Source organism: Nocardioides sp. SRI_004 (assembly GCF_057586415.1).
Genome location: NZ_JBYCZV010000014.1, coordinates 1 through 55,905 on the forward strand (window position 1 = coordinate 1; position 55,905 = coordinate 55,905).

The 55,905-nt window shown below is 73.1% G+C and carries 54 protein-coding genes (1 of these 54 only partly in view); 33 read left to right on the plus strand and 21 right to left on the minus strand.

What is annotated here, in order from left to right; all coding sequences use genetic code 11:
- Positions 1-1,054, plus strand: a 1,054-nt coding sequence (locus AC2YHB_RS18260) for an aminotransferase-like domain-containing protein (RefSeq protein WP_487354416.1), incomplete at its 5' end; no start/stop codon positions are given.
- A 4-nt stretch (positions 1,055-1,058) separates the two neighbouring features.
- Here the strand turns inward: AC2YHB_RS18260 and AC2YHB_RS18265 are convergent.
- Positions 1,059-2,657, minus strand: coding sequence for a serine/threonine-protein kinase (locus tag AC2YHB_RS18265; protein ID WP_179650096.1), 1,599 nt, complete (start codon positions 2,655-2,657; stop codon positions 1,059-1,061).
- 200 nt (positions 2,658-2,857) lie between these two features.
- Between AC2YHB_RS18265 and AC2YHB_RS18270 the strand changes: the two genes are divergently transcribed.
- A complete protein-coding gene (locus AC2YHB_RS18270; protein ID WP_487354417.1) occupies positions 2,858-3,865 on the plus strand; it encodes a serine/threonine-protein kinase in 1,008 nt (335 codons plus the stop codon).
- 3 nt (positions 3,866-3,868) lie between these two features.
- Here AC2YHB_RS18270 and AC2YHB_RS18275 read toward each other — a convergent pair whose 3' ends face one another.
- A complete protein-coding gene (locus tag AC2YHB_RS18275; protein ID WP_487354418.1) occupies positions 3,869-4,597 on the minus strand; it encodes a hypothetical protein in 729 nt (242 codons plus the stop codon).
- A 24-nt stretch (positions 4,598-4,621) separates the two neighbouring features.
- Here AC2YHB_RS18275 and AC2YHB_RS18280 point away from each other — a divergent pair, with 24 nt between their 5' ends.
- A complete protein-coding gene (locus AC2YHB_RS18280) occupies positions 4,622-5,794 on the plus strand; it encodes a methyltransferase domain-containing protein (protein ID WP_487354419.1) in 1,173 nt (390 codons plus the stop codon).
- Here the strand turns inward: AC2YHB_RS18280 and trhA are convergent.
- Entirely contained in the window at positions 5,779-6,519 is a 741-nt protein-coding gene (trhA, locus tag AC2YHB_RS18285; protein ID WP_487354420.1) for a PAQR family membrane homeostasis protein TrhA, read from the minus strand. The two genes, AC2YHB_RS18280 and trhA, sit on opposite strands and share 16 nt — an antisense overlap.
- Before the next feature lie 111 nt (positions 6,520-6,630).
- Positions 6,631-7,602, minus strand: coding sequence for an AIM24 family protein (locus AC2YHB_RS18290; protein WP_179650104.1), 972 nt, complete (start codon positions 7,600-7,602; stop codon positions 6,631-6,633).
- Positions 7,603-7,750: 148 nt separating this feature from the next.
- Between AC2YHB_RS18290 and AC2YHB_RS18295 the strand changes: the two genes are divergently transcribed.
- The 10 genes from AC2YHB_RS18295 (at position 7,751) to AC2YHB_RS18340 (ending at position 17,887) form a co-directional block, all read left to right on the plus strand.
- Positions 7,751-8,524: an isoprenyl transferase gene (locus AC2YHB_RS18295; RefSeq protein ID WP_242530543.1), complete on the plus strand. Its 774-nt coding sequence runs from the start codon at positions 7,751-7,753 to the stop codon at positions 8,522-8,524.
- 48 nt (positions 8,525-8,572) lie between these two features.
- Entirely contained in the window at positions 8,573-9,394 is an 822-nt protein-coding gene (locus AC2YHB_RS18300; protein WP_487354421.1) for a siderophore-interacting protein, read from the plus strand.
- Positions 9,391-9,837 carry a DUF3817 domain-containing protein gene (locus tag AC2YHB_RS18305; RefSeq protein WP_036548168.1) on the plus strand — a complete coding sequence of 149 codons (447 nt, stop codon included), beginning with the start codon at positions 9,391-9,393 and terminating at the stop codon, positions 9,835-9,837. Before AC2YHB_RS18300 ends, AC2YHB_RS18305 begins: the two co-directional genes overlap by 4 nt.
- A gap of 27 nt (positions 9,838-9,864) precedes the next feature.
- A complete protein-coding gene (locus AC2YHB_RS18310) occupies positions 9,865-10,407 on the plus strand; it encodes a hypothetical protein (RefSeq protein ID WP_036548172.1) in 543 nt (180 codons plus the stop codon).
- Positions 10,404-11,744: a serpin family protein gene (locus tag AC2YHB_RS18315; protein ID WP_487354422.1), complete on the plus strand. Its 1,341-nt coding sequence runs from the start codon at positions 10,404-10,406 to the stop codon at positions 11,742-11,744. Before AC2YHB_RS18310 ends, AC2YHB_RS18315 begins: the two co-directional genes overlap by 4 nt.
- A 118-nt stretch (positions 11,745-11,862) precedes the next feature.
- A complete protein-coding gene (mfd, locus tag AC2YHB_RS18320; protein WP_487354423.1) occupies positions 11,863-15,387 on the plus strand; it encodes a transcription-repair coupling factor in 3,525 nt (1,174 codons plus the stop codon).
- A gap of 2 nt (positions 15,388-15,389) precedes the next feature.
- Positions 15,390-16,118 carry a hypothetical protein gene (locus AC2YHB_RS18325; protein WP_487354424.1) on the plus strand — a complete coding sequence of 243 codons (729 nt, stop codon included), beginning with the start codon at positions 15,390-15,392 and terminating at the stop codon, positions 16,116-16,118.
- Between the two features lie 3 nt (positions 16,119-16,121).
- Entirely contained in the window at positions 16,122-16,763 is a 642-nt protein-coding gene (locus AC2YHB_RS18330) for a MazG nucleotide pyrophosphohydrolase domain-containing protein (protein ID WP_373366953.1), read from the plus strand.
- Between the two features lie 95 nt (positions 16,764-16,858).
- Complete coding sequence (locus AC2YHB_RS18335; protein WP_036548185.1) at positions 16,859-17,620, plus strand: M15 family metallopeptidase; 762 nt, start codon at positions 16,859-16,861, stop codon at positions 17,618-17,620.
- A gap of 84 nt (positions 17,621-17,704) precedes the next feature.
- Positions 17,705-17,887 (plus strand): YegP family protein, encoded by a 183-nt coding sequence (locus AC2YHB_RS18340; RefSeq protein WP_036548590.1) that lies wholly within the window; start codon positions 17,705-17,707, stop codon positions 17,885-17,887.
- 10 nt (positions 17,888-17,897) lie between these two features.
- Here the strand turns inward: AC2YHB_RS18340 and AC2YHB_RS18345 are convergent, their stop codons facing one another.
- The 6 genes from AC2YHB_RS18345 to AC2YHB_RS18370 all read right to left on the minus strand — a co-directional run bounded on the left by AC2YHB_RS18345 (position 17,898) and on the right by AC2YHB_RS18370 (position 25,148).
- Positions 17,898-19,211 carry a hypothetical protein gene (locus AC2YHB_RS18345; protein ID WP_487354425.1) on the minus strand — a complete coding sequence of 438 codons (1,314 nt, stop codon included), beginning with the start codon at positions 19,209-19,211 and terminating at the stop codon, positions 17,898-17,900.
- 33 nt (positions 19,212-19,244) lie between these two features.
- The gene (locus tag AC2YHB_RS18350) at positions 19,245-21,029 is read right to left on the minus strand and encodes a hypothetical protein (RefSeq protein ID WP_487354426.1); all 1,785 of its coding nucleotides are present in this window, start codon (positions 21,027-21,029) and stop codon (positions 19,245-19,247) included.
- Positions 21,026-21,547: a GNAT family N-acetyltransferase gene (locus AC2YHB_RS18355; protein WP_036548191.1), complete on the minus strand. Its 522-nt coding sequence runs from the start codon at positions 21,545-21,547 to the stop codon at positions 21,026-21,028. Before AC2YHB_RS18355 ends, AC2YHB_RS18350 begins: the two co-directional genes overlap by 4 nt.
- Positions 21,548-21,608: 61 nt before the next feature.
- Positions 21,609-24,443: an AfsR/SARP family transcriptional regulator gene (locus AC2YHB_RS18360; protein WP_487354427.1), complete on the minus strand. Its 2,835-nt coding sequence runs from the start codon at positions 24,441-24,443 to the stop codon at positions 21,609-21,611.
- 66 nt (positions 24,444-24,509) lie between these two features.
- On the minus strand, positions 24,510-24,872 hold the full coding sequence (locus AC2YHB_RS18365) for a hypothetical protein (protein ID WP_487354428.1): 363 nt from the start codon (positions 24,870-24,872) through the stop codon (positions 24,510-24,512).
- Positions 24,873-24,893: 21 nt separating this feature from the next.
- Entirely contained in the window at positions 24,894-25,148 is a 255-nt protein-coding gene (locus AC2YHB_RS18370; protein ID WP_487354429.1) for a DUF4242 domain-containing protein, read from the minus strand.
- 85 nt (positions 25,149-25,233) lie between these two features.
- Between AC2YHB_RS18370 and AC2YHB_RS18375 the strand changes: the two genes are divergently transcribed.
- Positions 25,234-26,208, plus strand: coding sequence for an AraC family transcriptional regulator (locus AC2YHB_RS18375; protein WP_487354430.1), 975 nt, complete (start codon positions 25,234-25,236; stop codon positions 26,206-26,208).
- Positions 26,209-26,215: 7 nt separating this feature from the next.
- On the opposite strand, the gene AC2YHB_RS18380 is transcribed toward AC2YHB_RS18375, so the two are convergent.
- Complete coding sequence (locus AC2YHB_RS18380; protein ID WP_487354431.1) at positions 26,216-27,004, minus strand: uracil-DNA glycosylase family protein; 789 nt, start codon at positions 27,002-27,004, stop codon at positions 26,216-26,218.
- A gap of 77 nt (positions 27,005-27,081) precedes the next feature.
- Positions 27,082-27,522 (minus strand): Fur family transcriptional regulator, encoded by a 441-nt coding sequence (locus AC2YHB_RS18385; RefSeq protein WP_487354432.1) that lies wholly within the window; start codon positions 27,520-27,522, stop codon positions 27,082-27,084.
- A gap of 142 nt (positions 27,523-27,664) precedes the next feature.
- Here AC2YHB_RS18385 and AC2YHB_RS18390 point away from each other — a divergent pair, with 142 nt between their 5' ends.
- The 10 genes from AC2YHB_RS18390 to AC2YHB_RS18435 all read left to right on the plus strand — a co-directional run bounded on the left by AC2YHB_RS18390 (position 27,665) and on the right by AC2YHB_RS18435 (position 34,099).
- Entirely contained in the window at positions 27,665-28,354 is a 690-nt protein-coding gene (locus AC2YHB_RS18390) for a hypothetical protein (protein ID WP_487354433.1), read from the plus strand.
- Positions 28,351-28,800 carry a phage holin family protein gene (locus AC2YHB_RS18395; protein WP_051932507.1) on the plus strand — a complete coding sequence of 150 codons (450 nt, stop codon included), beginning with the start codon at positions 28,351-28,353 and terminating at the stop codon, positions 28,798-28,800. Before AC2YHB_RS18390 ends, AC2YHB_RS18395 begins: the two co-directional genes overlap by 4 nt.
- On the plus strand, positions 28,773-29,348 hold the full coding sequence (locus AC2YHB_RS18400) for a DUF3618 domain-containing protein (protein WP_487354434.1): 576 nt from the start codon (positions 28,773-28,775) through the stop codon (positions 29,346-29,348). Before AC2YHB_RS18395 ends, AC2YHB_RS18400 begins: the two co-directional genes overlap by 28 nt.
- 175 nt (positions 29,349-29,523) lie before the next feature.
- Entirely contained in the window at positions 29,524-30,804 is a 1,281-nt protein-coding gene (locus AC2YHB_RS18405; protein WP_487354435.1) for a TadA family conjugal transfer-associated ATPase, read from the plus strand.
- A complete protein-coding gene (locus AC2YHB_RS18410) occupies positions 30,804-31,658 on the plus strand; it encodes a type II secretion system F family protein (RefSeq protein WP_487354436.1) in 855 nt (284 codons plus the stop codon). Before AC2YHB_RS18405 ends, AC2YHB_RS18410 begins: the two co-directional genes overlap by 1 nt.
- Positions 31,655-32,584 carry a type II secretion system F family protein gene (locus tag AC2YHB_RS18415; protein WP_487354437.1) on the plus strand — a complete coding sequence of 310 codons (930 nt, stop codon included), beginning with the start codon at positions 31,655-31,657 and terminating at the stop codon, positions 32,582-32,584. Before AC2YHB_RS18410 ends, AC2YHB_RS18415 begins: the two co-directional genes overlap by 4 nt.
- A gap of 26 nt (positions 32,585-32,610) precedes the next feature.
- A complete protein-coding gene (locus AC2YHB_RS18420) occupies positions 32,611-32,793 on the plus strand; it encodes a hypothetical protein (protein WP_036548214.1) in 183 nt (60 codons plus the stop codon).
- Positions 32,794-32,796: 3 nt separating this feature from the next.
- On the plus strand, positions 32,797-33,204 hold the full coding sequence (locus AC2YHB_RS18425) for a TadE/TadG family type IV pilus assembly protein (RefSeq protein WP_487354438.1): 408 nt from the start codon (positions 32,797-32,799) through the stop codon (positions 33,202-33,204).
- Positions 33,201-33,662 (plus strand): hypothetical protein, encoded by a 462-nt coding sequence (locus tag AC2YHB_RS18430; protein ID WP_036548220.1) that lies wholly within the window; start codon positions 33,201-33,203, stop codon positions 33,660-33,662. The genes AC2YHB_RS18425 and AC2YHB_RS18430 overlap by 4 nt, the downstream gene beginning before the upstream one ends.
- Positions 33,659-34,099 (plus strand): pilus assembly protein TadG-related protein, encoded by a 441-nt coding sequence (locus AC2YHB_RS18435; RefSeq protein ID WP_487354439.1) that lies wholly within the window; start codon positions 33,659-33,661, stop codon positions 34,097-34,099. The genes AC2YHB_RS18430 and AC2YHB_RS18435 overlap by 4 nt, the downstream gene beginning before the upstream one ends.
- Before the next feature lie 7 nt (positions 34,100-34,106).
- On the opposite strand, the gene AC2YHB_RS18440 is transcribed toward AC2YHB_RS18435, so the two are convergent.
- The 5 genes from AC2YHB_RS18440 to AC2YHB_RS18460 form a co-directional block, all read right to left on the minus strand.
- Complete coding sequence (locus AC2YHB_RS18440; RefSeq protein WP_487354440.1) at positions 34,107-34,841, minus strand: FAD-binding oxidoreductase; 735 nt, start codon at positions 34,839-34,841, stop codon at positions 34,107-34,109.
- Positions 34,834-35,439, minus strand: a complete 606-nt coding sequence (locus AC2YHB_RS18445) for a sulfite oxidase-like oxidoreductase (RefSeq protein WP_487354441.1) — start codon at positions 35,437-35,439, stop codon at positions 34,834-34,836. The genes AC2YHB_RS18440 and AC2YHB_RS18445 overlap by 8 nt, the downstream gene beginning before the upstream one ends.
- A 48-nt stretch (positions 35,440-35,487) precedes the next feature.
- A complete protein-coding gene (locus AC2YHB_RS18450) occupies positions 35,488-36,462 on the minus strand; it encodes a YihY/virulence factor BrkB family protein (RefSeq protein WP_487354442.1) in 975 nt (324 codons plus the stop codon).
- A 100-nt stretch (positions 36,463-36,562) separates the two neighbouring features.
- Positions 36,563-39,940 (minus strand): Ig-like domain repeat protein, encoded by a 3,378-nt coding sequence (locus tag AC2YHB_RS18455; protein ID WP_487354443.1) that lies wholly within the window; start codon positions 39,938-39,940, stop codon positions 36,563-36,565.
- 26 nt (positions 39,941-39,966) lie between these two features.
- Positions 39,967-43,833, minus strand: coding sequence for an Ig-like domain repeat protein (locus AC2YHB_RS18460; protein ID WP_487354444.1), 3,867 nt, complete (start codon positions 43,831-43,833; stop codon positions 39,967-39,969).
- 202 nt (positions 43,834-44,035) lie between these two features.
- On the opposite strand from AC2YHB_RS18460, the gene prfB reads away from it, so the two are divergent.
- The gene (prfB, locus tag AC2YHB_RS18465) at positions 44,036-45,154 is read left to right on the plus strand and encodes a peptide chain release factor 2 (RefSeq protein ID WP_036548244.1); all 1,119 of its coding nucleotides are present in this window, start codon (positions 44,036-44,038) and stop codon (positions 45,152-45,154) included.
- A gap of 21 nt (positions 45,155-45,175) precedes the next feature.
- On the opposite strand, the gene AC2YHB_RS18470 is transcribed toward prfB, so the two are convergent.
- Positions 45,176-45,337, minus strand: a complete 162-nt coding sequence (locus AC2YHB_RS18470) for a hypothetical protein (RefSeq protein ID WP_179650159.1) — start codon at positions 45,335-45,337, stop codon at positions 45,176-45,178.
- A gap of 937 nt (positions 45,338-46,274) precedes the next feature.
- Here AC2YHB_RS18470 and AC2YHB_RS18475 point away from each other — a divergent pair.
- Positions 46,275-47,624 (plus strand): HNH endonuclease, encoded by a 1,350-nt coding sequence (locus AC2YHB_RS18475; protein ID WP_179650161.1) that lies wholly within the window; start codon positions 46,275-46,277, stop codon positions 47,622-47,624.
- A 21-nt stretch (positions 47,625-47,645) separates the two neighbouring features.
- Here AC2YHB_RS18475 and AC2YHB_RS18480 read toward each other — a convergent pair whose 3' ends face one another.
- The 3 genes from AC2YHB_RS18480 to AC2YHB_RS18490 all read right to left on the minus strand — a co-directional run bounded on the left by AC2YHB_RS18480 (position 47,646) and on the right by AC2YHB_RS18490 (position 50,645).
- Positions 47,646-48,182: an endonuclease V gene (locus tag AC2YHB_RS18480; RefSeq protein ID WP_179650163.1), complete on the minus strand. Its 537-nt coding sequence runs from the start codon at positions 48,180-48,182 to the stop codon at positions 47,646-47,648.
- A gap of 35 nt (positions 48,183-48,217) precedes the next feature.
- Positions 48,218-49,951 carry a fibronectin type III domain-containing protein gene (locus tag AC2YHB_RS18485; protein ID WP_487354445.1) on the minus strand — a complete coding sequence of 578 codons (1,734 nt, stop codon included), beginning with the start codon at positions 49,949-49,951 and terminating at the stop codon, positions 48,218-48,220.
- Between the two features lie 70 nt (positions 49,952-50,021).
- Complete coding sequence (locus tag AC2YHB_RS18490; RefSeq protein WP_487354446.1) at positions 50,022-50,645, minus strand: hypothetical protein; 624 nt, start codon at positions 50,643-50,645, stop codon at positions 50,022-50,024.
- Positions 50,646-50,736: 91 nt separating this feature from the next.
- Here AC2YHB_RS18490 and ftsE point away from each other — a divergent pair, with 91 nt between their 5' ends.
- The 7 genes from ftsE to AC2YHB_RS18525 form a co-directional block, all read left to right on the plus strand.
- Complete coding sequence (gene ftsE, locus AC2YHB_RS18495) at positions 50,737-51,447, plus strand: cell division ATP-binding protein FtsE (protein WP_036540689.1); 711 nt, start codon at positions 50,737-50,739, stop codon at positions 51,445-51,447.
- 3 nt (positions 51,448-51,450) lie between these two features.
- A complete protein-coding gene (gene ftsX, locus AC2YHB_RS18500) occupies positions 51,451-52,407 on the plus strand; it encodes a permease-like cell division protein FtsX (RefSeq protein WP_487354447.1) in 957 nt (318 codons plus the stop codon).
- Positions 52,408-52,511: 104 nt separating this feature from the next.
- Positions 52,512-53,762 carry a M23 family metallopeptidase gene (locus AC2YHB_RS18505; protein WP_179650170.1) on the plus strand — a complete coding sequence of 417 codons (1,251 nt, stop codon included), beginning with the start codon at positions 52,512-52,514 and terminating at the stop codon, positions 53,760-53,762.
- Positions 53,763-53,796: 34 nt separating this feature from the next.
- Entirely contained in the window at positions 53,797-54,306 is a 510-nt protein-coding gene (smpB, locus tag AC2YHB_RS18510; RefSeq protein WP_179650172.1) for an SsrA-binding protein SmpB, read from the plus strand.
- Positions 54,299-55,198 (plus strand): amidohydrolase family protein, encoded by a 900-nt coding sequence (locus AC2YHB_RS18515; RefSeq protein WP_487354448.1) that lies wholly within the window; start codon positions 54,299-54,301, stop codon positions 55,196-55,198. Before smpB ends, AC2YHB_RS18515 begins: the two co-directional genes overlap by 8 nt.
- A gap of 76 nt (positions 55,199-55,274) precedes the next feature.
- Positions 55,275-55,538 carry a trypsin-like serine protease gene (locus tag AC2YHB_RS18520; protein ID WP_487354449.1) on the plus strand — a complete coding sequence of 88 codons (264 nt, stop codon included), beginning with the start codon at positions 55,275-55,277 and terminating at the stop codon, positions 55,536-55,538.
- Positions 55,539-55,553: 15 nt separating this feature from the next.
- Positions 55,554-55,905: the 5' portion of a trypsin-like serine protease gene (locus tag AC2YHB_RS18525; protein WP_487354487.1), read on the plus strand. Its footprint extends 212 nt past the window's final position; the window shows 352 of its 564 coding nt (coding positions 1-352); it begins with the start codon at positions 55,554-55,556; its stop codon lies off the right edge, out of view.

Consider the following 55,905-nt stretch of genomic DNA (forward strand, 5'->3'; position numbering starts at 1 on the left):
CCCGGAGCGCCTGGTCCGCGCTGCGCTGGGCCGCGCCGCGCGGAGCTCGGCGGCGACCGACCGCCCACCGTCGGCGGGCCTGCAGGAGCTCCGGGCATGGTTCGCGGCCGAGCTCGCCGACGCCACGCCGGCGCACCTCGGCGCGGTGACCGCGGCCGACGTCGTGGTGGCGCCGGGGAGCCAGAGCGCGCTCTCGTCGATCTTCCGGGCGCTCGTCGCCCCCGGCCAGCCGCTGCTCGTGGAGTCACCCACCTACTGGGGAGCGATCCAGGCGGCACAGCAGGCGGGCGTCGTACCGGTGCCGGTGCCGACCGGTCCCGACGGGCCGGACCCCGAGGACCTCGACCGTGCCTTCCGCGAGACTGGGGCGAGGGCGTTCTACGCCCAGGCCAACTTCGCCAACCCGACCGGCGTGCAGTGGAGCGTCGAGCGCGCGGACCAGCTGCTCGAGGTGGTTCGCCACCACGGGGCCTTCCTCGTCGACGACGACTGGGCGCACGACTTCGGCATCGACAGCGGTCCCCGCCCGGTCGCCGCCCGCGACGACGCCGGGCACGTGGTCTACCTCCGCTCGCTCACCAAGAGCGTCTCGCCGGCCGTGCGCGTCGCGGCGGTCGTCGCCCGCGGCCCCGCGCGCGACCGGATCCTCGGTGACCGCGCGGCGGAGTCGATGTACGTCAGCGGGCTGCTCCAGCAGGCGGCCGTCGAGGTGGTCAGCGACCCCGGCTGGCGCAGCCATCTGCGCCGGCTCCGGGTCCAGCTGCGGGAGCGGCGCGACCTGCTCGTGGAGAGCGTCCGGGCGCACGCACCGGGGTTGGCGCTGGACGTCGTACCGCCGGGCGGGCTGCACCTGTGGGCGCGCCTGCCCGTCGGCACCGACGTGCCACGCCTGGTCCGCGACTGCGCGGCGCGGGGCGTGTGGGTGTCCGGCGGCGACGAGTGGTTCCCGGCGGAGCCCTCGGGGCCCTTCCTTCGGCTGACCTTCACGGGGCCGGAGCCGGCGCGCTACCCGGAGGCGGCGCGGGTCATCGGAGAGGTGCTGGCGGCCGGGTGACCGGTCAGGGCGTCTCCTGCTGCTCGGCCTGCTTCTTCTCCTGCTGCACCCGCTCCTCCTCGGACTTCACGACCTCGGGGTCGGCGCCCCGGGTGAGGGTCACCTCGTAGGTCGCCGTGTGCGTGACCTTCTGGTTGCCCTCCCACGGACAGTCGCGCGGGCGTGACGGTCCGCTGATCGCGGCGTACTTGATGATGGTCTCGGAGAACTGGTACGAACCGGTGAGCTCGGCCGGGAGGCCGCTGTCCTCGTCGACCGGGCCGGTCGGTGTGAGGGTGACGTCGCGGGGCGTCTGCTGCTGGCGGACGGTCACCTTGCCGGTCTTCGTCCCGTCGTCATCCTGGCAGTCGCCCACCCAGGTCGAGTCGCCCGCGGGCGTCCGCTGCTGCAGCGTGGCTCCGTCCCAGGCCGACTCGAACTCCGAGCCACTGGTGCTGGTGATGGACCCCGTGCAGGCGTCCTCGTCGCACCTGGGGGTGAGGGTCCAGATGCGCGTGATCTCGTCGCCCACCTTCAGCCAGGTCTTGTCGTCGGTCTTGGTGACGACGGCCCGGAAGGTGTACTCCCCGCTCGGCACGGCGTCGACGACCGGGTCGAACGCCTCCTTGGTCGGCGAGGAGCCTGCGCCGCCCGCCGACTTCTCGTCGTCGCCGTTCGTCACGGCGATCGCGGTCGCGCCCGCGGCGCCCAGCAGCACCAGCGCGCCCACCCCGGCGAGGAGCTTCGTCGGCGCACGCCGGCTGGTCGTGACCGCAGCCGCTCCGAGGCCCGAGGCCAGGCCGGGGGCGACCGGGCTGAGCACCGTCGCGGCGGTGATCCCGCCGGCGGCGCCACCGCCGAGGGGTGCCACGGCCGCGACGACGGGCGCGACCATCCCACCGACGCCCGCGGTGGTCCACCAGGCCGGGCCGTACGTCCGCTCGGCTGCCTCCTCCAGCGCGGCGAGGAAGGCTGCCGCGTCGGGGTAGCGCGCCTCCGGCTCCGGTGCCAGGGCGGTGGCCAGCACCGGCCGCAGTCCGCTGTCCGTGCGGTCGACCGCGGGGGCGGCTCCGGGGTCCAGCTGCCCGGTCAGCAGGTGGACCAGGACCGCCGCTGCCGCGTAGACGTCGGCCGCCGGCGACAACGTCTCGCCCCGCGCCGCCTCGGGGGCGCGGTAGGCGGGCGTCGAGCCGCCGACCCCGAAGTCGATCAGGCGGGAGGTCCCCGCGACGTCGACCAGCACGTTGGACGCCGACACGTCGCCGTGCACGATCCCTCGTGCGTGGGCGTGGGCGAGGCCGAGCAGGGCGCCCCGGACCACGCCGAGGGCCTGGGGGACCGACAACCGGCCACCCGCGGCGAGGACCTCGGCCAGGGTGGCGCCGTCGATCCACTCGACCACGAGGTACGCCGCGCCCGCCTCCTCGACGAAGCCGAAGACCTGGACCACGTGCGGGTCGTCGAGCTGGGCGAGCCGGGCCGCCTCGGCGCGCAGGCCCTCGACGGCTGCTGCCGGGACCTGCTTCAGCGCCACGTCGCGGCCCAGGCCGGGGTCACGTGCCTTCCACACCGTCGCCGTCGAGCCGGTCCCGACCCGGCCCACGAGCTCGTATCCGCCCACCACGGCAGGTCCTGCGTCCGCCATCTCGGCCCCCCACGTCCGGATCCGGTCCCGAGAGGTGCGCCGTCCGACGGAGCGGCTGCGACGACCAGTGTTCTCTCCTGCTCGGCCCCGGACGCCGCCATTGCCCATTTCTTTACCTTCCCCGGACGGACCCGGTGGTTCGGCCTCGCGCCCGCCTGCGCGCTGGTTGAATCGGCGCCATGCACCTGCCACGGGGCCTGGAGCTGGTCCGCGTCCTCGGCGTCGGCGGCTTCGGCGAGGTGGTCCTCGCCCGGGACCCCAACCTGGGTCGGGACGTGGCGGTCAAGCTGGTCCACGGCGGCGGGCACGTGCAGGACTCCGTGGCGCGGATGATGCGTGAGGGGCAGGCCCTCGCCCGGATGCGGCACCCGTCGGTCATCCACGTCTACGAGGCGGTGCAGGTCGGCGCGGACGTCGCCCTGCTCATGGAGTACGTCGACGGCGGTGACCTCACGGGCCGGCTCAACGACCCGCGGTTCACCGTCGCCGAGCGGCTGGAGGTGCTCGCCCAGGTCGCCTCCGGACTGGAGGCGGCCCACGCGGTCGGGATCGTGCACCGTGACCTCAAGCCCGCCAACATCCTCGTGTCCGGGGCCGGCGTCGAGCTGCGGGCCAAGATCGCGGACTTCGGGCTGGCCCGGCTCAGCCGCGACACCGAGGCATTCCGGACGGAGGCGGGCATGGCGGCGTACACGCCGGGGTACGGCGCCCCCGAGCAGATGATCGACCCGGACCACGAGACACCGCGCATCGACTGGTACTCGTTCGGCGTCGTCGCCTTCCGCCTCCTGCGCGGCACGATCCCGCTTCCCGGCCAGCGGGCGGGGGTGGGGGAGGAGCTCTGGGAGCGCGCGCTGGCGCTGGACCCGGCCGACCGCGTCGCACCGGGTGAGCTGGTCGCTGCCCTGCGGAGCCTGCCGCCGGGGGCGTGGACCCCCGTGGTCGGCAGTGGCTTCGGCGACGCACCGCCGGTTCCGGCGGGACCCGTGACGGTGCAGTCAGCGGCCCCGGACACCGTCCTCGCCCCCTCCGCGGATCCCGGTTGGGTGGACGTGCCCGTCTACCGGCCGCCCCCGGCTCCACGCCGGGGACGAACAGCGGGGCCGCCGGCGAGCGTCCTGCTGGGTGTCCTGCTGGGCGTACTCCTCGGCGTCGTGCTCGGCGTCGTGGTCGTGCTGCTCCGTTGACGCCTACTCGGCCGGCCGGGCCCGCCGGTCGGCGTTGAGCACGGTGATCTTCTGCCAGACCTTCCGCTCGAGTGAGACGGTCAGCGTCTCGACGGTGCTCACCGTGTCGAGCACGAGCGCGTCTCGCGACTCCTCGGCGCACAGTGCCGCTGCCTTGCCGACCAGGCTGAGCAGCTCCGAGCAGTAGTCGAGATAGTGCTCGAGCTGCTCGGGCGTCAGGTCGATCTCGACGCTCGCGGACGTGGGACGGAAGGACGCCCGCAGCCGCTCGGGGTCCTTGGTCAGCTGGTGCATGTCGATGATGTGGGCCAGCGAGCGGAGCCGGTGCAGCAGGTCGAGCAGGCGTTGGCGCTGCAGCCGCTCGGGCACCGAGTGGAGGAACCAGATCGCGATCGCGGCGAAGACCAGGTCGTTGACGCCGCTCTCCAGCAGCGGCACCCACTCGAGCCCGTCGGCGGGGGCGTCGACCAGTGCCGCGCGCACCGCCAGCCCGAGCAGGGCCACGGTGAGGACCACCACCGCGAGGATCCCGGCCTTGGCCACCGGGCGCAGCCACGACCGCCGGTCCCGCACGCTCGCCGTCGACGTGGCGACCTCGTCGACCAGCCGGCCGAGCTCGCCGACCAGCCGGTGCAGCCCACGGCCGGGGAAGCGTGCCTCGATCCGCTGCTCGAGGCGACGCACGGTGGCGAGCACCGGGTCCGCCTGCACCTTCTCGAAGGAGTACGCCACGGGCCGCAGCCTACGATGAAGGCCATGTCCCTCGCCGTGCTCGACTGCGCCCACTTCACGGCGGGGGAGTGCCGGTCCTGCGCCTGGCTCGGACGTGTGTACGACGACCAGCTGGCCGCCAAGCTCGCCGCGACCCGGGCGCTGGTCGACGCGCCGGGGCTGGTGTGGGAGCCGCCGGTCGCCAGCCGTCCCGAGGGCTTCCGCAACAAGGCCAAGATGGTTGTGGCGGGGACCGCTGATGCCCCGACGCTCGGGATCCTCGACCCGCGGGGAGGTGGCGTGGACCTGCGCGACTGCGCGCTCCACACGCCGGGGATCGCCGCCGCGCTGCCGCTCCTGGCGGAGCTGGTCACCCGTGCCGGGCTCACCCCCTACGACGTCTCCTCCGACCTGCCGGTGAGCCAGCGCGGCGAGCTCAAGCACGTGCTCGTCACCGAGTCGCCGGACGGCGAGCTGATGGTCCGCCTCGTGCTCCGCTCGACCGCGGTGGAGGCACGGGTGCGCAAGCACCTGCCCTGGCTCCGGGAGCGGCTGCCGGCCGTGCGGGTGCTGACGGTCAACGTCCAACCCGACCACCGGGCGGTGCTCGAGGGCGAGCGGGAGCTGGTGCTCACCGAGGCCGACACGCTGCCGATGCGGCTGCCCGGTGACGGGGCGGGGATCACGCTCCACCTGCGTCCGCGCAGCTTCTTCCAGACCAACACCGACGTCGCTGCCGCCCTCTACCGCGAGGCGGTGGCGTGGACCGCGGACCTCGCCCCGCAGCGGGTGCTCGACCTCTACTGCGGCGTCGGCGGCTTCGCCCTGCACCTCGCCGCGCCCGGCCGCCAGGTCACCGGCATCGAGATCAGCGCCGACGCGATCGCCAGCGCCGAGCGCTCACGCGACGAGGCCGGCCTGCCCGGCGACATCACCTTCGCCGTCGGTGACGCGACCGCACCCGAGCACGCGGGCCTCCTGCGCGACGCCGACCTCGTGGTGGTGAACCCTCCGCGGCGCGGGCTCGGCAGCGAGCTCGCCCTGCGGATCGAGGACTCCGGCGTCCCGCACCTGCTCTACTCGAGCTGCAACCCCGAGACGCTGGCTCGCGACCTGGCCGACCTGGCGGCGTACACGCCGGTGCGGGGGCGGCTGCTGGACATGTTCCCGCAGACCCCGCACGCCGAGGTGCTGGTCCTTCTTCAGCGCAGCGAGTAGGTCGCCAGCGAGACGCCGACGTAGTGCGCGGCGAACGCGGCGATGGTGAAGCCGTGGAAGATCTCGTGGAAGCCGAAGACGCGCGGCGACGGGTTCGGCCACTGGAAGCCGTAGACCAGGCCGCCCATCGTGTAGAGCGCGCCGCCGACGATGATCAGCACGAAGGTCGCGATGCCGATGCCCAGGCCGAGCGCCACGGCGCCGTCGAAGAAGGCCGGGATGAAGAAGATCGCCGCCCAGCCGAGCGCGATGTAGATCGGCGCCGAGAGCCAGCGCGGTGCGGTCGGCCAGAAGAGCTTGAACGCGATGCCGAGCAGGGCGCCGGTCCACACGACCGACAGCATGATGATGCGCGGCAGGCCGTCGAGCAGGATCAGCGCGAAGGGCGTGTAGGACCCCGCGATGAACAGGAAGATGTTCGAGTGGTCGAAGCGGTTGAGCACCTGCCAGACCTTCGGTGACCACGTGCCGCGGTGGTAGAGGGCGGAGGTCCCGAAGAGGAGGAGCGCCGATCCGGCGTACAGCGCCGAGCCGACCTTGGTCGTCGCGGTCGGCGAGAGGCAGATGAGCACGATGCCGGCGGCGAGCACGAGCGGGGTCGACACGAGGTGGATCCAGCCGCGGAGCTTCGGCTTGATCTCGGCGACCTTCTCGCTGAGCTGCTCCCCGAGGTCGTCCAGCCGGGAACGCACCATCTCGTTCGCTTGGTGGAGGGCCTGGTTCATGGCTTGAGGGTACCCGCAGGGACCATGCGCAACGGCGGCCGGACGGGCGTGATCTCACGCTCATCCGGCCGCCGTCGACTGACCGATCGGAGGTTGCCGACCGGTGGAGGCTCAGGCCGTGGCCGTGACCGGCGGACCCTCGGAGGGCTGCACGATGACGAAGCCCTGGCCCTGGAAGGAGACCTGGAAGGCCTCACCCGAGCCGCGACCGATGAGCGCGCCCGCGCCGAAGGTCGAGCGGATGCCCGTCTGCAGGTGCGTCGACCACGCGACGAGCGCGTTGGCGTCGGCGAAGGTCGGCGCCTCGGCCGGGTTGAGCACGACCGGCATGCCCTCGGTGGTGATCGCGACCCAGCCGGTGCCGCGCAGGGTGGTGTTGAACAGGCCGCCGGCCGCGATGCTGCCGCCCTTGACCCGCTCGATGTTCCACTCCAGCGACGAGGAGAACGCGAGCACGTTCTTGCCGTTGACCGAGATGCCGCTGTTGTTGAGGTTGAGGATGTGGACCTCGTGCGCGAGGTCGGCGAGGAAGACGTCGCCCTGGCCCTCGACGCGCATCAGCGAGAGGCCCTCGCCGGTCAGCGCCTTCTTGAGGAACTTCGCGGCGCCGCCGCCCTGGTAGGCGAAGTTGACGTTGCCCTGGTAGGCGACCATCGCGCCCTGCTTGGCCATGAACGGCTCGTTGATGCGCACCCGCAGGAGCTTCTTGTTCTGCAGGCTCGCGCCGACACCGTCGACCTCGCTGAAGCGGCCGTCGATGAGCTCGCCGGTGATGCCGGCGAAGGCGTCGGCGGGCACCTGCTGGTTGCCGCCGTACTGCTGCTGGCCGCCCCACGGCTGCTGTGCCGGCTGCTGCTGGCCCCACTGCTGGTCGGGCTGCTGCTGCGGCTGGGCCTGCTGGTGGTGCGCGGCGACCTGGGTCTGGTCCGACCCGCCGCCGGCGGCACCGGCGTCGGAGCCCCCATCGACCGGCGAGGTCGACTGGACCCCGTTGTCGGAGACGTGTTCGGTCCACTGGGAGCCGTCCCAGTAGCGGAGCTCGTGGCGGCCGGTGGGGTCCGGATGCCAAGCGGCTGCGGTCATCGTCGTGGTGCCTCTCTCGTCTGTGCTGCTCGTCGGGTGCTGCGCACTGTGGTGCTCATCGTGTCAGCCCCGTGGTCGGCCGGGAAGGTCCCGGGTGCGGCCTCCGGTCTACCACCGTGTGTGGCTGATGTGGCCTACGATCGGAAATGTGGCTGACTGGAAGCGGGGCGTGCGACGGGTGCTCTACCCCGCCTACGAGGCGCGCATGCTTCGCCGGATGCCCGGCGACCTCCCCAAGCACATCGGGGTGATGCTCGACGGCAACCGGCGCTGGGCGAAGGCCGTGGGCCGCGACACCGCGCACGGCCACCGCGCCGGCGCAGCCAACATCGAGCCCCTGCTCACCTGGTGCGACGAGATCGGCATCGAGGTGGTCACCCTGTGGCTGCTCTCGACCGACAACCTCAACCGCCCGGCCCAGGAGCTCGAGCCGCTCCTCGAGATCATCGTCGACGCGGTCGACTCGCTCGCCGACCAGCGCCGCTGGCGACTGCACCCCGTCGGTGCCCTCGACCTGCTGCCCGTCGCGGCCGCCGAGCGGCTCAAGGCCGCGGCCGAGGCCACGGCCGACGTCGACGGGATGATCGTCAACGTCGCCGTCGCGTACGGCGGCCGCCGCGAGATCGCCGACGCGGTCCGCTCCCTGCTCACCGAGCACGCCGCGCTCGGCACCCCGCTCGAGATGCTCGCCCAGCAGATCGACATCGAGCACATCGAGGAGCACCTCTACACCAAGGGCCAGCCCGACCCCGACCTGGTGATCCGCACGTCGGGGGAGCAGCGCCTCGGCGGCTTCCTGCTCTGGCAGAGCGCGAAGTCGGAGTTCTACTTCTGCGAGGCCTACTGGCCCGACTTCCGCCGCGTCGACTTCCTCCGCGCGATCCGGGCCTACGCCCAGCGCGAGCGCCGCTTCGGCGCCTGATCCCGCAGCCACCGGGTGCGCTGGGTCACAGGAGTAGCGTCAGCGTCCGTGAGCACCACCCCCGAACCGCCTGGCCCCGAACCGTCCGGCCCCGAACCGTCGGCCAAGCCGGCGAAGCCGATCACGCTGCTGACCGTCGAGCGCAAGGAGCAGCTGAGCCCGGGCATGGTCCGGATCCACTTCACCGGCGACCTCGCCGCCTTCGAGGGCAGCGCCTGGACCGACCGCTACGTCAAGCTGGTCTTCGGCGACGTGGCGGAGCTCGAGCGCGGCGGGCGCCCCACGTTGCGGACCTACACCGCGGTCGCGCCCGACGTCGCCGCCGGCACGCTCTCCATCGACTTCGTGGTCCACGGCGACGAGGGCATCGCCGGCCCGTGGGCGGCGGCCGCCCAGCCCGGCGACAGCATCCACGTCCGCGGCCCGGGCGGCGCCTACGCCCCCGACCCGGCCGCCGACTGGCACCTGCTCGCCGGTGACGAGGCCGCGATCCCCGCCATCCGCCAGGCGCTGGCCGCGCTGCCCGCCGACGCACAGGGGTACGTCGTGCTGCAGGTCGACGCGGCGTCGTACCAGCAGGAGGTGGCGACGCCCGCCGGGGTCGAGCTGACCTGGCTGCACCGCACCGACCCCGCCCACCCGTCGCTGGCCGACGCCGTGCGCGCCCTGCCGTGGCGCGAGGGCCGGGTGCACGCGTTCGTGCACGGCGAGGGCCAGGCGGTCATGAAGGAGATCCGGCCCTACCTGGTCTCCGAGCGCGCAGTGCCGCGCGACGACGTCTCGATCTCGGCCTACTGGAAGCAGGGCCGGACCGAGGAGAGGTTCCGTGAGTGGAAGGCCGCGCTCGCGGCCGAGGAGGACGCCCGATGAGCCCGACCCGCCTGTTCCGCAGCGTCGCGATCGCGGAGGCGGTCACCTGGACCGGCCTGCTCGTCGGCATGTTCCTGAAGTACGGCCCCGCCGACAACGAGACGGGCGTGCGGGTCTTCGGGATGCTGCACGGCGTCGTCTTCGTCGCGTACGTCGTCACGACCGCCGTGGTCTGGGTGGACCGTCGCTGGTCGGCCGGACGCGGGCTCCTCGCGCTGGTCGCCGCGGTGCCGCCGCTGGCGACCCTGCCCCTGGAGTGGTGGGCGGTCCGCAAGGGCTGGCTCGGCGACGCCTGGCGCCTGCCCGCCGGTGCCGGGTCGTCGGTGCCCGACCGCTTCGTCGCCTGGCTGCTGACCAACCCGCTGCGTGGTCTGGCCGTCGGCCTGGTCGCCGTCGCGGCCCTGACCGGGCTCGCCCTCGTGGTCGGGCCCCCGACCTCCTGACGCCGAGGTCCTGAGAGACTGCCGGGCATGACCAGCCCGTCCCTGCGCCAGCGCGCCCTCGTGCTGGTCGGGCTGCTGCTGGTGGCCGGTGGGCTCGTGGCCGTCGTGGCGTCGTCGGTGCTCACGGCCGAGGCCGTCAGCCGGTGGCACCGGGCGCAGGAGCAGCCGGCCTGCCGGGGCCGCGCCACCGACGGGTGCCTCCGGGTCGAGCAGGGATCGCTCGACGCGGTCGCCGTCGAGGGCAACATCCCGCGCTACGTGTTCGTCGGGCGCGACATCGGCGCGTCCTTCGACGTCGCCAGCGGCACCGACGAGGCGAAGCTCGCGCTGCGCCGCCTCGCCCGAGGCCGCAAGCCGGTCCGGACCCTGTGGGTCGACCACGACCTGGTGGCCGTGCAGACCGGCGAGGGACGGGTGTTCACCGCCGAGGGGAGCTCCGGCCGGATGGTGACGATCGCGCTTCTCGTGCCCGGCTCGCTCGCGGTCGCCGGGACCGGCGTGCTCCTGGTGCGGCGCGGGAGGCGCGGCTCGCGGAACCGCGGCGGCGCCCCTGTCGTCGTACCCACATGATCGATCGCCGCGACACCCTTCGCCTCGGCCTGCTCGCCCTCGCCCTCACGGGTGGTGTGGGCGGCCTCGCCGCCTGCTCCTCCGACGACGAGCCCGGCCTCCAGCCCGCACGCGACGCCGACCCCGACGGGATCGAGCTGGTCTCCTCCGACGTCGAGCGGGCCGCGGGCGACACCACCGCGCTGGCGCCGGTGGTCGACGGGCTGCGGCTGCTCGCCGGCGACCTCTACCGCGAGCTGGCCACCGAGCCGGGCAACCTCGTGCTGTCGCCGTACTCGGTCGCGGTCGCACTCGGCATGACCCTCGTCGGCGCGGCCGGTCGGACGGCCCGCGAGATGGGCGAGGTGCTGCACACGGGCGACCTGGGCGACCGCTGGCACAAGGGCCTCAACGCCGTCACGTCCGGGACCGGCGCGCTGGCGGGGGAGCGGAAGCGTGCCGACGGCTCGAAGGCGACGATCGAGCTGGCCACAGCCAACCAGCTCTTCGGGCAGCAGGGCGTCGGGTGGGAGGCGGACTTCCTCGACCTGCTGGCCAAGGAGTACGGCGCCGGCCTGCGCGCCGTCGACTACGAGACCGCGCCCGAGGACGCCCGCACGCTGATCAACGACTGGGTGGAGCAGCAGACCCACGACCGGATCGTCGACCTCGTGCCCGAGGGGCTCATCGACCCGTCGACGCGTCTCGTCCTGGTCAACGCGATCTACCTCAAGGCGCCGTGGGAGCAGCCCTTCGAGAAGACCCTCACCGCTGCCGGCGACTTCCACCGGCTCGACGGCTCGACCGTCGCCGCCGACCTGATGCGCCGTCCGGACATCAAGGGTGGGTGGGTGACCGGCGACGGCTTCCGCGCCGCCGTCCTGCCGTACGCCGGAGGCGGGCTGTCGATGAGCGTCGTGGTCCCCGACGACGGGCAGCTCGCCGCCGTCGAGGGCGCGCTGGCGAAGAGCGGCTACGGACCGGTCCTGGCGTCGAGCGCCGCCCCGGCCACCATCGACCTGACCCTGCCGCGCTGGTCCTTCCGCACCGCGGCGCCGTTGAAGGAGGCCCTCCGGACAATGGGCATGCCGACCGCCTTCGCCGACGGCGCCGACTTCAGCCCGATGACCGACGAGGACCTCGACCTGGTGATCGCCGACGTGGTCCACCAGGGCTTCATCGCGGTCGACGAGGAGGGCACCGAGGCGAGCGCGGCCACGGCGGTCGTCATGGCCGAGACCGCGGCGCCGGTCGCGGAGGTCCTGGTGGCGGACCGGCCCTTCCTCTTCCTCATCCACGACACCGAGCACGGCACGCCGCTCTTCGTCGGCCGGGTCACCGACCCGACCGCCGAGTAGTCGAGGAAGATCGCGACGGCCGGGCTGTCGGCGCCGCTCGCTACGCTGGGGGCACACCCCCGGTCCTCGCTCGACCGGGGGCGCTCGTGCTGTCCGTCCCTGCTGAAATGAGCCCGAAGTGCACCTCGCCGGCATCGCCGACGCCGTCCTCGCCGACCCCGCGCTGGCCGCCGCCCTGGCCCAGGCGCAGGGCGCCCAGCCCACGGGCGAGCTGACCGGCCCGGAGGCGCTGCGACCCTTCCTCGCCGCCGGCCTCGCCCGGACCGCCGGCACGGTGCTGGTCGTGACCGCCACGACGCGGGAGGCCGAGCAGCTCGTCGCCGAGCTGGGCGACCTGCTCGACCCCGAGGGCGTCGCCTACTACCCGAGCTGGGAGACGCTGCCGCACGAGCGGCTCAGTCCCCGCAGCGACACCGTCGGCCGCCGGCTCGCCGTGCTGCGCCGGCTGTGCCACCCCGGCGCCCCCGGCAGCGGCGCCGCTCCCGTGAAGGTGCTCGTCGCCCCGGTCCGCTCCGTGCTGCAGCCGCAGGTCAAGGGACTGGGCGACCTCGTGCCGGTCGAGCTCGAGACGGGCGCCACCGCCGAGCTGGACGAGGTCGTCGCCGGCCTCGTCGGGGCGGCGTACTCGCGCGTCGACCTGGTCGAGAAGCGCGGCGAGTTCGCGGTCCGCGGCGGCATCGTCGACGTCTTCCCGCCGACCGAGGAGCACCCGCTGCGCGTGGAGTTCTTCGGCGACGAGGTCGACGAGATCCGCTCCTTCGCCGTCGCCGACCAGCGCACCATCGCCAAGGTCGAGCGCCTGTGGGCGCCGCCGTGCCGCGAGCTGCTGCTGACCGACGAGGTCCGTGCCCGCGCCGCCGAGCTCGGCCGCACCCACCCGCAGCTGCTCGAGATCACCGACAAGCTCGCCCAGGGCATCGCCGTCGAGGGCATGGAGGCGCTGATCCCGGCGCTCGTCGACGAGCTCGAGCTGCTCGTCGACCTGCTGCCCGCCGACACCCGCGTCCTGGTGCTCGACCCCGAGCGCGCCCGGGCCCGCGCCCACGACCTCGTCGCCACGAGCGAGGAGTTCCTCGCGGCCTCGTGGGCGACCGCCGCGAGCGGCGGGCAGGCGCCGATCGACCTGCAGGCGGCGTCGTACCACTCCCTCGGCGACGTGCGCAGCCACGCGCGCGAGCGCGGCCAGGCCTGGTGGACGTTCAGCCCGTTCGGCCTCGACGCGGACGATGCCGGTTCCGGCCATTCCGCCGCGCAGCCCGCGCCGTCGTACCGCGGCGACGTGGCGAAGGCCTTCGCCGACATCGCCCGCTGGCACGCGGAGGGCCACCAGGTCGTCGTCGTGCACGCCGGCCACGGCCCCGCGCAGCGCATGGTCGAGGCGCTGGGGGAGGTCGACGTCCCGGCCCGGCTCGTCGAAGAGGTGCCGTCGGGCGCGACCCTCGACCCGGCGGTCGTCACGATCACCTGCGGTGCGCTCGGCCACGGCGTCGTCGACGAGGCCCGCAAGCTGGTCGTGCTGACCGGCGAGGACGTCGTGGGAGCCAAGGCGAGCACCCGTGACAAGGGCGCGATGCCGGTGCGCCGCAAGCGCCAGATCGACCCGCTCGAGCTCAAGGCCGGCGACTACGTCGTGCACGAGCAGCACGGCGTCGGCCGGTTCGTGGAGATGAAGCAGCGCGAGGTCCAGGGCGCGGTGCGCGAGTACCTCGTCCTCGAGTACGGCCCGTCCAAGCGGGGCGGCCCGCCGGACCGGCTCTTCGTGCCGGCCGACACCCTCGACCAGGTCACCCGCTACGTCGGCGGCGAGCAGCCCAGCCTCGACCGGCTCGGCGGCGGTGACTGGACGAAGCGGAAGAACCGGGCGCGCAAGGCGGTCCGCGAGATCGCCGCCGAGCTGATCAAGCTGTACGCCGCCCGGCAGGCCACGCAGGGCCACGCGTTCGGTCCCGACACGCCCTGGCAGCGCGAGCTCGAGGACGCGTTCCCGTTCCACGAGACGCCCGACCAGCTGACCACGGTCGACGAGGTCAAGGGCGACATGGAGCGCACCGTGCCGATGGACCGCCTGGTCTGCGGCGACGTCGGCTACGGCAAGACCGAGATCGCGGTCCGGGCTGCCTTCAAGGCGGTCCAGGACGGCAAGCAGGTCGCCGTGCTGGTGCCGACGACGCTGCTGGTCAACCAGCACCTCGACACCTTCAGCGAGCGGATGAGCGGCTTCCCGGTCATCCTCAAGCCGCTGAGCCGGTTCCAGACCGACAAGGAGGCGGCCGAGACCATGGCCGGCCTCGCCGACGGCACGGTCGACATCGTGGTGGGCACCCACCGGCTCTTCAACGCCGACACGAAGTTCAAGGACCTCGGCCTGATCATCGTCGACGAGGAGCAGCGCTTCGGTGTCGAGCACAAGGAGGCGATGAAGCGGCTGCGCACGTCGGTCGACGTGCTGTCGATGAGTGCGACGCCGATCCCGCGGACCCTGGAGATGGCGATCACCGGCATCCGCGAGATGTCGACGATCACCACGCCGCCGGAGGAGCGGCACCCGGTGCTCACCTATGTCGGCGGCTACGAGGACCGGCAGGTCGTCGCCGCCGTACGCCGCGAGCTGCTGCGCGACGGCCAGGTCTTCTACATCCACAACCGGGTCAGCTCGATCGAGAAGGCCGCCGCGAAGATCCGCGAGCTGGTCCCGGAGGCGCGGGTCGCGACGGCCCACGGCCAGATGGGCGAGCACCAGCTCGAGCAGGTCATGCTCGACTTCTGGGAGAAGCGCTTCGACGTGCTGGTCTGCACGACGATCGTCGAGTCCGGCATCGACGTGTCCAACGCCAACACGATGATCATCGAGCGCTCCGACACCCTCGGCCTCTCGCAGCTGCACCAGCTGCGCGGTCGCGTCGGCCGGTCGCGGGAGCGGGCCTACGCCTACTTCCTCTACCCGACGGAGAAGCCGCTCACCGAGACCGCCCACGAGCGCCTCGCCACCTTGGCACAGCACTCCGACCTCGGCGGCGGCATGGCGATCGCCATGAAGGACCTCGAGATCCGCGGCGCCGGCAACCTGCTCGGCGGCGAGCAGTCCGGCCACATCGCCGACGTCGGCTTCGACCTCTACGTCCGCCTCGTCGGCGAGGCCGTCCGCGACTTCCGCGACGACGGGGGTGCGCCCGAGCAGCTCGAGGAGGTCCGCATCGAGCTGCCCGTCGAGGCCCACCTCCCGCACGACTACATCCCCAGCGAGCGGCTCCGCCTGGAGATGTACAAGCGCCTGGCCGAGGTCCGCACCGACGCCGACGTCGACGAGATCGTCGCCGAGCTCGAGGACCGGTACGGCGAGCCGCCGGAGCAGGTCACGGCCCTGCTCCTCGTCGCGCGCTTCCGGGCGCGGGTGCGGGCCGCGGGGGTCAAGGAGGTGACCACGGTCGGCAAGAACATCCGCTTCCACCCGGTCACCCTCCCCGAGTCGCGCACGATCCGGCTCAACCGGCTCTACCCGAAGTCGATCGTCAAGCACCAGCTCGAGTCGATCCTGGTGCCCCGCCCCGGCACCCCGGGGAAGACGGGAACGCCCATCGAGGGGGTCGCCCTGCTTGAATGGGCCCGACTCGTCATCGACTCGGTCATCGACCCCAAGGAGTAGTAGTGCGCCGTCGTACCTCCCTCGCCACCGCCCTCGCCGCGACCGCGCTGCTGGCGGCCGGCTGCGGCCTCACCGACGACGGCCCCCGGCCCGGTGCCGCCGCGGAGGTGGACGGCCAGACGCTGGAGCTGGACAAGGTCGACAGCGCGGTCGAGGACTACTGCGGGCTGCTGGCGGGCGAGGAGGGCGCGCCGTCGTACGCGAAGGCCGTCGTGCGCTCCCAGCTGGCCTGGAACTGGGCGCAGGCCGTCGCGGTCGACGAGCTCGCGCCGCGCTACGGCGTCGATGTCCCGTCGGGTGTCGAGAGCGCCGTCGTCGAGCGGAGCTGGGGGGTCAGCCGCGAGGACGACGAGTTCGAGTCCTTCGAGTGGCTCACCTGGATCGGCCAGCGCCTCGACCAGCCGCTGGCGGCCATCGGGACCCAGGCGCAGATCGATGCCGGGCAGACGCCGACGGCGGAGGGAGCCCAGGCTGCCGGCTACGAGGTCGTCGACGCCTGGCTCGAGGAGCACGGGGTCGAGCTCAACCCGGTCTTCGGTGAGCGCGACGCCAAGGAGGGCGCCTTCCTCGGCGACGACCTGTCCGTCGCCGTGAGCGGCGTGGCCAAGCAGGGCGACCAGCTCGGCAAGCCGGTCGCCAGCGAGGCCGAGGCCACCGAGCGCCTGTCCGCCCTGCCGGCCTCCGAGGTGTGCGGGGCGCCCGTCGAGGCGCCGGCGCAGCCGGTGGGCTGAGCCGTGGCGGCCCCCGCCCAGCCGGAGCCCGCGGTCGACGAGTTCGTCGCCGTGATGCGTCGGCTGCGCGCGGAGTGCCCGTGGAAGCGGGAGCAGACGCACCGGTCGCTGGTGCGCTACCTGCTGGAGGAGACCTACGAGGCGGTCGACGCCATCGACGCCGGTGAGGTGTCGGGGGACTGGTCCCACCTCGCGGAGGAGCTCGGCGACCTGCTGCTGCAGGTCGTCTTCCACGCCGTCGTGGCGGAGGAGCGGGGCGACTTCGACCTCGACGACGTCGCCCGCGGCATCACCGCCAAGATGGTGCGCCGCAACCCCCACGTCTTCGGGGACCTCGCCGACGACCCGGCCGCCGACGACCTCGACGCCGCCGCCGTCAACGACCTGTGGCAGCAGGTCAAGGCCCGCGAGAAGGCCGACCGCCCCGTCGACGACGGCATCCCGTCCGCCCTCCCCGCCCTCCTGTACGCCGACAAGGTGCTCGACCGCCTCGAGCGGGCCGGCACCCCGGCCGACCTGGTGGCCGACCCCGCCGATGCCGACGCCGCCGTCGGCGAGCGGCTCCTGGCCCTCGTCGCCGAGGCCCGCGCGGCCGGCGTGGATCCGGAGCAGGCGCTGCGCGACGCGGTGCGCGAGCGTCTCTGACGAATCCCGGCCGAGGGGGTTTCCGGACCCGGTGCCGAGGGCGAGACTGCCGGTGGCCGCGACCGCGGCCGATGACTCGGCATCCGGAGGCTCCCATGCGTCGTACCCGCAGGTCCTGGCCCGCCACCCTCGTGGCCGCCCTTCTCCTCTCCCTCCTCCCCGCGGGCCTGGTGGTCACCGCGACCGCGCCCGCGCACGCGGACGAGTGCTACACGTGGGGCCGGACCCTGCGTGAGGGCACGTCCGGCAGCGACGTGACCCAGCTGCAGATCCGCGTCGCCGGCTGGGCCGGCTACGACCGCGGCTTCGCCGTCGACGGGCAGTACGGGCCGGCGACGACCACGGCGGTGCGGAACTTCCAGGCGGCGTACGGGCTCACGGCCGACGGCATTGCGGGCTCGCAGACGTTCAGCAGGATCTACGCCCTCCAGGACGCCGACTGCACGCCGGTCCACTTCGCGTGGAGCGAGGTCGACGACGTGTGCTTCGGCGGGTTCCCGACGCCGGTGTCGGGGACGACGGTCGCCCAGGTGAAGGCCAACCTGATCCAGGTGATGTGGCGGGCCGAGGCCCTGCGGCACCGGCTCGGCGACAACCCGCTGCGGGTCACGTCGGCCTACCGCAGCGCCGAGTGCAACCGGCGGGTCGGGGGCGCGACCAACAGCAACCACCTCTACGGCCGGGCGATCGACCTCGTGCCGGGCAGCTCGGCGACCACGATGTGCGGGATCGCGCTGGCCGCGCGCTACGTCGCCTTCCGTGAGCTGCTCGGCCCCGGCTACCCGGACCACAACGACCACATCCACCTCGGCATCCAGTCCACGAAGTTCTGGCGCGCGCCGAGCTGCGGGATCTGACCCCTTCCGCAGGAGGTCGGCCCACCACTACTTTCAGCGCAGGTCCGCGCATCGGGCGGGGACGACGCAACGGTGGGAGTGGCGATGGCAGGCAAGTTCGAGGTGTACGAGGACAAGGCCGGGAAGTTCCGTTTCCGGTTGAAGGCCTCCAACGGTCAGGTCGTCGCCGTCGGCGAGGACTACGAGACGAAGGCCGCCGCCATCGCGGGCACCGAGGCCGTGCAGCGGGCGGCCGACGGCGCGACGGTCGTCGACCTGACCGACTGAGAGGCGTGCGTCAGCGGGTCGGGGCGGCGATGCCCTCGATCCGCACGGTCCGGCCGGTGGTGGCCACGACGACCTTCACCGTGCCGGTCCATGCGCTGCTGAAGCTCGTCACCGGGATGACCCGCTTCGTCACGTTCCGGGTCGTCCTCAGCGAGATCGTCTTCAGCAGGCGGCTGCCGGCGTAGACCCGGACTGTCCCGTGCGTGGTGCCGCCGCTGGCGACCAGGGCGAGGCGCCGCGCGCCCCGGACCGGGTACGACGTCGAGGCGTTGCGTCGCGAGGACGCGAGCACCTTGCCGCCGTACGCGCTGGGCGCCGAGAGCAGCGACCAGCCGGCCGAGCGGGAGAGTGAGCGCGCCGGGACGGGGACGGTCCAGGTGCGGGTCGCCGCCGTCGGGTCGGTGTTGCCGGCGGCGTCGGTCGCGCTCGCGCGCAGGACGTGGGTGCCCGGCGCCAGGCCGGTCACGGTGTGCGTCCCGCTCGCGCAGGCCCGCGCCCTGCCGTCGAGGGTGCACGCGAACCGCGAGCCGGCCTCGGTGGAGCCGAGGGAGAACGCCGCCGAGGTCGAGGGGACGATCGCACCGTTGGCCGGACCTCCGCCGAGGGTGGTGTTCGGCGCGGTGGTGTCGCCGGCGGTGCCGGCCTTCGCGGCGAAGATCGGGACGTAGGGCGTGACGTACTGCTTGTCGCCGCCGTGGCCGCCGACCGCGAAGGCGATCTGGAGGTGGTCGCCCGACTGCGAGGGCGGGCAGGGCGCCGTACCGTCGCGCCGGGAGAGGCAGGTGGGGGCCTGGGTGGCCGTGCCCTTGAACTCGCGGGTCGCGACGACCGGGAACTGGAACTCCAGGACCTGCCCGCGCTGCAGCACGAACGGCTCGTCGCCCGGCCTGGTCAGCACGATGCCTCCGTTGACGCCGTTGAAGATGTCGAGGGGCGCATCGGTCAGCTCGCCCGACTCGCCGAGGGTGTTGACGCCCCACAGGACCGGCTCGTCGGGATAGCTGAAGCCCGGCGGCGGCAGGATCTCCGGGACCGTGGCGACCTTGCCGCTGCACGGCAGGCCGACGAGCGAGATGTAGCCGCGGAGGTAGAACTTCTCACCCACCTCCGGCACCTCGCCGTTGGTCGAGCGCCAGCCGGTGTTGGCGCTGACGCCGACGCTGGGGCTCTGGGTGACGCAGTTGATGATGGTGTCGGACGACGTGACGCCGTCCTGCCACTCGCCCGTGGCGGCGGAGGCGGAGCCGGCGAGGGTCGGCGCGACGCCGACCAGGCCGGTGGAGAGCAGTGCCGCGGAGAGGGCGGCGATCCTGCGGATGCGCATGGCTTTCCTTCCCATGGGGGATTCGGTGGCGAGTCAGCGGGTCGGGGCGGCGATGCCCTCGAGCCGGACGGTGCGTCCGGAGGTCGCGACGACGACGCGGACCTTGCCGGTCCAGGCGGCGCTGAAGGTCGTGACCGGGACCACCCGCTTGCTGACGGTCCGGCTGGTCCGCAACGAGATCGTCTTCAGCAGGCGGCTGCCGGCGTAGACCCGGACGGTGCCGTGGGTGGTGCCGCCGCCGACGACGAGGGCGAGCCTGCGCGCTCCCCGGACGGAGTACGACGCCGACGCGTTCCTCCTCGTCGTCGTGAGCGCCCGGCCGTCGTACGCCGAGGGCAGGGCCGCGAGGCTCCAGCCGGTCGAGCGGACGAGCGAGCGGGCGGGCACCGGGACGGTCCACGTGCGCACGGCCGCCGTCGGGTCGGTGTTGCCGGCCGCGTCGGAGGCCTGGGCACGCAGCTCGTGGGTGCCGGGGACGAGTCCGGACAGGGAGAGCGCCCCGGGCCCGCAGGGTCGCGTGGTGCCGTCGACCGCGCAGGTGAGCCGGACGCCCGGCTCGCTGGCCCCGAGCGTGAACGCCGCCTTCGTCGACGGTGCGATCGAGCCGTGGGCGGGGCCGCCGGTGATCGTGGTGTCCGGCGCGGCCAGGTCGACGCTCCAGCGGCGGACCGCGGGGGAGGCGTCGGTGTTGCCGGCGGCGTCGGTGCCGGCGGCCGTCAGGACGTGGTCGCCCGGCGGTAGGTCGCGCAGCGCGAGCGCGCCGTGCCGGCAGGTGAGCGGAGCGCCGTCCAGGGTGCACGCGATGCTGACGGCCGAGCCCGGCGTGGTGAGGAAGAAGCCGGCGCCGGTGGCGTTGGTGCGCGAGCCCTCGGCGGGGCCGCCGTCGATGGTCGTGTCGGGGGCGGTCGTGTCGATGCTCCACGCCCAGCGCGCGGGAACCGGGTCGTACCAGGCGCCGTGGCGGGCGCCGACGGTGAACACGTGCGTGCCCTCGCCGAGGTTGTCGAAGCGGACGTTGCCCTCGTTGGTGCAGGCGACGTCGACGCCGTCGAGCGCGCAGTCGTAGGCATTGCCGGCGAGCGTCGAGAACCAGAACTGGGCGGTGCGGCTGTTCACGAGCTCGCGCGGCTTGCCGTAGAGGTTCGTGTCGACCGAGCGGAAGTCCACCCGGCGCACCGCGCTGAGGTTGCCGGAGGCGTCCTCCGCGCGGACCTCGATGTTGCGCGAGCCCTCGGGGAGGACGACGTCGGTGGGCGTCGTGCACGTGGCCCAGGGGGCGCTGTCGATGCGGCACTCGTTGCGGGTCGCGCCCTCGTGGCTCCACGTGATCCGGAAGCCGCCCTGGCTGAGCGGCACCTGGGCGACCTGCAGGTTGCTGACGACCGGCGCCTTCGTGTCGCGGAAGACGGCGACCGGGAACTTCCCGCTCGTCCCGAACGCCGTCGACCCGACGCCGCACTCCTTGACGCCGCTGCGCTCGCGGAGCTGGTCGCAGCCCTGCCACTCCACGAAGTCCCAGTACGGCGGGGAGTAGGCGACCGAGGGACGCAGCCACACCCACGCCTCGAACGGCTCCTCGTTGCGGACCCGGTCGCAGGTCAGCACGACGCGGTGGTCGAGGTTCTGGCTCTGGTCGCAGGTCTCGGACCCGCCGTCCTCGAGGGATCCCTCGACGACCCGGACGAAGCCGGAGCCCTGGATGCCGATGGTGACGTTGACCTGGCCGGCGTGCGCCGGCGCGGCGAAGGTGAGGGGGAAGAGGCCGAGGCCGGCGGCGAGGACGCCGCCGGTGATCCGGAGCAGGGCGCGGGGGCTCATGCGCGCTCCTCCACGAGGTCGGGCAGCGCCAGCCACGCCGCCCACGAGAGGTCGCGGCCGACATAGCGCGGCTGGGCGAGCGGCCACTCGGCAGCGATCCAGCGCGGCACGAACGCGTCGAGCGCGGCCTCGAGGTCGGAGCCGAGCAGCGCGTCGACGACCCACCACGAGATCTCGGCGTCGGCGCCGACCTTGGCCGGCGGGTCGACGTACAGGCAGCCGAGCAGGACGCTCTCGTCGGCGTCGAAGAGGCCGTAGAGGAAGGACTCGTGCGCCTCGATCTCGGCGGCGTGGTGGGCGAGGTCGTCGATGTCGGCCTCGCGGGACAGGTGCACCGGCGGCCACCCCCACGCCTGGCCGTAGATGCTCCACAGCCGGTCGCGCGAGCCGCGCACGGCAGGGAGGTCGAGGTCGACGTCGTCGGGACCCATCGGCCGGAGGTGGTGGCCGTCGGTCACCGCGACCCGGGTGGGGTGCGCCCAGCCGTCGGGGAGCCAGGGGGTGGGTTCGGTGGTCATGGCACGCAGCCTGTCCACCACCGCTTGCGGTGCCCTTGCCGTCGGCTTGGGGCGTCGCTTGTCAGGCGCCTGCGAGCGCTGCCATCTCCTCGACCGTCAGCGTCCGGCCCGAGGCCACGTCGTCGTCGTACGACGGCCCGCGGCTCGCCCGCGCGGCGGCGGAGGCCTGCTCGATCAGCGCCTCGTCGGGCCGGTAGTAGCCGTAGACGTTGCCGCCGGCACCGGCGCGCAGCTCCGCGGCCGCGCCGCGCAGGACCCCGACCCGGGCGAGGTCGCCCTCCCCGTCGAGCGACTCGACCACGGCGAGCGACTCGAGCAGGTAGGCGAGGTTGGCGTGGTCGCCCGTCTCCTGGCTGAGCGCGACCCCCTCGGCGATCTGGGCGCGGGCTCGCTCGAAGTCGCCGCGGACGACGGACACCTGGATCGCGGTGAACAGCGCGATGTAGACGGCCAGCGGGTCGTGGCGGCGACGGCCGGCGGCGAGGGCGTCGTCGACGAGCGCAGCGGCCCGGGACGGGTCGCCCCGCAACAGCTCGACGGTGCCGAGCCACACGTGGGAGAGCGTCCAGAGCCACTCGCCGCCCAGGCCCGCCACCTCGGTGAGGCCGATGGTCTCGGTGAACACGGCGACGGCCGTGTCGAGGTCGTCCTCGGCGAGCGCGACCAGGCCGATGCCGCCGTAGGCGTAGGGCAGGCCCTCGGCGTCGTCGGTGCGGCGGGCGAGGTCGGAGGCGATCCGCCAGTGCTCGCGAGCGAAGTCGAGGTCGCCCTGGGCGAAGGCGAGCGCCGCCGCGACGGCGCCGGAGCGCACGCGCACCCGGTCGTCGGTCGCGTCGGCCAGCACGGCGGCCATCAGGCGGCGGCCCTCGCGCAGGGTGCCGCGCACCCACCAGAACAGCCACAGGTGCCAGCCCAGCCAGCCGCCCTCGTCGGGTTGGCCCGAGGCGAGCGACCACTCGATCGCGGCGACCATGTTGGCGTGCTCGCGCTCGATGCCGGCCAGGGTCTCGACCGTGCCCGGCCCGCGCAGCGACGGCTCGTAGTGGGCGGCCAGGCCGGTGAAGTGGCGCAGGTGGGCCTCGCGCGCGAGGCGCTCGTCGGCGGCGGGGAGGCGGGTGAGGGCGTACTGTGCGACCGGCTCCAGCAGCCGGAAGCGAGGGCCGCTGTCGCCGAGCGGATCGGCGACGACCAGCGACTGCTCGACCAGCGCGTCGACGAGTGCGAGCGCGTCGCCGTCGAGGTCGGCCAGCACCGCTGCGGCGGCGTCGAGGTCGAAGCCGCCGACGAAGACCGCCAGCCGGGGGAAGGCGGCCTGCTCGGCGGGTGACAGCAGCTCGAAGCTCCAGTCGATGGCCGCCCGCATGGTGCGCTGGCGCGGCGGCAGGTCCCGCGCGCCCTCCGCCGCCATCACGTGGTTGAGGCGGGCCACGATGTCGGCGGGCCTGAGCAGGCGCACGCGTGCCGCTGCGAGCTCGATGGCCAGCGGGATGCCGGCCAGCCGTTGGCAGAGCTGGACCACGGCCGGGTCGTCCGGCAGCAGCGCCGCGGTGGGGGCGACCGTCGCGGCACGCGTCACGAACAGGTGCGCGGCGGCCTGCTGGTCGAGCGGGCTCAGCGGGTAGAGGACCTCGCCGCGCACGCGCAGCGGGATCCGGCTGGTGACGAGGATCCGCAGCCCCGGACAGGCGGCGGCCAGGGTGGCGACCTCCGGCCACGCGTCGACGAGGTGCTCGGCGTTGTCGAGCAGCAGCAGCTGCTCGCGGTTGCGCAGCAGCTCGAGGAGGGCCGAGAACGGGTCACCGCCCTCCGCGACCCCGACCGCGTGGGCGATGGCGGGGATCACGGCCGTCGGGTCGCGCAGCGGAGCCAGGGGCGCCAGCGTGACCCCGTCGCCGAAGTGGTCCTCGGCCGCCCGCGCGACCGCGAGGGCGACCCGCGTCTTGCCGCAGCCGCCGACCCCGGTGACCGTGACCAGGCGCGAGGTGGGGGAGCGGAGCAGCTCGAGCAGGTAGTCGATGTCGCGGTCGCGCCCCACGAGGTCGCCGAGCAGGTCGGTCGACGGGATCCGGCTCGGCCGGTGCTCGGAGGGTCGCGGGTCGGGTCGCGCGTCCGGACGGGGGGCCGGCGCGTGGGCCGGGCGCAGCGCCGGGTCCTGCTCGAGGATCTGCTGGTGCAGCCGCTGCACCGCCGGGCCGGGGTCGACGCCGAGCTCCTCGACGAGGCGGGTGCGGAGGTCGGCGTACTCCTGGAGCGCGTCGGCCTGTCGGCCGGCGAGGTAGAGGGCGCGCATCAGCTGGCCGCGCACCGACTCGCGCAGCGGGTGCTGGACGGAGAGGTCCTGCAGCCGGGTGACGGCGGCGGTCGCGTCGCCGGCGCGCAGGTCCAGCTCGGCGGCGAGCTCCTCACCGGTGAGCCGGATCCCCTCGAGCCGCAGCGCCTCGGCGCGCGCGAACATCTGGGGTACGTCGGCCAGCGGCTCGCCTCGCCACCAGTCGAGCGCGGCCCCGAGGTGCTGCTGGGCTCCTCCGACGTCGCCGGACGCCAGCGCCGTACGGGCCTCCTCGACGCCGGACGCCAGGTGGTGGGCGTCCATCGCGTCGGGCGCGAGCTCCAGCCGGTAGCCGGGAGGTGCGGTGACGATCTCGGCCGGGACGCCGGCGTCGCGCAACCGCGCGCGCAGGCGGGAGATCACGGCCTGGAGGTTGGCGAGCGTCCCGCCGCGGCCGTTCTCGCCCCACACCCGGTCGAGCAGCATGTCCGTGGAGACGACGCGTCCGGCGTCGACCGCGAGCGCGGCCAGGGTCTCGCGGTGCCGCGGTGAGCCGATGTCGACGGCCGCGCCGGAGGCGTCGATGACCTCGAGGGGGCCGAGCAGCCGGAGCGGGACGTCGCTCACCTGCTCACCCTCCTGCCGCCGGACACCGGGAAAGGTTAAGGGCGGACCGGTGGCGGCGCAGGGCGTTTACCGAAGCAGTGCCTTGATCGCGGTCCAGGCCGCGCTCCCGAGCCGCCGGTCGGCCTCCTCCGTGCCGCCACGCTGCATCCGCATCCCCGCGGTGACGACCGGCTCGCCCGGCAGGATCGCCCGGTGACCGGCCGCCGGGTCGGAGACGAGGGAGGTCTCCAGCGGGACCTCCCACGGCCCGTCGTGCTGGCCCGGGCCGCCGAACCAGCGCACCGACTCCGCGAGCACGCCCTCGTCGGCGAGCAGCCGGGCCCGCGGCGCGTCGATCCGCCCGCTCGAACCGCCGAGGACGAGCGCGCCGGTGCCGCTCGGGACGTCCGGCACGAACCGGATGCCCTCGATGCCGGCGGTGGGGCTCACGCCTCCATCATGCAGGGCTGGTCAGGCGCCCTCGACCACCGGGAAGATCCGGTCGGCCTCCAGACCGTGCGCCTCCCGGTGCACCCGCGCGGCGGTCTCCGCGTCGGGGGCGTCGACGAGGCAGAAGATCTTGCCGTTGGTCTCGTCGACCCAGTAGCTGCGGTAGTGGACGCCGTACTGCTCCTGGACCTTGAGGTCCTCGGCGTGGGCGCCGGCGACATCGGCCGCGGTGGCGCCTTCGGGCATCGTCTCGTGGACATCCATGAAGAGGGGCATCGTCGTTCTCCTGTCGGGTGGTGATTCCTCTGCCACACTCAGGCTCGTGGCAGGGTCCCCCGAGGGGAATGACCGTGCGGCCGCCGTGGATGATCGCGACCCCAGCGCGGCGCTTGACGACGCGCTGGCCCACCTGCACATCCAGGGTGCGATCTTCCTGCGAGCCGAGTACACCGAGGGCTGGGCCTACCAGTCGGTGCCGACCGAGGACCTCGCCCGGCTGCTGGCCCCGCACGCGCGGCGGATCGTGCCCTTCCACCTCGTCGCCGCGGGCCGCTGCTGGATCGAGGTCGACGGCGTCCGGCACTGGGCCGACGCGGGTGACCTGATCGTCCTCCCGTACGGCGACAGCCACCGGATGGGCGGGACGCAGGACGCCGAGGTGGTGGACGCGATGACGCTGGTGACCCCGCCGCCGTGGGCCTCGATGCCCGTCATCGAGCACGGCAGCGGGGGAGCGCTGACGCACGTCGTGTGCGGCTACCTGACGTCCGAGGCGCCGCTGTTCGACCCCGACGTGCGAGCCTTCCCGCCCGTGCTCGTCGTGACGCCGAGCGGGCCCGCGGCGCAGTGGGTGCGGGCGAGCATCGACTACGCCCTCGCCCGGACCGCCCTGGTCGCACCCGACCTCGCCGCCACCCCGGCCGAGCTGGTGGAGCTGCTGTTCACCGAGGTGCTGCGCATCCACCTGGCGCAGGCGCCCGCCGACGAGCTCGGGTTCATCCGGGCGCTCCGCGATCCCGTGCTGGCGCCGGCGCTGGCGCAGATCCATCGCGACCCGGCCCGCAAGTGGACGGTGGCGGAGCTCGCGTCCGTCGCCGGGGTGTCGCCGTCCCTGCTCGACGAGCGCTTCCGGGCCGTGCTGGGGCTCCCGCCGATCCGCTACCTCACCGGCTGGCGGATGCACCGGGCCCAGGACCTGCTGGCCTCCTCCGACCTCGGCGTGTCCGCGATCGCCCACCGGGTCGGCTACGACTCCGAGGAGGCGTTCAGCCGTGCGTTCAAGCGGAAGCACGGGGTCGCGCCCGGCGCGTGGCGGCGTACCGGGGGACGGGGCTGACGACCCGTCAGGGCACCTCGATCGTGACGTTGGCGCGCTGGTTGCCCGGCGTGGCCGCCATGGTGGCCCAGAAGTCGGTGCTGCGCATCCACGCCGGTATGCCGAAGGGCAGGTCCCGGCTGGGGATCTCCGGGAGCTCGTCGGGGGTGAAGTCGGCGCCGTAGGGGACGAGCGGCGTGGCCACGTCCGGGTCCTGGATGCCGGCGTGGAGGCTCTGCAGCGCGATGTTCCAGTTGTCGAGCAGGTCCTTGCGGCTGATCGGACCGCCCGGCTTGTCGGCCGTCGGGTGCAGCGCCTTGTGGAAGGTGATCGTGGGCAGCACGGCCTGTCCCGCCGGCGTGGCCGTGAAGGCCGTCCACGCGTCGAAGGCCGGGGTGCCGAAGGTGACGACCGCCTCGATCCTCCCCGGCGCGAAGGCGGCCTCGAACCACTGGTTGCGGTAGGCCTCGATCTCGGGGTCGTGCAGGTGGGGCAGCGCCTGCGACTGGTTGGAGATGCCGTAGAGGAAGGCGTTGATCATCAGGTAGCGCCTCGTGTAGCCGAGCTTCTCGACGAAGCCCTGGACGCGCCGGCCGGCCTGGCCCGAGAGGATCCGCCGGGTGACGGCCTCGGTCTGGGCGGGGTCCTGGCCGACGACGAGGAGCCGGGCGGTGCCGTTGGCGCGGCCGCGGTAGAAGATCGGCCCCCACAGGGAGCGGAAGCCGTCGCTGCCCTTGAAGACGGTGTCGTCCGGGTAGGTGCGGCACAGGGCCTTGAACGCGCCGGTCGGTCCGGAGTCGAAGGGATCGCTGATCATGGTGGCCCCCGGGGGGTGAGGTGGTCGAGACCTCCAGTGCAGCGGATCGTGGAGGAGCCCACCATGGCCCGTTCTGCTCATGCGGAGGAGCGGCCGGGCTGCTGCCGGCAGACCCGGCAGCGCCCGACGTGCACCGTCTCCGCGTAGCCGACGTCGAAGCCGGAGCGCTCGACGAGGTCGGGGTGGGCGGACGCCTGGGGACCGGGCAGGTTCATGATCCGGCCGCAGCCGGTGCAGAACAGGTGGTGGTGGTCGGGGCCGGACGTCGACTCGAAGCGGACCGGGCCCTCGGGGAGCGCGACCCGTCGTACCAACCCGGCGGCGACCAGCGCGTCGAGGCAGTCGTAGACGGTCTGTGTCGCGACGCGACCGAGGATCTCGCGGCTCCGGTCGGCGACCTCGGTCGCCAGCAGGTGGGCTCCCTCGCCGCGGGCGCGCTCCAACACGGCCATCACCGCGAGCCGCTGCGGGGTGACCCGCACCCCGGCGCCCCGCAACCGCGCCTCGGCTCCCGTCATGGCGGGCCGGTACCCCGCTGATCTGGACTGAGTCACGAACACGCCGCGCCACGGCCGGGGAATCGGATCGGCGTGTCGGTTGGCCGTCTCCCGTGCGGGTGCAGGGGTACTTCGGCAGACCTACGCACGGAAGGGACGAGCGATGACAACCTATGACTACAGGGCCGGGACCGACAGCGGGACCGGCACGACCGAGCAGGCCAAGCAGGCCGCCGCCACCGCAGGAGCCGAGGGCAGGCACCTCGGCGAGGAGGCGAAGGGCGAGGCCAGGGCCGTCGCGGCCGACGCCCAGGCGCAGGCCCGCGACCTGCTCCACCAGGCGCGTTCCGAGGTCGAGAGCCAGAGCCGCTCGCAGCTCGAGACGCTGGTCTCGACCCTGCAGGGCTTCGCCGACGACCTCGAGCGGATGGCGCGTGGCGAGGGCGCGGGCAGCGGCCTCGCCCAGGACGTGGTGCGCGAGGTCAGCGACAAGGCGACCGCGTTCAGCTCCCAGCTGCGCGGCCGCGAGCCCGGCGAGCTCCTCGACCAGGCGCGCGGCTTCGCGCGCCGCAAGCCCGGCACCTTCCTGCTCGGCGCCCTCGTCGCCGGCGTCGTCGCCGGTCGCGTGGTGCGCGGGGCGAAGGACGCCCAGAGCAGCACCGGCAGCACCGGCACCGGAGTGGGTACGCCGCCCCTCCCGGACGCGACCGCGACCGCGGCCCTGCCGACCACCGACGCGCCGCCGCCCCCGCCGCCGTCGCCGATGCCCGGCCTGACCGGCTCGGCCCCGCAGGTCGGGGCCGGCACCCCGCCGCCGACCAGCCCGGGCACGAGTGGGTGGAGCACGCCGTGACCACCCAGGGGACCCGGCCGGCGGGCACCGACCCGACCGGGCCGGCCGGCACGCACGAGACGGCCGACGGCCGCTCCCTCGGGGAGCTCGTCGGCGACATCGCCACCGACCTCACCACGCTGGTGAAGCAGGAGGTCGAGCTGGCGAAGACGGAGCTCAAGACCGAGGCGACCAGGGCAGGCAAGGGGGTCGGCCTCTTCGGCGGAGCCGGAGTCGCCGGTCATCTCGCCCTGCTGTTCGCCTCCTTCGCCCTGCTGTTCCTGCTCGACAGCTGGATGCACGCAGGGTGGGCCGCGCTGATCGTCGCGGCGCTGTGGGGCGCCGCGGCGGCAGTGATGGCGGCCTCCGGCCGCAAGGAGCTGAAGTCGATGAACCCCACGCTTCCCACCACCCAGGAAACCCTCAAGGAGGATGCGGCATGGGCCAGGCAACTGAAGAACGGATGACCGCGCAGATCGACAGCACCCGCAACGACCTCTCCCGCGACGTGGACGCGCTCTACGACCGGGTGAGCCCGCACCGCATCGTGGAGCGCCGCAAGAGCGCCCTCCGCGGCCGGATGTCGTCGATGAAGGAGTCCGTCATGGGCACCGCGCACGACGCCACCGGCTCCGCCCAGGGCGCGGCCCAGGGCGCGGCCGGGTCGGTGCAGCACACGGCGCAGGCCGGGGTGCAGGCCGTGGAGCGGCGTACCGAGGGCTCGCCGATCGGTGCCGGCCTGATCGCCTTCGGCGCCGGGATGGTGATCTCGGCGTTGATCCCGGCCACCCCGAAGGAGGCCGAGCTCGCCGGCCGGCTGACCGATGCGGCGAAGGACTCTCCGCTGGTCGACGAGGCGAAGGTCGCGGGCCAGGAGATGGCCTCGCACCTGAAGGACTCCGCGACGGAGGCCCTCCAGGAGGTCAAGGCCAGCGCCCAGGAGTCGGCGGAGCACCTCAAGGACGAGGGCCGCACGGCTGCCGAGGAGGTACGCCGCGAGGCGCCCGGCACCTGACCGTGCCACCCAGCAGCACCGACCAGCAGCACCGACCAGCCGACGCCGCCCGTCTCTCCCGCGGGCGGCGTCGGCGCGTCCGGTTGTCCACAACCGGTGACGCGGCCCTACCGCAGCGCGCTTGCTTGGCTTACGGTTCACGCAGCCACAGCAGTCCTATCTCGGGGGAGTCGCCATGGCCCTGCTTCAGCCACCCGTGCAGCCACCGGTGGTGTCGGCGCCTGCGTCCGACGAGGTGGTCGCGCGTCTCGACGAGGAGCTCCGGGCCGCCGTACGACGTGAGGGGCTCGATCCCCAGCGCGAGGTCCCGTCCGTGCGCCGCCTGGCGACGGGCCTCGTGCGGGCGCACGACGAGCGCAGCCTCACCGGCGTGGTCGCCCCGGTGGCGGACCCCGAGGCGCTCGTGGCCGAGCTCGTGGCGCGCGTGGCCGGCTTCGGCCCGCTCCAGCCCTTCCTCGACGACCCGACGGTGGAGGAGGTCTGGATCAACAGTCCGGACCGGGTCTTCATCGCCCGCCACGGGCGCCACGAGCTGACCAACCTGGTGCTGACCGAGGCGCAGGTGACCGAGCTCGTGGAGCGCATGCTCAAGTCCACCGGCCGCCGCATCGACCTCAGCCGCCCGTTCGTCGACGCGATGCTGCCCGCGGGCCACCGCCTCCACGTGGTGCTGCAGGGCATCTCGCGCGGCTTCTCGGCCGTCAACATCCGCAAGTTCGTGGTGCGGGCGACGCGCCTGTCCGAGCTCGTCGAGCTGGGCACCCTGACCCCCGCGGCGGGGCACTTCCTCGAGGCGTCCGTGCGGGCCGGGCTCAACATCCTCGTCACGGGTGGGACGCAGGCCGGCAAGACCACGATGCTCAACTGCCTGGCCGCCGCGATCCCCGGCGGGGAGCGGGTGATCTCCGCCGAGGAGGTCTTCGAGATCCGGTTCGCCCACCCCGACTGGGTCGCCCTGCAGACCCGTCAGGAGGGGCTCGAGGGCACCGGCGAGGTGCGGCTGCGCGACCTGGTGAAGGAGTCGCTGCGGATGCGGCCGAGCCGGCTGATCGTGGGCGAGGTGCGGGCCGAGGAGTGCCTCGACCTCCTGCTCGCCCTCAACGCCGGCCTGCCCGGCATGTGCACCCTCCACGCCAACAGCGCCCGCGAGGCGCTCACGAAGGCCTGCACCCTGCCGCTCCTCGCGGGCGAGAACATCTCCGCCCGGTTCGTCGTCCCGACGGTTGCGGCGTCGGTCGACCTCGTCGTCCACCTCGCGCTCGATCCCGGCGGTGCGCGGCGCGTGGTCGAGGTGGTGGCGGTGCCGGGGCGGATGGAGGGTGACGTGATCGAGACCGAGCCGGTCTTCGAGTGGCGCGAGGGTCGCCTGGCCCGGGGGATCGGGCTTCCGCCGCGGCTCGACCAGTTCCACCGGATCGGCATCGACGTCGTCCGCCTGCTCAACGAGGGCGACTGATGGGTGCGCTCGTCGGCCTGGGCTTCGGCGTCGGCTGCCTGCTGGTGTGGTCGGCGTTCCGCACGCCCCGGCCGGCCGCGCCCACCGGGCCCGCGGACCGTCGTACCGGACGACTGCTCGCCGAGGCGGGGCTGCGCGAGGTCGCGCCGCGCTCGCTGGTCGCTTTGTGCGTCGGGTCCGGCCTGGTCGCCGCGGTCGTCGTCCTCGGCCTGACGCGTGCGCTGCCGATCGCCCTGGTCCTCGGCACGCTCGCCGGCTACCTCCCGGTCGCGGTCGTCCGGGGCCGGGCCCGCCGCCGGCAGCGGGAGTTCGCCGAGGTGTGGCCCGAGGCGGTCGACGACCTCGTCTCGGCCGTCCGCGCCGGGATGTCCCTGCCCGACGCGGTGGCCGCCCTCGCGGTGCGCGGGCCGGAGCCGCTGCGGCCCTCCTTCGACGCCTTCGCCCTCGACTACCAGGTCTCGGGGCGCTTCGGCGACTGCCTCGACCGGCTCAAGGACCGCCTCGCCGACCCCGTCGGCGACCGCGTCGTCGAGGGTCTGCGGATCGCCCGCGAGGTCGGCGGGGGCGAGCTCGGCCGGCTGCTGCGCAATCTCTCCGGCTATCTCCGTGACGACCTGCGCACCCGCTCCGAGCTCGAGGCGCGCCAGTCGTGGGCGGTCAACGGCGCCCGTGTCGCCGTTGCCGCCCCGTGGGTGGTACTGCTCGTGATGTCGACCCAGCGCACCGTCATCGAGCGCTACCAGACCGCCGCCGGCGCCGTCGTCCTCGTGGCGGGTGCCGTGGTGTGCGTCGTCGCCTACCGGCTGATGATGAGGCTGGGCCGGCTGCCCGTCGAGCGGCGGATCCTGCGATGACGCCGGCGGTGTGGGGCGGACTCCTCGGCCTGTGTACGACGGCCGGTGTGCTCCTCGTCGTGGCGCGGGTCGTGGCCATCCGTCGGCCGCGGCTGGAGATGCGCGTCCTGCCCTACGTCCGCGACCTCGACACGACCCAGCGCACGTCCGCCCCGGTCGCCGGACCCGGCAACGTGGTGGCGGCCGTCTTCGGCCCCTTCCTGCGCCGGGCGGCCAGCGGGGTCGAGCGCGTGCTGGGCGGGTCGGCCTCGGTCCGGCGCCGGCTGTCCCGGGCGGGGCTCGACCTCGACGTGCACGACTTCCGGGTCCAGCAGGTGGTGTGGGGCCTGGCCGGCTTCGGCGTCGCGGGGGCGTACGGGCTGCTGCGTGCGTGGACACATCCCGGCAACCCGCTGCCGCTGCTGGTGGTGTGCGTCGGCGCCTTCGCGTTCGGCGTGCTGCTGCGCGACAACCGGCTCTCGGCCCAGGTCAGGCAGCGGGAGACCGCGATCGTCGCGGAGTTCCCGACCGTCGCGGAGCTGCTGGCGCTGAGCGTCGCCGCTGGGGAGGCGCCGGTCGCGGCCCTGGCCCGGGTCGTGCGACGCAGTGGTGGGGAGCTGTCGCGCGACCTGTCCGAAGTGCTGGCCAGGATCCGCACCGGTGAGCCCGTCGCCGACGCCTTCGACCGGCTCGCGGCGACGTCCGGCGTCCCGGTCGTCGCCCGGTTCGCCCACACCGTCGCGGTGGCCGTCGAGCGCGGCACGCCGCTCGCCGACGTGCTGCACGCCCAGGCCGCCGACGTGCGCGAGGCCGGGCGGCGGGCGCTCATCGAGCAGGCCTCCCGCAAGGAGATCTTCATGATGATCCCGGTCGTCTTCCTGGTCCTGCCGGTGACCGTGATCTTCGCCTTCTGGCCCGGCTTCATCGGGCTCTCCCTCAGCTACTGACCTGCACCTCTCGGGAAGGAACCACCGTGCACCACCGACCATCGATCGACCTGATCCGACGACGCTGGCGCCAGCGCGACGACCGCGGTGACGTGCCCGGGTGGGTCCTCGTCACGATCATGACGATCTCGCTGGGCGTGGCCCTGTTCGGCCTCGCCCGTCCGCAGCTGCTGGCGATCCTGCAGTCCGCCCTCAACTCGGTGCGCTGAGGCATGGCGAGCGGCCGCCGGCGCGACGAGCGGGGGTCGGCGCTCGTCGACTTCACGCTGGTCTCCGTCGTGCTGCTGCCGATCGTGCTGGGGATCGTGCAGGTCGCCCTCGTGCTGCACGTGCGCGCGACCCTCGCGGCCGCCGCGTCGGAGGGTGCCCGGCTCGCGGCGACCGCGGGGAGCAGCCCCGGTGAGGGCGTGGCGCGCACGCAGTCCCAGATCGCCGGGGCGGTCGGTGCCGGCTATGCCCGCGACGTCGAGGTCCACCGGGTCACGATCGACGGCGCGCCCGCCATCGAGATCACCGTGCGCGCAGAGGTCCCGGCGCTCGGCCTCGGTGGGCCGGCGGTGGAGCTCTCCGTGTCCGGCCGCGCGGTGCAGGAGGATGCGCCGGACCGGGAGGGGCGATGACGCACCGGACGCGACGGAGGGACGAGCGCGGAAGCGGCCTCGTCGAGGTGATCTGGATGGGCGTCCTGCTGCTCCTGCCGCTGCTGTGGGTCGTGGTGTCCGTCTTCGAGGTGCAGCGCGGCTCCTTCGGCGTCAGCGGTGCGGCACGGGCGGCGGCCCGTGCCTACGCCCTCGCGCCCAACGACGTGGCCGGCGAGCAGCGGGCCACGGCGGTCGCGCGACAGGCCCTCGCTGACCAGGGCCTGGCCGACGCGCCCGTCCGGGTGCGGGTCACCTGCACGCCGTACCCGCACAACTGCCACAGCGGCACGTCCGTCATCACGGTCCGCATCGAGTCGTCGGTGGAGCTGCCGCTGCTGCCGGACGTGCTCGGCGGCGGTGCGCCGAGCTTCCGGCTGAGCGCCGACCACACCGTGCCGATCGGGCGCTACCGCGAGATCGACCGGGGGAGCCGGTGACGCGCCCCCGCCACGACGAGCGGGGCAGCACGGCCCCGCTGATCCTCGCCTTCGTCGCGATCATCCTGCTGCTCGTCGCCGTCGTGGTCGACGCGAGCGCCGCCTACCTCACCCGCCAGCGCCTCGACGAGCTCGCCGACGGTGCCGCCCTGCAGGGCGCCGACCTCGGCGCCCAGGGCCGCGACGTGTACGACGGCGGGTTGGCCCACGGCGACCTCGCGATCACCCGCCGCGAGGCCGAGCGGGCGGTCCAGGCCTACCTGCGCGACTCCGGCGCCCAGCGGGACCACCCCGGCCTGCGGGCGTCGGTGCGGGTCGACGGCGACCGGGTGGTCGTCGAGCTCGTCGCCCCGATCGACCTGCCGCTGGGGGTGCCGGGGGCTCCCGCGGCGACGGTGCGGTCGGTCGGGTCCGCGGTGGTCGACCCGGACGAGTGAGGCGGCCTCAGCCGCTGGGACCGAAGCGCTCCACCCGGATCGCACCCGGCTGGACCCCGCAGTCGAGCAGCAGCGCCTCGGCGAACGCAGCGAAGCGGGCCGACCCGCAGACGAACGCGACCTGGGTGCCGGCGAGCAGCGGCAGGAGCTCCTCGACCGTCGGCGGACCGGCCGGTCGCTCGTCGGTGTCGGTGCGGGTCCAGGCCATCGTGGCGCCGGCCCGGGCGAGCTCCTCGGCGTAGGGGAGATCCTCGGCCGAGCGGCCGGTCGCGACCACCCGGAGCAGGTCGGCGCGGCCGAGCCGGCGGGCGGTGCGGGCCATGGCGACGGCGGGGACGACGCCGGTCCCGCCGACGAGGCACAGGGCCGGGGTCGTGGTGTCCCAGGTGAACCAGCGGCCGATCGGGCCGCGCATCTCCAGCACGTCGCCGACCTCGGCGACGTCGGCGAGGAACTCCGAGACCTCGCCATCGGGCAGCCGCTCGATGAGGAACTCGACCAGCGGGTCGTCCTCGTCGGAGGCGATCGAGTAGGACCGCTGCGCGGTGTAGTCGTCGGGCGCCCGGAGCCGGATCAGGTAGTGCTGCCCGGGCCGGTGCCGGTGCCGGTCCTCGACGTGCATCCGCAGTCGGACCGTCGAGGGCGTCGGCAGCTCCTTCTCGATGATCCGCCCGGTCGTCCAGGTGGTCTCGAGCGCGCGCACGTCGTCGATGGATCCGCCCACGGCCTGGTCCTCAGTCACCCTGGTACCTCTGCTCGAGCCACGGGTCGCCGCGGTCGTGGTAGCCGTTGCGCTCCCAGAAGCCGGGCCGGTCGTGGGCCATCAGCTCCAGCCGGGAGACCCACTTCGCCGACTTCCAGAAGTAGAGGTGCGGCACCAGCAGCCGGGCCGGGCCGCCGTGCTGGCGGGGGAGCGGCTTGCCGTCGTACTCCCAGACGACCCAGGCCTTGCCGTCGACGAGGTCGCTGAGCGGGAGGTTGGTCGTGTAGCCGGTGCTCGCGTGCACCATGACGTACGCCGCGTCCGGGGTGGGGCCTGCCGCGTCGAGGAGCTCGTCGACGCTCACCCCCTTGAAGGTGACGTCGAACTTCGACCACGCGGTCACGCAGTGGATGTCACCGAAGAAGGTCGACCCGGGCAGCTGGTGGATCTCGTCCCAGCTCCAGGTCGTCGGTCGCTCGACCAGTCCGTCCACGGACAGCGACCAGCTCGCCGTGTCGACGACCGGGGTCGCCTCCGCGGTGAGCACCGGCCAGCCGGCACCGGTGTCGTACTGGCCCGGGGGCAGCCGCCCCTCGTGGCCGCGTCGGCGACCGAGGAATCCACGCGTGACCGGCATGTCTGCTCCTGGGGGGACGGACTCAGGCGTCAGCGTGGACTCTAGCGCTCAGGTCGAGCCCGGGTCTCCCGGCGGGCTGTCGGCCTTCACGGCACCCCGCTGGCCCATCGGCCGCTCCGGGCCGACGGTCGTGTCCTCGGCGGTCTGCTGCTCGGCCTCGGCGTTGACCTCGGCGCCGAGCAGGACGACGTACATCGTGATCCAGAGCCAGAGCAGCAGGACCACGACGCCGGCGAGTGCGCCGTAGGTCTTGTTGTAGGAGCCGAAGTTGTCGACGTAGAGGGAGAAGCCGAGGCTGGCGAGGAGCCACAGGACGGTGGCGACGACCGACCCGATCGAGACCCAGCGGAACTTGGGGGCGTCGCGGTCCGGGGCCAGCTTGTAGAGCACACCGAGCGCGACCGACATCGCCACGAGGAGACCGAGCCAGCGGGCCACCTCCAGCGCCCAGCGCAGGGGGCCCGCGCCCACGAGGTTGTCCAGCAGTGCGGGGGCGACCGCGACCATGCCGACCGTCACCACCACGAAGACGATCGCGCCGAGGGTGAGGCCGAGGGCCAGCGCCTTGCGCTTCACGAAGCCGCGGGTCTCCTCCTCGTCGTACGCGAGGTTCACGGCCGTCATCACGTTGCCGACGCCACCGGACGCGCTCCACAGCGCGAGCACCAGGCTGATGATCAGCCCGAGACCGAGCGAGCTGCTCGACGTGGTGGTCAGCGCCTCGAGCTGCGTGGTGAGCAGCGAGGCCGCGTCGGACGGCAGCGTCGCGGAGAGCTCGTCGACCTGCCGTTGGACGTCGGCGGGGTCGCGGACCAGGCCGTAGAGCATCACCGCCGCGATCATCGCCGGGAAGAGCGCGAGGAACGAGTAGAACGCCACGCCGGCCGCGAGGAGCGGGACCTGATCCGACTTCGCCTCCCGCCAGGCCCGCCGCACCACCTGCCACCAGCCGCGGCGCGGGATCTCGGTCGGCTTGTCGGCGTCGGCGCCGGGCACACGGTCCTGGAGGGTCTGGGTGCTCATGGCCTGTGCGGTACCCCGTCGCTCGACGAGCAGAAGGCCCACGAACAGCGGGCCCCGGTCGACGACCGGGGCCCGCTGTCCTGGGGGTGGGAAGGGAACGTCAGTCGTTCGGGTCCTCGTACACCGTGCGCGCCACGGCCGGGGCGTAGCTGTCGTTGCCCGCGAAGCGCACCTCGAAGCCCTGCAGGATCAGCGCGCCCCACCGCAGCGGGACGTCGCACTTCGCGTAGCCGTCCGCGTTGGTGACCGCGGAGCACACGGCCGTGACGCCGCCGTTGAGCACCGGCCCGGTCGTGAACACCAGCTCCTGGCCGGCCAGCGGGGCGCCGTCCAGCCCGGTCAGGGTGGCCTCGACCCGCGAGTAGTTGTCGACCAGCGGGTCCGCCACGTCGTGCGCGACCAGCGTCGGCTGGGCCCGCTCGACGACCTGGAGCAGCACCGGCGACGTGCCGGCCGCGTGGCTCCCGTCGCCCGAGTACGACGCCGTCAGCTCGTGGCTGCCGGCCGCGAAGCCGTCGACCTCGAGCGTCGCCGTGGTGCTGCCGTCGGCGGTGGACAGGTCGGCCTCGCCGAGCACGTCGTCACCGGAGCGGAACACCACCGTGCCGGTGGGTGCGCCCACGCCGGGGGCCGCGTTCGCGACGGTGGCGGTGAGGGTCACCGGGTCGCCGTACACGGACGGGTTGGTGGCCGACGCGATCCCGACGACGGTGCCCACCGCGCCGACCGCCTGGTTGGTCGTGGCCACCTGGCCCTCGAAGTTGAAGTTGCCGACGTAGACCGCGCGGATCTCGTGCTGCCCGGGAGCCAGCCCCGCCGTCGAGTACGACGCCCGGCTGGTCCGCGCCTCCGAGGCCGGGACCAGGCTGGCGGCTCCCAGCAGCGTGCCGCCGCGCCAGAACTGCACCACGCCCGTGGGCTTCCCGGTGGCCGGCGCGAGCGCGGTCACCGTGGCGGTGAAGGTCACCGTCTGCCCGTGGTCCGCCACCGGGTCGTCCGAGGCGAGCGCCATCGACGTGGCGCCCTTGACGACGTTCTGGCCGTTGCCCTGGTCGAGCACGCCGTTGCTGGCGACGAACCGGGCGTCACCGCTGTAGGCGGCGGCGATCCGGTAGGTGCCGGGGGAGAGCGAGCTGAACAGGTTGCTGGTCGCCGCGCCGTCCACGACTGCGACCGGGCCACCGAGGTTGGCGCCGTTGACGGTGAACTGCACCGTGCCCGACGGGCTGCCCGCGCCCGGCGCGACCGGGGAGACGGCGGCCGTGAACCGCACGCCCTCGCCGGACTGCGACGGGTTCGCCGACGACGTCACCATCGTCGAGGTCTGTGCCCGCTGGACCTTCTGGGCGACCGAGCCGTTGCTGCCGCTGAAGGAGTCGTCGCCGTCGTACGTCGCGACGACGGCGTGCTGACCCACGGACAGGTCGTCGACCGTGACCGACCCGACCCCGCCGGTGGCCGAGCTGACGTCGGCCGTGCCGAGGACGGTGTCGCCGTCGGTGAAGGTGATCGTGCCCGAGGGCGAGCCCGCGCCCGGCGCCACCACGGAGACCTCCGCGGTGAAGGTCACCGGCTGCCCGAAGACCGACACCGGCGCGGAGCTGGTGACGACGGTCCTGGTCGACGCCTTGTTGACCGTGTGGGTCGCGGCGGCCGAGGTGCTGGTGATGAAGTTCGGGTCGGCGCTGAGGTAGCGCGCCTTGATCTCGTGGGAGCCCCGGGCCAGCGTGCTGACCTGGATCTCCGCCGCGCCGTCCTCGAGGGTGGCGTAGTCGCCGGGGACGCCGTCGATCTCGAACTGCACCGCGCCCTGCGGCGTACCCGTCGCCGGGCTGACCGGCGAGACGGTCGCGGTGACGGTCACCGGCTGGCCGACCACGGACGGGTTCGGCGAGCTGGTGACGACGGTGGTGGTGTGTGCGGCCGCGACCTCCTGGTCGAGGCTGTCGGAGCCGCCCGCGAACTTGTCGTCGCCCTCGTAGTTGGCGGTGATCACGTGCTCACCGGCGTCGAGGCCGGTCGCGAGGGAGACCGCCGTGCCGTTGGTGACCGGGACCGGCGCACCGATCGGCTCGCCGTCCGCGGCGAACTGCACGGTGCCCGTCGGCTCGCCGGCGCCCGGGGCGACGACGTCGACGTCGGCGGCGAAGGTCAGCGGCTCGCCGGCGACGGCGTCCGGGTTGGACGAGCTCAGCGTCACCGTCGTGTCGGCCCGGTTGACGCCGTGGGTGAGCGCCGCCGAGCTGCTGGAGGCGAAGTCGCCGTTGCCGTTGTACGTCGCCTGCACGTCGTGGTTGCCGGGGCGGAGGTTCGCCACGGTGAGCTCGGCGCTGTCGCCGTCGAGCGGGACGGCGGTGCCGTAGGGCTCGCCGTCGATGTTGAACTGCACGCCGCCCGCGGGGGCGCCGGCGCCGGGGGCGACGACGCCGACGTCGGCGGTGAACGTGACGGCCTCACCGGTGACGGTCGGGGAGCCCGTGCTGGTGAGGACCGTCGACGTCGGCGCCTTGCCGACGACCAGGTCCTTGGTGGAGGCGGTGCTGGTGAGCAGGTTGCCGTCGCCGCTGTAGCGCGCGCCGATCGCGTGCGTGCCGGTGCTGAGCGAGTCGGTGCTCGCCGACGTCGCCGAGCCGCCGCTCACGGTGACGGGGGAGCCGAAGTCGGCCCCGTCGACCGTGAACTGCACCGTGCCGGTCGGGTCGCTGGTGCCGTTGACCCGCGCGACCTGGGCGGTGAACGCCACCGGCTGACCGTGCACCACGGCAGCGGGCTGCACGACGGTCGTGGTCGACGGGTTCTTCTCGACGGTGAAGCTGCTCGATGCCGTCGAGCCCTTGTAGAAGGAGGTCTGCGCGAAGGACGCCGTCACCGTCGCCGTCCGCGGCGGGCCGGAGACCGGCAGGCTCGCGGTCGCGACCCCGTTGGCGTTGGTGGTGCCGTTGACCGACGTACCACCGGACAGGGTGAAGGTGACCGTCCGGCCGGGCAGCACGGAGGCCGCCAGGTTCGGGTCGGTCAGCGTGGCCCGCACCGTCACCGAGGTGTTCTGCGGTCCCTCGGTGGCGCCGGAGTAGGCGAGATCGGTGACATTGTCGATCGACACCGAGCGGTTGGTGGTGGTCGTGCTGTTCGTGCAGTAGAGGAAGCCGGAGCGCTTCCGCTCGATCGCCCGGGCGGTGTAGGCGCCGTTGGCGTAGGCGTGCGTGTCGACGGTGGCGCTCTTCGCGCCGGTGCCGCCCTGCACGCTCTCGAACACGACCGTGCCGCCGCTGTTGATCAGCTGCAGGGTCGTCTGCGGGCTGCTGCCGCTGAGGCAGCCGGTGCCGTCGGAGGCACCGCTCGCCGAGAGGGTGGCGTTGCCGCGGAGCACGGCCCCGTTGGCGGGCGCCGTGATGTCGGCGCCGGCCGGCGCGGCCAGCAGCACCGGGGTGCCGATGGCCAGCGCCGATGCCGCGACGAGGGAGATCAGTCTGCGCACGGGAGTTCCTTTCACCATGGCCGGACTCACTTGAGGATGGCGCCGCGCGCCGTGGACGAGAGGTGGTTGGCGTCCCCGAGGAAGGTGGCCGTGTAGCCGCCGTTGAGGACCAGGGCGACCAGCTGGGACCCGGCGTTGCACGTGGCCGCGCCGGCACCGTTGGTCACCGAGGTGCACACGACCTTGGCGCCGACCTTGAACTCCACCGGTACGCCGGCGAGCGGGCCCGCGGAGGTCGTGACCGTCGCGCGGAGCTGGCCGAGCGGCAGGCCGAGCGGGGTCACCTTCACGACCGCCGCCTCGGCGGTGGTCGTCGTCGCGCGCTTGGCCACGGTGACGTCGACGACGGCGGAGCCGCTGCCGTCGTGCACCGCGCTGCCGCCGTAGACCGCCCTCAGGTGGTGGGCGCCCGCCGGCAGCGCTGCCGTGGACAGCTGGGCCGAGGCCGCACCGCCCGCGGCCGGCCCCACCGGCACGGAGCCGATCTCCTCGCCGTCGGCCAGGAAGGTGACCGATCCCGTCGGGACGCCGAGGTCGCCGTTGGCGGGCGAGACCAGCGCCGTGAGGACGAGGCCGTCGCCGTAGGTGACGGTGGTCGCCGAGACGCTCAGCCCGGTCGTGGTCGCCACCTTCGCCACCGTCTGGGTGAGCTCCTCGAGCTGCGGGCGGAAGTGGATGTCGCCGGAGTAGAGCGCCGTCACCGCGTGCGTGCCGGGCGCGAGGTCGCCGACGGCGATGCTCGTCGCCGCGCCGTCCTCGAGCTCGACCGCGTCGCCCAGCGGCTGGCCGTCGACGGAGAACTGGACGAACCCGGTCGGCACGCCGGTGCCGGCCTGCTGCGAGGAGACCTCGACGCTGAAGCGCACCTCGTCACCGACCTGGGCGTCCGCGTCGGTCGACGACAGCGCCACGTCGACGCCGGCCGCGGCCACCGTCTGGACGAGGATGTCGCCGCTTCCTGCGTAGCCGGGGGCGGGCGTGAAGGCCGCGATCACCGTGTGGTCGCCCGGGTCGGGCGAGGCGAGCGTCGCGCTCTCGGCGACCCCGTCGGGACCGACCGCGACCGCGCCGCCGAAGTCCTGGCCGTCGACCGAGAACTGCACGGTCCCGCCCGGGGCGCTGTCGTCGGCCGCGGAGACCTCGGCGCGGAAGGTGATCAGCTCGCCGTACGTCGACGGGTTGGTGCTCGACGTGAGCACCGTCGACGTCGCGACGACCGCCGTGCCCTCGATGACCGTGTGGCTCACCGGGGCCGAGCTGCTGCCGCGGTAGTCGTCGTCACCCGCGTAACGCGCGCTGAGCTGGTAGGAGCCCGGCGCGAGGTCGGACACCGCGAGCACGGCGGTCCCGCCGGAGAGCGGGGCCGAGCCGATCGCGTCGGTGCCGGCGTAGAAGGTGATCGTGCCGGTGGCGTCGCCCGAGCCCGGGCTGACCGCCGCGACCGTGGCCGTCAGCTCGACCTCCTGGTCCTGCAGCGACGGGGAGGGGCTGGCGAGGAGGGCGAGCGTGGTGTCCGCCTTCGCGACGTCCTGCCCGACCTGGTCGGAGCCGGACTGGTAGCCGCCGCTGCCCGAGTACGCCGCAGCCAGGGTGTGGCTCCCGGCCCTCAGCGAGGTCAGCGGCGGGAAGGTCGCCGAGCCGTTGGTCAGCGCGACCGGGGCACCGGTCGCGGTGCCGTCGACGAGCAGCTGGACGGTGCCGCCCGGCGTACCGCCGCCGGGGGCCTGCACCGCAACGGTCGCGGTGAGGCCCACGGCCTCGCCCGTCACGGTCGAGGAGTCCGACGCGACGAGGGTGACCTCGACGGCCGCCTTGCTGACGGTCACCGTGCGCGGCGCCGCCGAGCTCGGGCCGAAGACGTCGTCGCCGGTGTAGGTCGCGACGACCGGGTTGCTGCCGACCGGCAGGTCGGTGACGGTCGTGCTGGCGTTGCCGTCGGGGCCGACCGGGGCGCTGCCGACCTCCTCGCCGTCCACGGTGAACACGACCTCGCCGGTGGGGGTCCCGGTCGCGGTCGCGACCGTCGCGCCCAGGGTCACCGGCTGGCCGGTGACCGCGCTCGCCGGGTCGACCGACGACGTGGTCGTCGTCGGCTTGAGCGGCTCGCGGACCCGGAAGGTCACCGCCGCCGACGTGCTGGTCGCGTGGTCGGCGGTGCCGTTGTAGACCGCGACGACCGTGTGGTCGCCGAGGCCGAGCGTCGAGAGCGCCGCGCTGGTCGCCTCACCGTCGGCGAGCGCGACGGCGGAGCCGAAGTCGGAGCCGTCGACCCGGAACTGGACGGTGCCGGCGGGGTACCCGCCGTGCGTCGGCACGACGCTCGCGTGGAAGCGGACCGGGTCGCCGATGGTCACGACCGCGGGGTCGGCGCTGACCGTCGTGGTCGTCGCGATGGCGCCGACCGTGAAGGTCTCGCTCGTCGAGGCGGGCTCCAGCGTCGCGTCCCCGGCGTACGACGCCGAGACGGTCGCGCTGCGCGGGGGACCGGCGACCGCGATGGTCGTCTCGGCCACGCCTGCGGCGTTGGTGGTGGCGTTCGCCGTGGCGCCGCCCGACAGCGTGAAGCTGACCGTCCGGCCGGACACCGCGCCGCCGGTGCGGTCGGTGAGCGTGGCCCGCACGGTCGCCGTACCTCCCTGGGGGGCGGTGAGGTCGCCGGTGTAGGCCAGCGTGCTGCAGGCCTTCGGCGTGACCACGAGGGTCGCGGCGCCGGTCGCGCCGCCGGCCGAGGCGACGACGCCCCAGCTGCCACGGGCGCCGGCCTTCTGCAGGCCGTCGGACTCGGCGGGGGCGGCGACCGTCACGCTGTAGTTGCCACCGGAGGTGGTGGTCGCGCTCGCGGTGATGCTCGCGCCCGGCGTCACGGGCGACTTGTCGAGGAAGAGCGAGACCGGGACGCCCGCGGCGCCCGTGCTGAGCTTGCCGCTCACGGTGACGTCACCGCCCGCGCAGGACAGCGACGGAGTGATCGTGGTGGTGAGGGTCGTCGACGGAGCCGGGGTGCTCGACGACGACAGCTTGCGGTCGAGGGTCAGCGTCGCGCCGTCGAGCGGGAGCTTCAGGTACTCCTGGGCGTCGTTGCGGTGCACCGGCGACCACCAGTGCGTGCTGACCAGGCTGCCGTCGGAGCTCTGCGTGTGGACCCGACGGGTCGCGATGCTGCCCGCCAGCACGCTGGCCGTCGCGTTGGTGACCGCGGCCGGGGCGTCGAGGGAGAAGACCCCGTCGAAGGTGTCGGCCCCGCTGCCGTAGCTGCCGGCGTCGTACGTGAAGCCGCCGGTGTAGTCGACGTCCACGTCGCTCTGCCACGACTGGCCCGCCTCCACGGGGAAGTCGATCGCGCGCCACCCACCGCGCGGGGTCATCTCGAGGTCGACCGCCGCGGTGATGTTGGTCGAGATGATCGAGATCGACGCCTTGGCCCGGAGGTCCTGGTGCTGCTGCTCCTGCAGGAGGGCGAGGTCGGAGCGGCGCACGTAGCGGGTGCCGCTCACCGACCCGGAGAAGTTGCTGAGGGTGGCGTTCCCGACGCCGTCGACCTGGGCGCTGCCGCCACCGCCGGTGATCGTGCCGGAGATGTTCAGCTTGTAGGCGCTCTGCCCCTGGAAGGTCTCGACGCCGGCCACCGTGTAGGTGACGTTCTCGTTGATCGTGACGTCCGCGGTGTCGCCGGTGTAGCGGAAGCTGGTCTGGTAGGTCCACGCCCACCCGGTGCTCCACACCGCGACGTCGTCACCGCTGGCCTGCGCGGCGAGGGCGGGCGTCGTACCGGCCCCGACGAGCGTCGCGACCACGGTCGCGAGGACGCTCAGCCAGGCCATCCGTCGCCGGAAGTCGCGCGCCGCGCGGCGGCGGCTGGGCTGGAGGGTGCTGTCGTTCGGCGCAGGGAGCATGCGTCACCGTCCCGTGAGTGGGGGGGTGCCACCCGAGAGGGACGGGCACGGGAGCCCGTGTGGCGGAGGGAGTGGCGGGAGTCAAGCAGGTTGTGACGGGGCCCACATCCCTTTTCTGAAAGAAGTTCACCTTTTTTCACCAAGGCCTTGGCGAACGGCTCGTTTCGCCGCTCCTGCCGCAGGGTGCGTAACCTTGCACCTTGTGGCTGGACCCGACTACGACTCCGAGATCAAGCAGCTGACTGCGACGATGCACACCATCGAGCAGGTCCTCGACCTGCCGAAGATGGAGCAGGAGATCGCGGACCTCGGGGTCCAGGTCGCCGCGCCCGACCTGTGGGACGACCAGGACAACGCGACCCGGGTGACCGGGCGCCTGTCCTCCCTGCAGGGCCAGGTGGAGCGCTTCCGCGGCCTCCAGCAGCGCATCGACGACCTCGCCGTGCTGGCCGAGCTGGCGGCCGAGGAGGGCGACGCCGACACCCAGGCCGAGGCCGACGCCGAGCTCGACCGGATCAAGAAGGCCGTCGAGGGCCTCGAGGTCCGCACCCTGCTCTCCGGTGAGTACGACGAGCGCGAGGCCATCGTCACGATCCGCTCCGGCGCGGGCGGCGTCGACGCCGCCGACTTCGCCGAGATGCTGATGCGGATGTACACCCGCTGGGCCGAGCGCAACAAGTACCCCGTCGAGGTCTACGACATCTCCTACGCCGAGGAGGCCGGCATCAAGTCGGCCGAGTTCGCGATCCACGCGCCGTACGCCTACGGCACCCTCTCCGTCGAGGTCGGCACCCACCGCCTGGTCCGGATCAGCCCGTTCGACAACCAGGGCCGCCGCCAGACCTCCTTCGCCGCCGTCGAGGTCGTGCCCCAGCTCGAGCAGACCGACGAGATCGAGGTCGACGAGAACGAGATCCGCGTCGACGTCTTCCGCTCCGGCGGCCCCGGCGGCCAGTCGGTCAACACGACCGACTCCGCGGTCCGCCTCACGCACATCCCGACCGGCATCGTGGTGTCCTGCCAGAACGAGAAGTCGCAGCTGCAGAACAAGGCCGCCGCGATGATCGTCCTCAAGGCCAAGCTCCTCGCGAAGAAGAAGGCCGAGGAGGCCGCGCTCAAGAAGGACCTCAAGGGCGACGTCGCCGCGAGCTGGGGCGACCAGATGCGCAACTACGTCCTCAACCCGTACCAGATCGTCAAGGACCTGCGCACCGGCTACGAGACCGGCAACCCGCAGCCCGTCTTCGACGGCGAGATCGACGGCTTCCTCGAGGCCGGCATCCGCTGGCGTCGCGGGGCGGACAACGCCTCCGACAACTGACCTGGTCGGTCGGGGGTGCGCTCAGCGCTCCAGGTCGGCCGCGTCGAAGATGACCTCGGCGACGGCGAAGGCCACGACCGCGCCCAGGGCACCGACGACCTCGCTGGCGAGCAGCAGGCCCAGGGCCGTGGCTGCGCCGACGCTGCGCCATGCCCAGCGGGGGAGCGGGAAGCCTTCTTGCACAAAGTCATTCAACTCGATCGACTTTGATTGGTAAAGGCGTGGCTTCGGGTCCGTTCATAGCCAGACCGTCGGGTGCAGGGTCTCACTCGTATCGGGTGGAGTGCGGTGCTTGAGCTCTGCCGCGCCAGTACAGCCCCCAGGTGGCGCGCACCTGTCGCAGGACGCCCTGCGTTCGCAGTTCGCGTCGGAGGGTTCGGCTGGCATTCGGGTGCATGTAGCAATAGGCGCGGACCCAGATGGAGGGATACTCCGCCTCCGCCTGCTCCTGTCGCTCGCGCTCAGCCGCGATTCGAAGTGCTGACAGGGGAGTTGAGGGATTGGTGAGCGCCCAACTCGTCTCGCCTGAGCGGACGAGTTCCTCAAGTGCGTCAGGTGGCATGTTCGGATTGCCGGAGGCCCATAGGCGCACTGGCGGAACAGGGTCCCTCGCCAACTCGCGTAGCCGGTCCGGGCTAGTGCTCAAACGCCTGGCCTCAAGTACACGCAGGTACGCCTCGTGTCGTTCACGTGGTGTTCGCGTATGGCGTTTGCTCACTGGACCATCTTGCCGCTCCGCTTCTGTTGGACTACGCGGCTACGGCGCTCAGAGATGGTGGCGCGCCTGACGGCGGCGGGTGTCGGGCGTGTTGCTGCCGGAGTGGAGTGCCCCGACCGCGGGCAGCCGCAATCAGAGGCACGGGGCCTGGCGCGGACGTCGTGGGCCTTACCTGTCGCGCGGGCCAACCGGGTCCTCTCAACTCGAAGCACCAGGTGCTCGTGCCCAGGGAGTCCCGGGCGTCGCCGTGGCGCTCCTTCTACGACGCTTGACCTACCGATCGTCACGGTCTCGAGCCCTGCCGTCGACGCCGGCGCGGAGCGCTCGTCCCTGCCGCACTCCGTTGTCCACAGCCTCGAGCAAGCATCTTGGATCGAACATATGTTCGAGTATCATACGGGTATGGCAGCGCAGCTCACGGCAGAGGAGGTCCGGTCGTTCGTCGACCGAATCACCGCTGGCGTGTGCCCGGACGACCCGGCCGCGCAGATCGACGTGATCGCGGCGCTGGAGACGTTGAAGTCCGCGGCGGCTGCTGTGCAGGCCGAGGCGTCGGTGGTGTACGACGCCCGCCGCCGCGCCGACGAGGCAGCGGCCGGGGTCCAGGCGGCCCGCCAGGGCCGTGGTGTCGCCTCCGAGATCGCGCTCGCCCGTCGTGAGTCACCCCACCGCGGGCAGGTCCTTCTCGGTCTGGCGAAGGTGCTGCACTCCGAGATGCCGCACACCCTGGCCCGCCTGCGCGACGGATCGTTGTCGGAGTTCCGGGCGATGCTGCTGGCGCGGGAGACGGCTTGTCTGCCGATCGAGCTGCGGATGTTCGCCGACGAGGAGACCTGTGCCGACCCGGCCGCCCTCGACGGGGTCGGGACGAGGGAGTTGGTCGGCCGGATCCGCCGGCTGGTGGCCGAGCTCGACCCCGCCGCGGTCGCCCGCCGCGCCCGCAAAGCACAAGCCGACCGCAACGTGACCGTCCGCCCGGCGCCGGACACGATGACCTACCTGACCGCACTGGTCCCGGTCGCCCAAGGGGTCGCGGCCTATGCCGCGCTCCGCAAGGCAGCGGAAGCGGCGCGTGCCGCGGGCGATCCCCGCAGCCTGGGGCAGCTCATGAGCGACCTGATGGTCGCTCGGCTCACCGGCGTCGCCGACACGGGTACCCCCGAGGCGGCGCCGGCGGTGCCGGTCACGGTCGACGTGGTGATCTCGGACGAGTCCCTGGCCGGTGGCCACGCCCCTGCGGAGGTCTCCGCGGACGGCGTACCAGCCGAGGTGGTGCCGCCCGAAGTCGCCCGCAACCTCCTCGCCCAGGCCATCAACCAGCCGTCCGACAGCGAGGTGATCAGCTGGTTCCGGTGCCTGTACCGCAACCGTCTCGGCCGGCTGGTCGCGATGACCACCCGATCCCGGTTCCACACGAAGGCGATGGGTGAGTTCCTCGCCCTGCGCGGTGCCGGGATCTGCGCCACCCCGTTCTGTGATGCCCCGGTCCGGCACAACGACCACATCACCCCGGTCGCCGACGGTGGCGACACCACGGCCGACGACGGCCAGGGGCTGTGCCAGGCGTGCAACCACGCCAAACAAGCCCCGGGCTGGCGACAACACCAGGTCGGGCACCCCGTCGACCGTCACCAGGTCGAGACGATCACCCCGACCGGCCACCGCTACACCGCCACCGCACCCGCCCCACCCGGCTGGCGAGAACCCCGCTACGTCCAGACCGGCCCCGGCCGCTACCAGCTCATCGCCTGACAGGGACGAGCTGGAAGACCCTCAGAATGGGCCAATGGTGCGTGGCTCTTCGCGGCCGCGGGCCAGACGGTCCGCCTTGGCCAGGGCGTCAGGCAGACGATGGCTGCCAGCCATCGCGGCGACCAGGCGCGCGGCGTTGTCGAGCGACACGCCTCCGGCGGTCGTGACGTAGAGGGGCCGTGTGGCCGCGCCACGGATCACTTCGATTGCGTGGGTTGCTGAGTGGAATGACGTCTTCGCGACGCCGATCACCGGAATGCCGAACGCTCGAGCCGCATGCGCGCCGAGCCCGGGGCGGCCCTTCGGGTCGAGGGTGGCGTAGCCGTCGACGAGCAGGAGGTCGACGGGCGGCGCGGACGTCAGGACGGCCTGGATGCACGGCAGCTCACGCTTGTAGAGCGCGCCGGATTCGTAGGGGAGGGTGCGGGCGATCCTGACCACGTGCTCGGAGGTCACTGTCGAGCAGGTGCTGTCCTCGCACACGATCAGCGCGGCGCGCCCTCCGCCGTCACCGTCGTAGTGGACGTCGACGGCGCCCACCCGCGTCACGCCGTCCATCGCTCCACCCTAGAAGGCGCGTGCGCCAGGACGCGTCAGCGCGGCACCACCCGCGCCGACGCCGCACTGAGCGGACCCCACCCGACCGCATTGCGGGCCCGGACCCGCACCACCCAGCGTCCCCGCGGCAGCCGCAGCGAGACCCGGTGCGTGCCGGCTGCCAGGGTGCGGGCGCTGGCGCGAGCCACGACGCGTCCGGTGACGCCGATCCGGTAGGCCGTGATCTGGTAGCCCGTGATGGACGTCCCGCCGGTCACCGCCGGAGGCGTCCAGCGCGCGACGATCGTGCGGATCCCGCCGCGGGTGCCCGGCAGGGCGCGCGGCCGCGAAGGGGCGCCGGGCCGGGTCGCCGGGGTCGTGGGCGGCGGCTCGACCACCGGGGGCTCGTCGACCGGCGGGTCGTCGCCGGGCGGAACCTCGCCGGCGCTGCAGCCCGTGACGGTCAGGCGGTAGGCCCCGAGGCTGCCGTAGTCGTCGTACCCGATGGACGGCCAGGTGCTCGGGCTGGTCGTGCCGGAGCCGATGCCCTTGACGACGACGTGGTACGGCCCGCCGCTGAGGGTCCGGGAGAAGCCGGCGTCGAGGCCGGTCACGCCGGACGTCATCCGGTTGGTCGCGGTGGCAGCCGAGGTGATCAGGGTGCCGGTGGGGCCGCGCAGCTCGAGCCCGATGTCGAGGTTGCCGCCGACCGATGCCGGGTCGGCGTGGACCGTGACGGTGCCGGAGCAGTCGGTGACGGTGATCCAGTCCTCGTCGTCGCGGGTGGTGATGACGCCGCGGCCGCCGGGCAGGGCGGCGAGCGGGACCGCGGTGGCGACGGAGTCGCCGGCCTCGTCCGCGCGGAGGGTGACGCCGTTGGTCTGCGCGACCGCGAGGTCGTCCTCGTGGTTGTTGGCGTTCGCGTAGTCGCCCTTCGACCACTGGGTGACCCCGGCCGAGTAGGGGCTGCCCATCAACGGTCCCCACAGCGACGTCCCGCTGTAGTAGCCGCTCGTCGTGGTGCCGTCGTGGCCCAGGCCGAGCGTGTGCCCGGCCTCGTGGCTGCCGGCCTCGGCCATGCTCTTGGCGCGGTTGCCGAGCGAGCTGGGGAACACCCACGCCGGGCTGCGCGTCTCGCCGCCGCTGAGGATCGCGTCGAAGGTGCCGATCCAGGCCAGGCCGCCGCAGGCGCTCCGGCACAGCGCCGTCGAGATCGACGTGCCGGACGAGAACGCCACCCGCGTGCCGTAGCTCGTGTCGCCCGAGGAGTTGCGGAACAGCCCGCCCGACGCCGGCTCCTCGGTGGTCACGTCGATGTCGAAGGGCGCGAAGTCCTCCGCCATCCGCGCCCACACCTCGATCACGGTCGCCCGTTCGGTGTCGGAGAAGGCCGCCGAGCCGTCGAGCGACCACCCGGGGAAGAGCAGGGTGCTGAGGCCCTGGAGCAGCCACGAGTTGGTCGACAGCAGGCTGCCGCCGTCGAAGTCGAGGAAGATTTTCTGCGCCGCACCGGGCCGGCTGTGCAGCGTGAACGCGTCCGCCTCCGTGTACGACGCCAGTGCGGTCGCCACCGACCGGCTGGTCACCGTCGGGGTGCTCGGCGGGGGACCCCACTCGTCGAGGTAGAAGCTGCCGCCGTCCTCGGTCACGACGAGCCCGGGCGGGGCCGGGTCGGGACCGGCGGAGTCGTCCGCGGTGGCCGGCATCGCCGGGCCCGCCACCGAGACGGCCACCGAGACGGCCACCGAGACGGCCAGCGAGGTCAGGGCGAGCAGGCCGGATCGCAGCATGCCTTCCCATCGGCGCGCCCGGTGGGCGGCTGAGCGGGGACCGGGTCCCGTCGCGGGTGGGCCGAAGGGATCAGGAAGGCACGACGGACGCCGCTTGCGCGACGGCGACGCACCAGCGTCCGGCCCGGTCGACCAGGTCGGCCTCGGTGGCGCCGACGCCCTGGGTCAGGGTGCAGGTCAGCCAGGCGTCGCCGAAGAGCCCGCGCCACGAGACCGTGCGCTGCTCGCCGCTCGTGCAGGTGGTCGCCACCGACGGGGTGCCGAACGCGGCGGCTCCCGCGGTGGTCGTGCAGCCCCGGGCGGGGGCGGCCTTGGCGAGGGCCTGGGCGCGGGTCCGGGTCACCGGGGGAGCGAACACCCACGCCCGCGCCTCCGCGCCGGAGCCGGCGAAGGCACAGCCGTACTCGTGCGCGACGTCGCCGCCGGGCACGGCGGCGGCCTTCTCGCCGTTGCCCCAGGCGGTCAGCTCGCCGTCGCCGCCGAGGGCCTCGGCCACGGCCTCCTTCGCCACGAGCTCGCAGAACGGGGCGCGCCGCACGACGGCGGTCGCGCTGTCGAAGTCGGCGAGGTCGGTGCCCTGGTAGACGGCGGCCTTCGGGGCCGGCGTACGGTCGCCGGCCACGCCCACGCCGATGCCCACCGGCACCAGGGTGAGGAGCGCGGAGAGTCCCAGCGCACGCACGACGGTCGACACGTCGGACCACCCTAGATGACGCTCCCGAATGTGACGCACCGGACGTGAGGGGTCCGCAGGGAGCACAGGTGGGTCGCGTACCGTCTTGTCAGTGATTCGCTTCGAGAAGGTCACCAAACGCTATGCCGGTCCGGGCCGTCCTGCCCTCGACCAGGTCACCCTGGACATCGACAAGGGAGAGTTCGTCTACCTCGTCGGACAGTCCGGCTCCGGGAAGTCGACCGCCCTGCGGCTGGTCCTCCGTGAGCTGCGTCCGACCTCCGGCCGGGTCTACGTCGCGGGCAAGGAGATCAACCGGATGGCCGGCTGGAAGGTGCCCCGGCTGCGCCGCCAGATCGGCACCGTCTTCCAGGACTTCCGCCTGCTGCCCAACAAGACCGTCGCCGAGAACGTCGCCTTCGCCCAGCAGGTGATCGGCAAGTCGCACCGCGAGATCAGCAAGTCGGTGCCCGAGACGCTCGAGCTGGTCGGTCTCAAGGACAAGGCCGACCGCATGCCCGACGAGCTCTCGGGTGGCGAGCAGCAGCGCGTCGCCGTCGCCCGCGCCTACGTCAACCGGCCGATGATCCTCATCGCCGACGAGCCGACCGGCAACCTCGACCCGCAGACCTCGGTCGGGATCATGAACCTCCTCGGTGACATCAACCAGACCGGTACGACGGTGGTGATGGCCACCCACGACCACGGGATCGTCGACCAGTTCACCAAGCGGGTGATCGAGCTGGAGAACGGCAAGGTCATTCGCGACGAGGCCGGCGGCAGCTACGGCTTCCAGCACCTCGACAACCAGCAGGAGGGCTGAGCGATGCAGCTGCGCCATGTCTTCAGCGAGCTCAGCACCGGCCTGCGCCGCAACCTGACCATGCACCTCGCCGTCGTCGTCACGCTGTTCGTGTCGCTGACCCTCGCCGGCATCGGCATCCTCGTGCAGCGCGAGGCGACGATCGCCGTCGACGAGCTCGGCAGCGAGCTCCAGATCCGGGTCAACCTCTGCACCGAGGATGACCCCTCCCTGCGCCGCGGCACGGCCAACTGCGCGAGCGGTGAGGTCACCGCCGCGCAGAAGGAGCGCATCGAGCAGGAGCTCGAGTCCAGCCCCGAGGTCGAGTCCTTCGACTTCGAGAGCAAGCAGGAGAGCTTCGAGACCGCCTACGAGCAGGCCAAGCGCAAGGACCGCGGCTACCTCTTCGAGGGCGACGGCGCGGTCGTCACGGTCGAGCAGTGGCCGGCGGCGTACTGGGTGACGCTGAAGTCGCCCGACAAGGCCGATGGCGTGATCAGCGCGGTCGAGGGCCTCGACGGCGTCGCCAGCATCCTCGACCAGCGCGACGCCATGAAGCAGATCTTCGGGATCATGACGGTCCTCAAGTACGGCTCGTGGATCGGCTCCGGGTTCCTGCTCTTCGCCGCCCTGCTCCAGGTCGCGAACACGATCCGGCTGGCCGCCCTGGCGCGCCGCCGCGAGATCGCGATCATGCGCCTCGTGGGTGCCTCCACGCTCTACATCGCGCTGCCGTTCCTGCTCGAGGCGTTGGTCACCGCGATCGTCGGCGTCGGCCTCGCCGCCGGCGCGCTGGCCTCCTTCCAGTTCTGGGGCGTCGAGAACGGCATGGCCGAGCGGGTGACCTTCCTGCCCTGGGTGGACTGGAGCGACTACGGCCACGCGCTCTACGGCTACCTCCCGCCGGGCATCCTGCTGCTCGGCCCGGCGCTGACCTTGGTCCCGACACTCCTGCTGACCCGGAAATACGTCAAAGTCTGATCCACGGCAGTTACGGTCGAGGCGTTCACTTCCCCGAACACTGATTGGTTGTACCCGTGCGCTCCTTCCCCAGCGCCCCCTGGCTCCGCCGTACCCTCGACCGGATGCCGGCATGGGCTCATCCCCAATGGCTGGTGACCGCGGTCGCCGTCGTCGTCGCCCTGGCCGGCCTCGCCGTGCCGATCGCGCACGCCGACGACCGCGACGACCTCGAGGACAAGCAGGACCAGGTCCGCGGGCAGATCTCCAGCGTCAAGGACGACATCCACGAGGCGAGCGCCCGGGTCGCGAAGATCTCCTCGCAGCTCCGCAAGGCGCAGGGGCAGCTGAGCGCCGCCCGGTCGCGGCTCGCCGACGTCCGCGGTGAGCTGGCCGACGCACGCACCATCGCGACCCAGCTCAAGGCGAAGCTGGCGACGGCCGAGGCCAAGCTGGTGAAGGCGAAGGCCGACCTCGCGCAGGCGAAGATCGAGGTCGCCCAGCAGCGCGAGGAGGGGCGCGACACCCTCATCCGGATGTCGACGGAGGCCAACCCGGAGCTCGACGTGCTCATGTCGTACGCCGAGGGCGACAGCCTCGAGGAGGTGCTGGTCAGCCAGACCACCAACGGCGTGGTCACCGGCCGGCAGCAGCAGGCGCTCGACGCCCTCGAGGTGGTCCAGCAGCTGATGGCCGACCGCGAGGCCGCCGTGCGCGACGCCCGCAACGAGGTCGCGAGCGCCAAGAAGGAAGCCGACGCCAACGTCGCGACCATCACCAAGCTGGTCAACAAGGCCGCCGCCACCGAGGCCACGGTCTCCTCCCTCGTCAGCCGTACGTCGACCGCGCGCGCCGCCGTCGTGGCCGCCCGTGCCGCCGACCGGGCGGCGCTGCGCCGCCTGGAGGAGCGCGAGGCGCGGATCAAGCGCCGCATCCTCGCCCTCTCCCGCGGGCAGGGCGGCAGCTACAACGGCGACACCGGCGGCCTGCTGGCCAAGCCGGGCCCGGGGCCGGTCACGTCGCCGTACGGCTGGCGGATCCACCCCATCTACGGGTACTGGGGCCTGCACAACGGCATCGACTTCGGCACCGGCTGCGGCGCCCCGCTCGTCGCGGGCGAGTCCGGCAAGGTGATCGACACCTACTTCGACGAGGTCTACGGCAACCGCCTCTACCTCGCCATCGGGCGGGTCAACGGCGCCTCGATCGTGCTCGTCTACAACCACATGACCAGCTACGCCGTCGGCGAGGGCGCGCACGTGCGGCGCGGCCAGGTCGTCGGCTACTCCGGCTCGACCGGCTGGTCGACGGGCTGCCACCTGCACTTCATCGTGATGCGCAACGGCGAGCCCGTGGACCCGGCGCCGTACCTGTAGAAACCGCGTTGCGCCGTTCTGGGAGAATGGACGAATGGCCAAGGGGAAGTCGGGAGCGACGAGCAAGGGGGACGACGGCGGGCGCAAGCTCGTCGCGTCCAACAAGAAGGCGCGCCACGACTACCACATCGAGGACACCTACGAGGCGGGCCTGGTCCTCCAGGGCACCGAGGTGAAGTCGCTGCGGATGGGGCGCGCGAGCCTGGTCGACGGATTCGTCGACATCGACGGCGGGGAGGCCTGGCTGCACGGCGTCCACATCCCCGAGTACGCCCAGGGCACCTGGACCAACCACGCCGCCCGCCGCAAGCGCAAGCTGCTCCTGCACCGCGACGAGATCGACAAGATCGAGCGCAAGGTCAGCGAGAAGGGCCACACGGTCGTCCCGCTGGCGCTCTACTTCGTCAAGGGCCGGGCCAAGATCGAGATCGGCCTCGCCAAGGGCAAGAAGTCGTGGGACAAGCGCCAGGCGATCGCCGAGCGCACCGCGGACCGGGAGAAGGAAGAGGCGATCGGTCGCCGGCTCAAGGGCATGCGTGACTGATCGGCCGACCGAGGTCGAGAAGGTCCGCTCCTTCTGGGAGGCGCTCGGCCTGCCCGGGCTGGTCGACCTGCACACCCACTTCCTGCCGCCGGGCATCCAGCGCGCGGTGTGGGCGGTGTTCGACGAGGCCGGCCCGAAGATCGGTCGGCCGTGGCCGATCCGCTACCGGCAGTCGCTGGAGGAGCGGGTCGCGCTCCTGCGCGACTTCGGGGTCCGTGCCTTCCCGACCCATCCCTATGCGCACAAGCCCGGCGTGGCGTCGTACCTCAACGACTGGTCGGGGGAGTTCGCCGCGGGCGTGCCGGAGGTGCTGCGCTCGGCGACCTTCTACCCCGAGCCCGAGGCGGGGGAGTACGTCGCCGAGCTCGTCGAGGACGGCGTGCGGATCTTCAAGATCCACCTCCAGGTCGGCGAGTTCGTCGCCGACGACCCGGTCCTGGACCCGGTCTGGGCGGTGCTCGAGGACAGCGGGACGCCGGTCACCGTGCACGCCGGCTCCGGTCCCGTCGGCAACGCCTTCACCGGGCCGGGCTCGGTGGCCCGCCTGCTGCGCCGGCACCCGCGGCTACCTCTGGTCGTCGCGCACATGGGTGCGCCGGAGTACGAGGACTTCCTCGTCCTCGCCGAGCGCCACGAGAACGTCCACCTCGACACCACGATGGTCTTCACCGACTTCTTCGACCGGGACGCCGCCTATCCCGCGGCCCTGCTCCCGCGGCTGAAGGACCTGCAGGCCAAGGTGCTGCTCGGCTCGGACTTCCCGACCATCCCGTACCCCTACCACCACCAGCTCGAGGGTCTGGCCCGGCTCGAGCTCGGCGACGACTGGCTCCGCGACGTCTGCTGGCACAACGCCTTGCGGCTGCTCGGCCCCGACGCCGCAAATTCTTGACCCGGCCGCCCTTCCCTCCGGACGTCCACGGGTGCGGTCTTGACCCCGACCCGTCGTTGCTTTCCCGAGGAGAACCATGCGTGCTCGTCTCCCGATCCTGGCCGGCGCCATCCTCGCCGGCCTCGGTCTCGTCGCTCCCGCACCCGCGACCGCCAGCACCGGCGGAACGGCTGATGGCGACACCCACCCGAACGTCGCGATGATCGCGTTCTACGACGCGGACGGACGTTTCCGTTGCTCGGCGACCCTGATCAGCCCGACCGTGCTGGTCACGGCCGCCCACTGCACCGACGGCACGCTCGGACAGACGCTCGTCACCTTCGACAGCGTGATCGCCTAGGCGCCGCCGTCGCCGCTGCCCGTCGCTGCCGACGTCACCGCCGGCTACACGAAGTCCGAGCTCGAGGCGAAGGGCTACCTCTCCGGCACGGCGTACACGCACCCGGAGTACAGCGACTTCACCGACCTCGACAACTGGAACGACGTCGGCGTCATCGTCCTCGACGAGCCGGTCGAGGGCATCGCCCCGGCCCCGGTCGCCGCCCTGGGCGCGGCCGGCGCCATCAAGCAGCCGCGCAAGACCATCTTCACCGCGGTCGGCTACGGCACCGAGGTCCGGCAGGCCGACTCCGGCCCGCAGAAGCCCACCCCGATGAGCTACCCGCTGCTGCGCCGGTACGTCGACATGCCCGGCCAGAAGATCACGC

What these genes read in the sequence shown, in the direction of transcription:
- AC2YHB_RS18270 (WP_487354417.1), top strand. Translation starts at nt 2,858, where the DNA reads ATGCACCTGCCACGGGGCCTGGAGCTGGTCCGCGTCCTCGGCGTCGGC.
- AC2YHB_RS18280 (WP_487354419.1), top strand. Translation starts at nt 4,622, where the DNA reads ATGTCCCTCGCCGTGCTCGACTGCGCCCACTTCACGGCGGGGGAGTGC.
- trhA (WP_487354420.1), bottom strand. Translation starts at nt 6,519, where the DNA reads ATGAACCAGGCCCTCCACCAAGCGAACGAGATGGTGCGTTCCCGGCTG.
- AC2YHB_RS18290 (WP_179650104.1), bottom strand. Translation starts at nt 7,602, where the DNA reads ATGACCGCAGCCGCTTGGCATCCGGACCCCACCGGCCGCCACGAGCTC.
- AC2YHB_RS18305 (WP_036548168.1), top strand. Translation starts at nt 9,391, where the DNA reads ATGAGCCCGACCCGCCTGTTCCGCAGCGTCGCGATCGCGGAGGCGGTC.
- AC2YHB_RS18310 (WP_036548172.1), top strand. Translation starts at nt 9,865, where the DNA reads ATGACCAGCCCGTCCCTGCGCCAGCGCGCCCTCGTGCTGGTCGGGCTG.
- AC2YHB_RS18315 (WP_487354422.1), top strand. Translation starts at nt 10,404, where the DNA reads ATGATCGATCGCCGCGACACCCTTCGCCTCGGCCTGCTCGCCCTCGCC.
- AC2YHB_RS18335 (WP_036548185.1), top strand. Translation starts at nt 16,859, where the DNA reads ATGCGTCGTACCCGCAGGTCCTGGCCCGCCACCCTCGTGGCCGCCCTT.
- AC2YHB_RS18340 (WP_036548590.1), top strand. Translation starts at nt 17,705, where the DNA reads ATGGCAGGCAAGTTCGAGGTGTACGAGGACAAGGCCGGGAAGTTCCGT.
- AC2YHB_RS18345 (WP_487354425.1), bottom strand. Translation starts at nt 19,211, where the DNA reads ATGCGCATCCGCAGGATCGCCGCCCTCTCCGCGGCACTGCTCTCCACC.
- AC2YHB_RS18350 (WP_487354426.1), bottom strand. Translation starts at nt 21,029, where the DNA reads ATGAGCCCCCGCGCCCTGCTCCGGATCACCGGCGGCGTCCTCGCCGCC.
- AC2YHB_RS18355 (WP_036548191.1), bottom strand. Translation starts at nt 21,547, where the DNA reads ATGACCACCGAACCCACCCCCTGGCTCCCCGACGGCTGGGCGCACCCC.
- AC2YHB_RS18370 (WP_487354429.1), bottom strand. Translation starts at nt 25,148, where the DNA reads ATGCCCCTCTTCATGGATGTCCACGAGACGATGCCCGAAGGCGCCACC.
- AC2YHB_RS18380 (WP_487354431.1), bottom strand. Translation starts at nt 27,004, where the DNA reads ATGATCAGCGATCCCTTCGACTCCGGACCGACCGGCGCGTTCAAGGCC.
- AC2YHB_RS18385 (WP_487354432.1), bottom strand. Translation starts at nt 27,522, where the DNA reads ATGACGGGAGCCGAGGCGCGGTTGCGGGGCGCCGGGGTGCGGGTCACC.
- AC2YHB_RS18390 (WP_487354433.1), top strand. Translation starts at nt 27,665, where the DNA reads ATGACAACCTATGACTACAGGGCCGGGACCGACAGCGGGACCGGCACG.
- AC2YHB_RS18400 (WP_487354434.1), top strand. Translation starts at nt 28,773, where the DNA reads ATGGGCCAGGCAACTGAAGAACGGATGACCGCGCAGATCGACAGCACC.
- AC2YHB_RS18405 (WP_487354435.1), top strand. Translation starts at nt 29,524, where the DNA reads ATGGCCCTGCTTCAGCCACCCGTGCAGCCACCGGTGGTGTCGGCGCCT.
- AC2YHB_RS18410 (WP_487354436.1), top strand. Translation starts at nt 30,804, where the DNA reads ATGGGTGCGCTCGTCGGCCTGGGCTTCGGCGTCGGCTGCCTGCTGGTG.
- AC2YHB_RS18415 (WP_487354437.1), top strand. Translation starts at nt 31,655, where the DNA reads ATGACGCCGGCGGTGTGGGGCGGACTCCTCGGCCTGTGTACGACGGCC.
- AC2YHB_RS18425 (WP_487354438.1), top strand. Translation starts at nt 32,797, where the DNA reads ATGGCGAGCGGCCGCCGGCGCGACGAGCGGGGGTCGGCGCTCGTCGAC.
- AC2YHB_RS18430 (WP_036548220.1), top strand. Translation starts at nt 33,201, where the DNA reads ATGACGCACCGGACGCGACGGAGGGACGAGCGCGGAAGCGGCCTCGTC.
- AC2YHB_RS18445 (WP_487354441.1), bottom strand. Translation starts at nt 35,439, where the DNA reads ATGCCGGTCACGCGTGGATTCCTCGGTCGCCGACGCGGCCACGAGGGG.
- AC2YHB_RS18450 (WP_487354442.1), bottom strand. Translation starts at nt 36,462, where the DNA reads ATGAGCACCCAGACCCTCCAGGACCGTGTGCCCGGCGCCGACGCCGAC.
- AC2YHB_RS18460 (WP_487354444.1), bottom strand. Translation starts at nt 43,833, where the DNA reads ATGCTCCCTGCGCCGAACGACAGCACCCTCCAGCCCAGCCGCCGCCGC.
- AC2YHB_RS18475 (WP_179650161.1), top strand. Translation starts at nt 46,275, where the DNA reads ATGGCAGCGCAGCTCACGGCAGAGGAGGTCCGGTCGTTCGTCGACCGA.
- AC2YHB_RS18480 (WP_179650163.1), bottom strand. Translation starts at nt 48,182, where the DNA reads ATGGACGGCGTGACGCGGGTGGGCGCCGTCGACGTCCACTACGACGGT.
- AC2YHB_RS18485 (WP_487354445.1), bottom strand. Translation starts at nt 49,951, where the DNA reads ATGCTGCGATCCGGCCTGCTCGCCCTGACCTCGCTGGCCGTCTCGGTG.
- ftsX (WP_487354447.1), top strand. Translation starts at nt 51,451, where the DNA reads ATGCAGCTGCGCCATGTCTTCAGCGAGCTCAGCACCGGCCTGCGCCGC.
- AC2YHB_RS18505 (WP_179650170.1), top strand. Translation starts at nt 52,512, where the DNA reads ATGCCGGCATGGGCTCATCCCCAATGGCTGGTGACCGCGGTCGCCGTC.
- smpB (WP_179650172.1), top strand. Translation starts at nt 53,797, where the DNA reads ATGGCCAAGGGGAAGTCGGGAGCGACGAGCAAGGGGGACGACGGCGGG.
- AC2YHB_RS18520 (WP_487354449.1), top strand. Translation starts at nt 55,275, where the DNA reads ATGCGTGCTCGTCTCCCGATCCTGGCCGGCGCCATCCTCGCCGGCCTC.